This is a genomic window from Streptomyces sp. bgisy130, assembly GCF_057708345.1.
In genome coordinates, this window is record NZ_JBYISA010000011.1 from 1 (window position 1) to 57,671 (window position 57,671).

At 70.7% G+C, this 57,671-nt stretch carries 44 protein-coding genes (1 of these 44 running past the window's edge); 28 read left to right on the top strand and 16 right to left on the bottom strand.

Going from position 1 to position 57,671, the window contains the following annotated elements; all coding sequences use genetic code 11:
* Nucleotides 1–287: 287 nt before the first annotated feature.
* From AC3EUV_RS16820 to AC3EUV_RS16855, 8 genes are all read left to right on the top strand, one after another.
* Nucleotides 288–743: a DUF6099 family protein gene (locus AC3EUV_RS16820; RefSeq protein WP_432142811.1), complete on the top strand. Its 456-nt coding sequence runs from the start codon at nt 288–290 to the stop codon at nt 741–743.
* A gap of 321 nt (nt 744–1,064) precedes the next feature.
* Entirely contained in the window at nt 1,065–1,199 is a 135-nt protein-coding gene (locus AC3EUV_RS16825) for a hypothetical protein (protein ID WP_432142810.1), read from the top strand.
* 51 nt (nt 1,200–1,250) lie between these two features.
* Nucleotides 1,251–2,174 carry an LLM class F420-dependent oxidoreductase gene (locus AC3EUV_RS16830; RefSeq protein ID WP_432142809.1) on the top strand — a complete coding sequence of 308 codons (924 nt, stop codon included), beginning with the start codon at nt 1,251–1,253 and terminating at the stop codon, nt 2,172–2,174.
* A 70-nt stretch (nt 2,175–2,244) separates the two neighbouring features.
* Nucleotides 2,245–3,726, top strand: coding sequence for a 3' terminal RNA ribose 2'-O-methyltransferase Hen1 (locus AC3EUV_RS16835; RefSeq protein WP_435603235.1), 1,482 nt, complete (start codon nt 2,245–2,247; stop codon nt 3,724–3,726).
* On the top strand, nt 3,723–6,572 hold the full coding sequence (locus AC3EUV_RS16840; protein ID WP_435603236.1) for a polynucleotide kinase-phosphatase: 2,850 nt from the start codon (nt 3,723–3,725) through the stop codon (nt 6,570–6,572). Before AC3EUV_RS16835 ends, AC3EUV_RS16840 begins: the two co-directional genes overlap by 4 nt.
* A gap of 218 nt (nt 6,573–6,790) precedes the next feature.
* Complete coding sequence (locus AC3EUV_RS16845) at nt 6,791–8,026, top strand: arginine deiminase (protein ID WP_435603237.1); 1,236 nt, start codon at nt 6,791–6,793, stop codon at nt 8,024–8,026.
* Nucleotides 8,027–8,160: 134 nt separating this feature from the next.
* Nucleotides 8,161–9,165, top strand: coding sequence for an ornithine carbamoyltransferase (gene argF / locus AC3EUV_RS16850; protein WP_432142805.1), 1,005 nt, complete (start codon nt 8,161–8,163; stop codon nt 9,163–9,165).
* A gap of 190 nt (nt 9,166–9,355) precedes the next feature.
* Complete coding sequence (locus AC3EUV_RS16855) at nt 9,356–10,861, top strand: amino acid permease (protein WP_435603319.1); 1,506 nt, start codon at nt 9,356–9,358, stop codon at nt 10,859–10,861.
* Here the strand turns inward: AC3EUV_RS16855 and AC3EUV_RS16860 are convergent.
* Nucleotides 10,824–11,453, bottom strand: coding sequence for a hypothetical protein (locus AC3EUV_RS16860; RefSeq protein ID WP_435603238.1), 630 nt, complete (start codon nt 11,451–11,453; stop codon nt 10,824–10,826). The two genes, AC3EUV_RS16855 and AC3EUV_RS16860, sit on opposite strands and share 38 nt — an antisense overlap.
* Nucleotides 11,454–11,777: 324 nt before the next feature.
* On the opposite strand from AC3EUV_RS16860, the gene AC3EUV_RS16865 reads away from it, so the two are divergent.
* Both AC3EUV_RS16865 and AC3EUV_RS16870 read left to right on the top strand, forming a co-directional pair.
* Nucleotides 11,778–12,605 (top strand): enoyl-CoA hydratase family protein, encoded by an 828-nt coding sequence (locus tag AC3EUV_RS16865; protein WP_432142803.1) that lies wholly within the window; start codon nt 11,778–11,780, stop codon nt 12,603–12,605.
* Nucleotides 12,606–12,607: 2 nt separating this feature from the next.
* Entirely contained in the window at nt 12,608–14,899 is a 2,292-nt protein-coding gene (locus tag AC3EUV_RS16870) for a bifunctional salicylyl-CoA 5-hydroxylase/oxidoreductase (RefSeq protein ID WP_435603320.1), read from the top strand.
* Between the two features lie 123 nt (nt 14,900–15,022).
* On the opposite strand, the gene AC3EUV_RS16875 is transcribed toward AC3EUV_RS16870, so the two are convergent.
* On the bottom strand, nt 15,023–16,000 hold the full coding sequence (locus AC3EUV_RS16875; protein ID WP_435603239.1) for a ScbA/BarX family gamma-butyrolactone biosynthesis protein: 978 nt from the start codon (nt 15,998–16,000) through the stop codon (nt 15,023–15,025).
* 148 nt (nt 16,001–16,148) lie between these two features.
* Nucleotides 16,149–16,745, bottom strand: coding sequence for a ScbR family autoregulator-binding transcription factor (locus AC3EUV_RS16880; RefSeq protein ID WP_387235627.1), 597 nt, complete (start codon nt 16,743–16,745; stop codon nt 16,149–16,151).
* A gap of 227 nt (nt 16,746–16,972) precedes the next feature.
* Between AC3EUV_RS16880 and AC3EUV_RS16885 the strand changes: the two genes are divergently transcribed.
* Nucleotides 16,973–18,001 carry an MDR family NADP-dependent oxidoreductase gene (locus tag AC3EUV_RS16885; RefSeq protein ID WP_435603240.1) on the top strand — a complete coding sequence of 343 codons (1,029 nt, stop codon included), beginning with the start codon at nt 16,973–16,975 and terminating at the stop codon, nt 17,999–18,001.
* A gap of 41 nt (nt 18,002–18,042) precedes the next feature.
* Here AC3EUV_RS16885 and AC3EUV_RS16890 read toward each other — a convergent pair whose 3' ends face one another.
* Nucleotides 18,043–18,675 (bottom strand): TetR family transcriptional regulator, encoded by a 633-nt coding sequence (locus AC3EUV_RS16890; RefSeq protein WP_432142800.1) that lies wholly within the window; start codon nt 18,673–18,675, stop codon nt 18,043–18,045.
* Between the two features lie 451 nt (nt 18,676–19,126).
* Between AC3EUV_RS16890 and AC3EUV_RS16895 the strand changes: the two genes are divergently transcribed.
* On the top strand, nt 19,127–19,891 hold the full coding sequence (locus tag AC3EUV_RS16895) for an HAD family hydrolase (RefSeq protein ID WP_387235618.1): 765 nt from the start codon (nt 19,127–19,129) through the stop codon (nt 19,889–19,891).
* A gap of 18 nt (nt 19,892–19,909) precedes the next feature.
* Here the strand turns inward: AC3EUV_RS16895 and AC3EUV_RS16900 are convergent, their stop codons facing one another.
* Nucleotides 19,910–20,752, bottom strand: coding sequence for a PaaX family transcriptional regulator (locus tag AC3EUV_RS16900; RefSeq protein ID WP_432142799.1), 843 nt, complete (start codon nt 20,750–20,752; stop codon nt 19,910–19,912).
* Nucleotides 20,753–20,756: 4 nt separating this feature from the next.
* Nucleotides 20,757–22,364 (bottom strand): AMP-binding protein, encoded by a 1,608-nt coding sequence (locus tag AC3EUV_RS16905; protein WP_435603241.1) that lies wholly within the window; start codon nt 22,362–22,364, stop codon nt 20,757–20,759.
* 167 nt (nt 22,365–22,531) lie between these two features.
* On the opposite strand from AC3EUV_RS16905, the gene AC3EUV_RS16910 reads away from it, so the two are divergent.
* A complete protein-coding gene (locus AC3EUV_RS16910; protein ID WP_432142797.1) occupies nt 22,532–23,665 on the top strand; it encodes an acyl-CoA dehydrogenase family protein in 1,134 nt (377 codons plus the stop codon).
* A gap of 31 nt (nt 23,666–23,696) precedes the next feature.
* On the opposite strand, the gene AC3EUV_RS16915 is transcribed toward AC3EUV_RS16910, so the two are convergent.
* Nucleotides 23,697–24,218: a hypothetical protein gene (locus AC3EUV_RS16915; protein WP_432142796.1), complete on the bottom strand. Its 522-nt coding sequence runs from the start codon at nt 24,216–24,218 to the stop codon at nt 23,697–23,699.
* A gap of 217 nt (nt 24,219–24,435) precedes the next feature.
* On the opposite strand from AC3EUV_RS16915, the gene AC3EUV_RS16920 reads away from it, so the two are divergent.
* Entirely contained in the window at nt 24,436–25,248 is an 813-nt protein-coding gene (locus tag AC3EUV_RS16920) for a VOC family protein (protein ID WP_432142795.1), read from the top strand.
* A 29-nt stretch (nt 25,249–25,277) separates the two neighbouring features.
* Here AC3EUV_RS16920 and AC3EUV_RS16925 read toward each other — a convergent pair whose 3' ends face one another.
* Together AC3EUV_RS16925 and AC3EUV_RS16930 are read right to left on the bottom strand one after the other, a co-directional pair.
* Nucleotides 25,278–25,538, bottom strand: a complete 261-nt coding sequence (locus AC3EUV_RS16925) for a hypothetical protein (RefSeq protein ID WP_432142794.1) — start codon at nt 25,536–25,538, stop codon at nt 25,278–25,280.
* A 300-nt stretch (nt 25,539–25,838) separates the two neighbouring features.
* Nucleotides 25,839–27,368 carry a helix-turn-helix domain-containing protein gene (locus tag AC3EUV_RS16930; RefSeq protein WP_432142793.1) on the bottom strand — a complete coding sequence of 510 codons (1,530 nt, stop codon included), beginning with the start codon at nt 27,366–27,368 and terminating at the stop codon, nt 25,839–25,841.
* A gap of 142 nt (nt 27,369–27,510) precedes the next feature.
* Between AC3EUV_RS16930 and AC3EUV_RS16935 the strand changes: the two genes are divergently transcribed.
* The gene (locus AC3EUV_RS16935) at nt 27,511–28,491 is read left to right on the top strand and encodes an SdpI family protein (protein ID WP_432142792.1); all 981 of its coding nucleotides are present in this window, start codon (nt 27,511–27,513) and stop codon (nt 28,489–28,491) included.
* Nucleotide 28,492: 1 nt separating this feature from the next.
* Nucleotides 28,493–28,852: a GntR family transcriptional regulator gene (locus AC3EUV_RS16940; RefSeq protein ID WP_432142791.1), complete on the top strand. Its 360-nt coding sequence runs from the start codon at nt 28,493–28,495 to the stop codon at nt 28,850–28,852.
* A 120-nt stretch (nt 28,853–28,972) separates the two neighbouring features.
* Here AC3EUV_RS16940 and AC3EUV_RS16945 read toward each other — a convergent pair whose 3' ends face one another.
* On the bottom strand, nt 28,973–30,340 hold the full coding sequence (locus AC3EUV_RS16945) for an MFS transporter (protein ID WP_432142790.1): 1,368 nt from the start codon (nt 30,338–30,340) through the stop codon (nt 28,973–28,975).
* 290 nt (nt 30,341–30,630) lie between these two features.
* Complete coding sequence (gene sigJ, locus AC3EUV_RS16950) at nt 30,631–31,515, bottom strand: RNA polymerase sigma factor SigJ (protein WP_432142789.1); 885 nt, start codon at nt 31,513–31,515, stop codon at nt 30,631–30,633.
* A 270-nt stretch (nt 31,516–31,785) separates the two neighbouring features.
* On the opposite strand from sigJ, the gene AC3EUV_RS16955 reads away from it, so the two are divergent.
* On the top strand, nt 31,786–32,736 hold the full coding sequence (locus tag AC3EUV_RS16955; RefSeq protein WP_432142788.1) for an SDR family NAD(P)-dependent oxidoreductase: 951 nt from the start codon (nt 31,786–31,788) through the stop codon (nt 32,734–32,736).
* Nucleotides 32,737–32,817: 81 nt separating this feature from the next.
* Here AC3EUV_RS16955 and AC3EUV_RS16960 read toward each other — a convergent pair whose 3' ends face one another.
* Nucleotides 32,818–33,291: a carboxymuconolactone decarboxylase family protein gene (locus AC3EUV_RS16960; RefSeq protein WP_432142787.1), complete on the bottom strand. Its 474-nt coding sequence runs from the start codon at nt 33,289–33,291 to the stop codon at nt 32,818–32,820.
* A 438-nt stretch (nt 33,292–33,729) separates the two neighbouring features.
* On the opposite strand from AC3EUV_RS16960, the gene acnA reads away from it, so the two are divergent.
* Nucleotides 33,730–36,444, top strand: a complete 2,715-nt coding sequence (gene acnA, locus AC3EUV_RS16965) for an aconitate hydratase AcnA (RefSeq protein ID WP_432142786.1) — start codon at nt 33,730–33,732, stop codon at nt 36,442–36,444.
* A gap of 102 nt (nt 36,445–36,546) precedes the next feature.
* Here acnA and AC3EUV_RS16970 read toward each other — a convergent pair whose 3' ends face one another.
* The gene (locus AC3EUV_RS16970) at nt 36,547–39,957 is read right to left on the bottom strand and encodes a GH92 family glycosyl hydrolase (protein ID WP_435603242.1); all 3,411 of its coding nucleotides are present in this window, start codon (nt 39,955–39,957) and stop codon (nt 36,547–36,549) included.
* Nucleotides 39,958–40,400: 443 nt separating this feature from the next.
* On the opposite strand from AC3EUV_RS16970, the gene ngcE reads away from it, so the two are divergent.
* The 9 genes from ngcE to AC3EUV_RS17015 all read left to right on the top strand — a co-directional run bounded on the left by ngcE (nt 40,401) and on the right by AC3EUV_RS17015 (nt 52,987).
* Entirely contained in the window at nt 40,401–41,840 is a 1,440-nt protein-coding gene (gene ngcE, locus AC3EUV_RS16975; RefSeq protein ID WP_432142784.1) for an N-acetylglucosamine/diacetylchitobiose ABC transporter substrate-binding protein, read from the top strand.
* A 61-nt stretch (nt 41,841–41,901) separates the two neighbouring features.
* Entirely contained in the window at nt 41,902–42,825 is a 924-nt protein-coding gene (locus tag AC3EUV_RS16980; RefSeq protein WP_432142783.1) for a carbohydrate ABC transporter permease, read from the top strand.
* Entirely contained in the window at nt 42,825–43,790 is a 966-nt protein-coding gene (locus tag AC3EUV_RS16985) for a carbohydrate ABC transporter permease (protein WP_432142782.1), read from the top strand. Before AC3EUV_RS16980 ends, AC3EUV_RS16985 begins: the two co-directional genes overlap by 1 nt.
* A 331-nt stretch (nt 43,791–44,121) precedes the next feature.
* Nucleotides 44,122–45,321, top strand: coding sequence for an ROK family transcriptional regulator (locus AC3EUV_RS16990; protein WP_432142781.1), 1,200 nt, complete (start codon nt 44,122–44,124; stop codon nt 45,319–45,321).
* A gap of 140 nt (nt 45,322–45,461) precedes the next feature.
* Nucleotides 45,462–46,556 (top strand): substrate-binding domain-containing protein, encoded by a 1,095-nt coding sequence (locus tag AC3EUV_RS16995; protein ID WP_432142780.1) that lies wholly within the window; start codon nt 45,462–45,464, stop codon nt 46,554–46,556.
* A 318-nt stretch (nt 46,557–46,874) separates the two neighbouring features.
* A complete protein-coding gene (locus AC3EUV_RS17000) occupies nt 46,875–47,675 on the top strand; it encodes an ATP-binding cassette domain-containing protein (protein WP_432142779.1) in 801 nt (266 codons plus the stop codon).
* Nucleotides 47,672–48,994, top strand: a complete 1,323-nt coding sequence (locus AC3EUV_RS17005) for a sugar ABC transporter permease (protein ID WP_432142778.1) — start codon at nt 47,672–47,674, stop codon at nt 48,992–48,994. Before AC3EUV_RS17000 ends, AC3EUV_RS17005 begins: the two co-directional genes overlap by 4 nt.
* 218 nt (nt 48,995–49,212) lie before the next feature.
* Nucleotides 49,213–51,264, top strand: coding sequence for a 1-deoxy-D-xylulose-5-phosphate synthase (gene dxs / locus AC3EUV_RS17010; protein ID WP_432142777.1), 2,052 nt, complete (start codon nt 49,213–49,215; stop codon nt 51,262–51,264).
* A gap of 196 nt (nt 51,265–51,460) precedes the next feature.
* Nucleotides 51,461–52,987: an amino acid permease gene (locus tag AC3EUV_RS17015; RefSeq protein WP_432142776.1), complete on the top strand. Its 1,527-nt coding sequence runs from the start codon at nt 51,461–51,463 to the stop codon at nt 52,985–52,987.
* A gap of 171 nt (nt 52,988–53,158) precedes the next feature.
* On the opposite strand, the gene AC3EUV_RS17020 is transcribed toward AC3EUV_RS17015, so the two are convergent.
* The 3 genes from AC3EUV_RS17020 to AC3EUV_RS17030 all read right to left on the bottom strand — a co-directional run bounded on the left by AC3EUV_RS17020 (nt 53,159) and on the right by AC3EUV_RS17030 (nt 57,012).
* Entirely contained in the window at nt 53,159–53,551 is a 393-nt protein-coding gene (locus AC3EUV_RS17020; RefSeq protein ID WP_432142775.1) for an NYN domain-containing protein, read from the bottom strand.
* A gap of 102 nt (nt 53,552–53,653) precedes the next feature.
* On the bottom strand, nt 53,654–55,789 hold the full coding sequence (locus AC3EUV_RS17025) for a 3-hydroxyacyl-CoA dehydrogenase NAD-binding domain-containing protein (protein WP_432142774.1): 2,136 nt from the start codon (nt 55,787–55,789) through the stop codon (nt 53,654–53,656).
* Nucleotides 55,786–57,012, bottom strand: coding sequence for a thiolase family protein (locus AC3EUV_RS17030; protein ID WP_432142773.1), 1,227 nt, complete (start codon nt 57,010–57,012; stop codon nt 55,786–55,788). Before AC3EUV_RS17030 ends, AC3EUV_RS17025 begins: the two co-directional genes overlap by 4 nt.
* Before the next feature lie 250 nt (nt 57,013–57,262).
* Here AC3EUV_RS17030 and AC3EUV_RS17035 point away from each other — a divergent pair, with 250 nt between their 5' ends.
* On the top strand, nt 57,263–57,671 hold the 5' portion of the coding sequence (locus AC3EUV_RS17035; protein ID WP_435603243.1) for a PepSY domain-containing protein. 278 nt of this gene lie beyond the right edge of the window; only the first 409 of its 687 coding nucleotides appear in the window; the start codon lies at nt 57,263–57,265; its stop codon lies off the right edge, out of view.

Here is a 57,671-nt window from a genome sequence, read left to right on the forward strand (position 1 = left end):
TTTCCCGTGATGCGGCGCGCTGTTCGTCGGCCGTCCGGTCCGTGTTCGCTTCGGCGGTTTCGCGTGACTTGTGCCGGTGGTGTGAGGGGTGGGGGTGCTGGGGCGGGAGGGGAGGGAGCGGGGGCGGGGCAGCCGCTTGTCACTCTCCGGAGTCATGGATCTTTCCACATCGCCTTGCTTGTCCACAGATTTGCGAATTCCCCTGGCTTTTTTGGGTGTTCGCATTCACTCTGGGTAGTGGAAAGAGTGCAGGGTGCATGCGAATGGAGAGGGAAGGAGGGGAGCGGATGGACGCGGTGCGGATCATCGCGGCCAGCCGACGCGGGCTGGCAGAGGCGAACACGGTTCAGGGAGTGATCGTCGAGGCATGGCAGGCGCAGGCCTTGGCGGAGGCGGTAGGCAGCCATCTCGCGATATTCGGGCCGTACGAAGTGCGGTCCAGGGCCCGGGGATTGGGCGACACAGGCGGGCGGTTCAGCGGGGGACTGCTGTGCCCGGCGTCGGTCACCGGTGGGCTGCGGGCGGTTCAGCTGTCCGAGGTGCGCGATGCCAAGGCGGCTTTATCCGGCCTGTGCCTCCTGCTGCGCGAGGTGTGCGAAGCGCTGGTGGCAGTGGTGCTGCTGGCGGACGAGGAGGGGATGTACTGGACCTGCGTCGAGGCGATGGACACGGTCGATGAATCGAGAGACCGGGTGGCCGGAATACTGGAGAAATTGGAGGTGCGCGACCGGAACCCCGCCTGAGCACCACGGCACCGCACCGGCCGCGCGCACGCGGTAGGTCAAGCCCCGAGCGGTAATCCACCGACCGCGGGCCGGGAGAGCTCACGCCCGAGACCTCACGCCCGAGACCTCACGCCCGAGACCTCACGCCCGAGACCTCATGCCCCACACCCGACGCGACGATGCCCGAGCCGTCGCGTACGCCCCCGGCTGCCACTGCCCGACGGCGTCGCGCGACCACGCCGTCCCCTGCGCTCGCCCCACCTCACGTCGCGCGCCATCCCACGTCGCGCATCGTGCACGGACTGGCCCGCCCACCGCCGGCCCTGCCCACCACCGGCCGTGCCCACGCCCCCACGCCACCCCTTCGGCTACGCGGTGGATGCCGCCCCACCCCGCCAGCCCACCAAGACCGCCCAGCCCACCAATCCCACCAAGACCGCTCGGACCGACCCGCTGCACCGGCCGACCCGCTGACCGAAACGCTCTCCGACGATTGGGGTGTCGTGCGGAGTGCAGGATGGAGGTATGGACCTACGAATCTTCACCGAGCCCCAGCAGGGCGCGTCCTACGAGACCCTGCTGAAGGTCGCCAAAGCTACTGAGGATCTTGGTTTTGACGCGTTCTTCCGCTCGGACCATTTTCTCCGAATGGGCACTGCCGACGGGCTCCCCGGCCCGACCGATGCCTGGATCACGCTGGCCGGCCTCGCTCGTGAGACCCGGCGCATCCGGCTCGGAACGCTCATGACGGCCGGCACCTTCCGGCTGCCGGGTGTGCTGGCCATCCAGGTGGCCCAGGTCGACCAGATGTCCGGTGGCCGGGTCGAACTCGGTCTCGGGGCCGGCTGGTTCGAGGAGGAGCACAAGGCGTACGGCATTCCGTTCCCCAAGGAGAAGTTCGCGCGGCTGGAAGAGCAGCTGGCGATCATCACCGGCCTGTGGGCCACCGGAACAGGAGAGGAGTTCAGCTACGACGGAACCTACTACCAGCTGGAGAATTCGCCCGCGCTGCCCAAGCCCGCCCAGGGCAAGGTGCCAGTGCTGATCGGCGGCCACGGTGCGACGCGTACACCGCGGCTGGCGGCGCAGTACGCCGATGAGTTCAATATCCCCTTCGCCTCGCTCGAAGACAGTGAGCGCCAGTTCGGACGGGTGCGGGCGGCCGCCGAAGCCGCCGGGCGGAAGGGCGATGAGCTGGTGTACTCCAACGCCCTGGTGGCCTGTGTCGGAAAGGACGATGCCGAGGTGGCGCGGCGGGCCGCGGCCATCGGGCGCGAGGTGGACGAACTGAAGGCCAACGGGCTGGCGGGCTCACCCGCCGAGGTCGTCGACAAGGTCGGCCGCTATGCCGCGATCGGCGCGTCCCGTATCTACCTACAGATGCTGGACCTGGATGACCTGGACCACCTTGAGCTGATCTCGACGCAGGTGCAGTCGCAGTTGAGCTGACGCCGGGTGGGGTGGCGCTGTCGCGGAAAACCGGTGGGGCGTGGGCTGTCTTGCGGCAATACTCGGACGCGTGTTCCTGACGATAACCACCACCGGCAGCGCCGACCGTCCCGCGACCGACCTCGGCTTTCTGCTGCACAAGCATCCCGACAAGGCGCAGCGGTTCTCGACGTCGCAGGGCACCGCGCATGTCTTCTATCCCGAAGCCGACGCACAACGGTGCACCGCAGCGCTGCTGTTGGAGGTCGATCCGATCGCCCTGGTGCGCAAGAGCCGCGGCAAGGGCCGTGGCGGCGCGCCGGATTCGGCGCTGGGGCAGTATGTGAACGACCGCCCGTACGCGGCCTCCTCGCTGTTGGCGGTGGCGCTGCGAAGCGTCTTCGCCAGCGCGATGAAGGGGCAGTGCACGGCACGGCCCGAGCTGGTGGCGCGTGCGCTGCCGTTGCGTATCGAGGTGCCGGTGCTGCCCGCCCGGGGTGGCCCGGAGCTGGTGGACAAGCTGTTCCGGCCGCTGGGCTGGACGGTGCGGGCCGAGCCGGTGCCGCTGGACGAGACGTTCCCGGAGTGGGGCGACTCGCGCTACGTACGGCTCGTCCTGGAAGGGGAGAGCCGGCTGGCCGAGGCGCTGCGGCAGCTGTATGTGCTGCTGCCGGTGCTGGACGACGCCAAGCACTACTGGGTCGCGCCCGACGAGGTCGACAAGCTGCTGCGGGCCGGCGAGGGCTGGCTGGAGGACCATCCGGAGCAGCGGGTGATCGTCGGCCGCTATCTCGCGCGGCGCTGGTCGCTGACGTGCCAGGCCATGGAGCGGCTGGAACTGGAGCGGCTGGCCGAGTCGGACGATGTGGCCGCCGAGGAGCTCGACAACGCCGTGGACGAGGAGGCGGACACCGAGGAGAAGCCGGTGCCGCTCGCCGTCCGGCGGCGGGAGGCGATCCTCGCGGTCCTGCGCTCGGCCGGGGCGGCGCGGGTGCTCGACCTGGGCTGCGGGCAGGGTCAGCTGGTCGGTGCGCTGCTCAAGGAGGGGCAGTTCACCGAGATCGTCGGCGTGGATGTGTCGATGCGGGCGCTGCACGAGGCGCGGCGCCGGCTGCGGCTGGACCGGATGTCCGAGCGGCAGTCGGGGCGGGTACGGCTCGTACAGGGGTCGCTGGCGTACACCGACGGCCGGCTGAAGGGGTATGACGCGGCGGTGCTCAGCGAGGTCATCGAGCATGTCGATCCGGCGCGGCTGCCGGCGCTGGAGTACGCGGTGTTCGGGTCGGCCAGGCCGGGCACGGTCGTGGTGACGACGCCGAACGTCGAGTACAACGTGCGCTGGGAGTCGCTGCCGGCCGGCCGGGTGCGGCATGCGGACCACCGCTTCGAGTGGACCCGGGAGGAGTTCCGGCAGTGGGCGGGCGGGGTCGCCGCCCGGCACGGCTACGAGGTGAGCTTCGGCCCGGTGGGCCCGGACGACCCCGAGGTCGGCCCGCCCACCCAGCTCGCGCACTTCCACCGGGCCGGTGACGACAACAGTGCTTCGATGAGAGGGAAGGAGGTCGCGGCATGACGGACGACGACCGTACCGAGTACGGGGAGAAGAACGAGCACCCGCACGAGGACCAGCAGGAGAGCGGGAGCGCGCAGGAGAGCGGTACCCGCCAGGAGCGCGGGGAGCGGCCGCAGCCCGGGCCCGGGCCCGGGCCCGAGCCCGAGCGGGCGCCGCGTACGCTCGCCGTGCCCGACCTCTCCCTCGTGGTGCTGATCGGGGCCACCGGCTCCGGCAAGTCCACCTTCGCCGCCCGGCACTTCCGGCCGACCGAGGTCCTCTCCTCCGACTTCTGCCGGGGGCTGGTCAGCGACGACGAGAACGACCAGAGCGCCAGCGGCGACGCCTTCGACGTCCTGCACTTCATCGCGGGCAAGCGCTTGGCCGCCGGGCGGCTGACGGTCGTGGACGCCACCAATGTGCAGTCCGAGGCGCGTACCCAGCTGGTGCGGCTGGCCCGGGAACATGACGTCCTCCCGGTGGCGATCGTGCTGGACATGCCCGAGCAGGTCTGCGCCGCCCGCAACGCGGCGCGCGCCGACCGGGCCGGGCTGCCGCGCCGGGTCATCCAGCGCCACCAGCGCGAACTCCGCCGTTCCCTGCGGCACTTGGAGCGGGAGGGCTTCCGCACGGTGCATGTCCTGCGGGGCCCGGAGGAGGTGGCGTCCGCCGAGGTCGTCACGGAGCGGCGGTTCAACGATCTGCGCCATCTCACCGGCCCGTTCGACATCATCGGCGATATCCACGGCTGCCGTTCCGAGCTGGAGACCCTGCTCGGCAAGCTGGGCTATGCGCTGGTGCGCGACGCGCTCGGCCGGCCGGTGGACGCGGCACACCCCGAAGGCCGTACGGCGGTCTTCGTCGGTGACCTCGTCGACCGCGGGCCGGACAGCCCCGGCGTGCTGCGACTGGTGATGGGCATGGTCGGGGCCGGGCATGCGCTGTGTGTGCCGGGCAACCACGAGAACAAGCTCGGCCGCTACCTGAAGGGTCGCAAGGTCCAGCACACCCATGGGCTCGCTGAGACCATCGAGCAGCTGGACAAGGAGGACGCCGCCTTCCGTACCGAGGTCGGGGAGTTCATCCGCGGCCTGGTCAGCCACTACGTCCTGGACGGTGGCGGCCTCGTGGTGTGCCACGCCGGACTGCCGGAGAAGTACCACGGCCGGACCTCGGGTCGGGTGCGCTCCTTCGCGCTGTACGGGGACACGACCGGCGAGACCGACGAGTTCGGCCTGCCGGTGCGCTACCCGTGGGCCGAGGACTACCGCGGCCGCGCCGCCGTCGTCTACGGCCACACCCCCACCCCGCGCGCCAACTGGCTCAACAACACCCTCTGCCTGGACACCGGCTGCGTCTTCGGCGGTGCGATGACCGCGCTGCGGTGGCCGGAGCGCGAGCTGGTGGACGTACCGGCCGAGCGGGTCTGGTACGAGCCCACGAAACCGCTGGTGACGGAGGCGCCCGGCGGGGCGGACGGCCGTCCGCTCGATCTGCACGAGGTGACCGGGCGGCGGATCGTGGAGACCCGGTACATGGGCCGGCTCGCGGTCAAGGAGGAGAACGCCGCGGCCGCGCTGGAGGTCATGAGCCGTTTCGCGATCGACCCGCGGCTGCTGCCGTACCTCCCGCCGACGATGGCGCCCTGCGCGACCTCGTCGGAGGAGGGGTACTTGGAGCACCCCGCGGAGGCGTTCGCCGGCTACCGGGCCGACGGCGTACGGGAAGTGGTGTGCGAGGAGAAGCACATGGGGTCCCGTGCGGTGGTGCTGGTGTGCCGCGACGAGACCGTGGCCGGTGCGCTCTCCGGTGGCCCCACAGGCAGCGGAGGCACCCCCTTCGACCTGCCCAAGGGGGTCTCGGGCGCCCTGTACACCCGCACCGGCCGGCCGTTCTTCGACGACCCGGAGGCGACCGAACGCATCCTGCGGCGGGTCCGGGACTGCGCCGAGGAGGCCGGTCTGTGGGACGAGCTGGAGACCGGCTGGCTGCTGCTGGACGCCGAGCTGATGCCCTGGTCCCTGAAGGCGACCGGGCTGCTGCGCCAGCAGTACGCGGCGGTGGGCGCGGCGTCCGGGGCGGCGTTCCCGGGTGTGCTCGGTGCGCTGGACGCGGCGGCGGCCCGTGGGGTCGAGGTGGCACCGCTGCTCGGCCGGCAGCGGGACCGGGCGGCGGACGCGGCCGCGTTCACCGAGGCGTACCGGCGCTACTGCTGGCGTGTCGGGGCGACGGCGGCGGACGCCGGGGCACCGCAGGATCCGGGCGGCGGCGCCGGGCTCGGGGAGCTGGACGGGGTGCGGCTCGCGCCGTTCCAGATCCTCGCGGTGCAGGGCCGCAGCCTCGCCGGGCTGCCGCACACCGAGCAGCTCGCCCTGCTCGACCGGCTGATCGCGGCCGAGGGCGCGGTGGCGGCCCGCGACGGCGGGACGTCCGGCGGCGCCACGGACCGGCCGGGGCTGCTCGCCACGACCCGGCGGATCCTCGTCGACACCGGGGACGAGACCTCGGTCGCGGCGGGTATCGCCTGGTGGCGGGAGCTGACCGCCGAGGGTGGTGAGGGCATGGTGGTCAAGCCGGTGCGGGCGCTGATCCGGCAGGCCGACGGCCGGCTCGTCCAGCCGGGCGTCAAGTGCCGTGGCCGCGAGTACCTGCGGATCATCTACGGGCCGGAGTACACCCGCCCGGAGAACCTCCGGCGGCTGCGCGTCCGGCACCTGGGCCACAAGCGCTCGCTGGCCCTGCGGGAGTACGCGCTCGGCCTGGAGGCGCTCGACCGGCTGGCGGACGGCGAACCGCTGTGGCGGGTCCACGAGGCGGTCTTCGCGGTGCTCGCCCTGGAGTCGGAGCCGGTGGACCCACGGCTGTAGGGGGCCGGCGGGGAGGGACGGAGGGTCCTTCCCCGCCACCCCTCGTGGCTGCCCAAATGCCGTGGCGTCGCCGCGTGACAGCCGTGCCCGAGCCGCGGACCCAGGCACACCCCTGGGGCGCACGGGACTGCCGGTGCTTTCGCGCAACTCCCGGGCCCGACCGGAACGACATCGCCCGACTCCCTCCGCCGAGCCGTCCGAGCGGCCAAGATGGGTGGATGGGATTCCAAGTCGACTCCGAGGCCGGGCGGCTGCGCCGGGTCATCCTGCACCGCCCCGATCTGGAGCTGAAGCGGCTCACGCCCTCCAACAAGGACGCCTTGCTCTTCGATGACGTCCTGTGGGTGCGCCGGGCGCGGGCCGAGCACGACGGGTTCGCGGATGTGCTCCGGGACCGGGGGGTGGAGGTGCACCTCTTCGGCGATCTGCTGGCCGAGAGCCTCCAGATCCCCGAGGCGCGGCAGCTCGTCCTCGACCGTGTCTTCGACGAGAAGGAATACGGGCCGCTGGCCACCGACCATCTGCGGGCGGCCTTCGACGAGCTGCCGGTGCCGGAGCTCGTCGAGGCGCTGGTCGGCGGCATGACCAAGCGGGAGTTCCTGGAGCGGCACGCCGAGCCGACCTCGGTCCGCTTCCATGTGATGGACCTGGACGACTTCCTGCTGGGCCCGCTGCCCAACCACCTCTTCACCCGCGACACCTCCGCCTGGATCTACAACGGGGTGTCGATCAACTCGATGCGCTGGCCCGCCCGGCAGCGCGAGACCGTGCACTACGAGGCGATCTACCGGCACCATCCGCTCTTCCGTGGCGGGGACTTCCACGTCTGGTCCGAGGGGCAGGTGGACTACCCCTCGACGATCGAGGGCGGCGACGTCCTGGTGATGGGCAGTGGCGCGGTGCTGATCGGGATGAGCGAGCGGACCACTCCGCAGGCCGTCGAGCTGCTGGCGCGGGGGCTGTTCGCGGCGGGTTCGGCGCGCACGATCGTGGCGCTCGATATGCCCAAGCGCCGGGCGTTCATGCATCTGGACACCGTCATGACGATGATCGACGGGGATACCTTCACCCAGTACGAGGGACTGGGGATGCTCCGCTCGTACACCATCGAGCCGGGCTCGGGGGATCAGGACCTCAAGGTCACCGACCATCCGCCGGAGCATATGCACCGCGCCATAGCGGCCTCGCTGGGGCTGGCGGACATCCGGGTGCTGACCGCGACCCAGGATGTGCACTCGGCCGAGCGTGAGCAGTGGGACGACGGCTGCAATGTGCTGGCGGTGGAGCCGGGCGTGGTGGTGGCGTACGAGCGGAACGTCACCACGAACACCTTCCTCCGCAAGCGCGGCATCGAGGTGATCACGATCCCGGGGAGCGAGCTGGGGCGCGGCCGCGGCGGGCCGCGCTGTATGAGCTGTCCGGTGGCGAGGGACGCGGTGCCGGGGGCAGCCTGAGCGTGCCGGGTTCTCCGCCCGGGAGGAGGGACCGGACCCGTACGGCGACCGGCAGCCTGTATAGGGATACGTATGTGCGTATACAATTCCAGGGTCCGAGTCCGTCCCGACCGCCGCGAACCAGGAGCCGACCCATGGCGATAGACCTCACGGGCCGCCACTTCCTCAAGGAGCTGGACTTCAGCGCCGAGGAATTCCGCCGACTGATCGACCTGGCGGCCGAGCTGAAAGCGGCCAAGCGCGCCCGCACCGAGGTCCCCCGCCTCCAGGGCCGGAACATCGCCCTGATCTTCGAGAAGACCTCGACCCGGACCCGCTGCTCCTTCGAGGTCGCCGCCGCGGACCAGGGTGCCGCCACCACCTATCTGGACCCGTCCGGCTCGCAGATCGGGCACAAGGAGTCGGTGAAGGACACCGCCCGGGTCCTGGGCCGGATGTTCGACGGTATCGAGTTCCGCGGCAGCCGGCAGTCCGACGTCGAGGAGCTGGCCGCCTACGCCGGGGTGCCGGTCTTCAACGGGCTGACCGACGACTGGCACCCGACCCAGATGCTCGCCGACGTGCTGACCATGGTCGAGCACGGCCGGGGGCGCCCCCTGACGGAGACCGCCTTCGCCTACCTCGGCGACGCCCGGAACAACATGGGCAACTCCTACCTCGTCACCGGCGCCCTGCTCGGCATGGACGTACGGATCGTGGCCCCCAAGCAGTTGTGGCCCGAGGAGACGGTGATCGCCGAGGCGCGGCGGCTGGCCGAGGGCTCCGGCGCCCGGATCACGCTCACCGAGGACGTGGCCGAGGGCGTGCGCGGCGCGGACTTCGTGACGACCGACGTCTGGGTTTCCATGGGCGAGCCCAAGGAGGTCTGGGACGAGCGGATCGCGCTGCTCGCCCCGTACGCGGTCACCATGGACGTGCTGCGCGCCACCGGCACGCCGGACGTGAAGTTCCTGCACTGCCTGCCCGCGTACCACGACCTGGGCACCGCGGTCGGCCGGGAGATCCACGCGCGACACGGACTCTCGTCGCTGGAGGTCACCGACGAGGTCTTCGAGTCCGCCCACTCCGTCGTCTTCGACGAGGCGGAGAACCGGATGCACACCATCAAGGCGGTGCTGGTCGCGACGCTCGCCCGCTAGGGCCCGGCCGGGCGCACACCGCACAAAACAGCGCACCGCATAGCCATACACCTAAACGGGCGACCATCCGGTTTCGGCGGTTACCATCGATCCGCTCGCGGGGTCCGGACCCATCGGTCCGGACCCCGCTCCGTGTGTGGCCACACCCCCGCCGCGCACCTCGCACCACCAGAGAGAGAACCACCACACCGTGCGCCCGCCCTTCCTCCGTCCGTCCGGACTGCGCATCAAATCGCCCGACCTCCTCATCGCCGAATCGGGCGCGGACCTCGAAGGCAACGGCCTCCGGCGCAGCATGGGGCTCTTCCAGCTCATCTGCTTCGGCATCGGCGCCATCGTCGGCACCGGCATCTTCGTCGGCCTGTCCGACACCGTCGCCGAGGCCGGTCCCGCCGTCATCGTGTCCTTCGTCCTGGCGGCCGTCACCTGCGTCTTCACCGCCTTCTCCTTCGCGGAGCTGGGCGGCGCGATACCGGTGTCCGGCAGCGCCTACTCCTACGCCTACGCCACCCTCGGCGAGCGCCTCGCCTTCCTCGTCGGCTGGTGCCTGCTGCTCGAATACGGCATCTCGGTCTCGGCGGTCGCCGTCGGCTGGGGCCAGTACCTCAATGAGCTGCTCGGCAGCCTGACCGGCTGGCAGCTGACCGACGCGCTCTCCCAGCCGCCCGGCGACGGCGGCCTCGTCAACATCCCGGCCGTCGTCGTGATGCTGCTCGCCGCGCTGCTGCTCGTCCGCGGCATCCGGGAGAGCGCCCGCGCGACCGCCGCGATGGCGGTGCTGAAGCTCGCGATCCTGGTGCTGTTCTGCGTGATCGGCTTCAGCGCCTTCCAGGCCGGCAACCTGTCGCCGTTCGCCCCGGAGGGCGTCGCCGGCATCACCTCCGGCGCCTCGCTCGCGTTCTTCTCGTACATCGGCTTCGACGCGATCACCACGGCCGGTGAGGAGGCCAGGGACCCGCGCCGGAACATCCCCATCGCGATCATGGTCTGCATCGGTGTGGTCACCGTCCTGTACTGCCTGGTCGCGGTCTCCGCCATCGGCGCGCTCTCCGCGGGCGAGGTCGGCGGCCGGCCCGCCGCGCTCTCGCTGATCGTCAACCACGTCACCGACTCGACGCTCGGCGGCGGGGTGATCGCCTTCGGCGCCGTCGTCGCCATCGCCTCGGTCGTCCTCGCGGTCATGTACGGCCAGACCCGCATCCTGATGTCGATGGCGCGGGACGGCCTGGTCCCGCGGATCTTCGAGCGGGTCTCGCCCCGGACGTCCACCCCCGTCGCCAACACCTGGATCGTCGCGGCCGTCTTCGCCGTGCCGGCCGCGGTCGTCCCGTTGGACGCGGTGATGAACCTGTCGACCATCGGGACGCTGGCCGTCATGGCGGTGGTCAACCTCAGCGTGGTGGTGCTCCGCCGCACCCGCCCCGATCTGCCGCGCCGCTTCCGCGTCCCGCTCTTCCCGGTCAGCCCGCTGCTCGGCATCGGCTTCTGCCTCTATCTGATCTACGGCACCGGTCCGGCGACCTGGCTCCAGTTCGCCGGGTTCCTGGTGGCCGGTGCGCTGGTCTACACGTGCTACGGGCGGCGTCGCTCGCGGCTCGCCGTGGCGGCGCAGGGCCCGGGGGCCGGTGCCGACACGGCCGGTGCCGACGCGGCCGCCGTCAGCGTCGGCGCGGGCGGCGCATCTCGGGAAGGGTGAACCAGACGGCCTTGCCGCGCGGCGTCGGACGACAGCCGGAGGCCGCGCTGAGGGACCGGATCAGCAGCAGACCACGACCGTCGTGGTCGCCGCAGGCCGCGGTGGGGGAGGGGGCGTCGGGGTCGGGGTCGGGGTCGGTGTCGTGGCCGGGCCGCCCGGCCTCCTCCGCCCGCTGCATCGGGACCTGGCCGTCCGACGACTGGCCGTCCGACGACCGGCCGACCGACGGCCCGCCCGGCGGGCCCTCCGCCGCGCCGCCCGGCGCGCCGGCACCCGGTGCCGCCACCACCCCCGGCTCTCCCAGCGGGACCGGATCGCCCAGGCCCTCCACGAGCAGCGGGCCGTCGTCGTGCACCTCGATCCGGCAGCCCGCCGGCCGCTGTTCCACCACCAGCTCGATGGGGCCGGCGCCGCAGGTGTGCTTGAGCGCGTTGGTGACCAGCTCCGCGGTCAGTAGTTGAGCCGTGGTCCGGTCGGCCGTCACCCGGAGATCCTGCATGGCGGTCCGGACCATCGCCCGGGCGATGGGTACGGCGGTTGCGCCGCGCGGCAGCGCGATGCGCCAGGTCGCAGGGGTGGGTGGTTCCAGCATGCGCGGTTCGTCCGTTCGCGAAGGGCCGGGTCGGCGGTCTGAGACCGGATCGGGCCTCTCCACCGTAGGGAGCGCGGGGGCGGGGGATCAGGGGCGAGCGGCCGGAGATCGGATGACCTCGGTCATGCGACGGCCGGGACCTTCGACGGGGTTCACCCCGACGACCCCGACGACCCTGACGGCCCCGGCGGGTGGCGGGATGCCGTCGCCGGACCGTGTGTCGTATCGCGCTCTCATGACGACAGTCATGAAGGGGTGATAACTTCGAGGGGCATCCGGAACAGCATCCACCGGCCGACCCGGCCAAAGGGGGCAGGTAGCCCGATGAGCCCGTTCGCAGGATCCGCCCGCAGTACCGAGACCTGGCAGCACCTCCGCGTGACGCGCCAGGACGGGGTCGCCACCGTCACCCTGGCGCGCCCGGACAAGCTCAACGCGCTCACCTTCGAGTCCTACGCCGACCTCCGCGACCTGCTTGCCGAGCTGTCCAGGGAGCGTTCGGTACGCGCCCTGGTGCTCGCCGGGGAGGGGCGCGGATTCTGCTCCGGCGGCGACGTCGAGGAGATCATCGGCGCCACCCTGGGCATGGACACCGCCCAACTGCTGGACTTCAACCGGATGACCGGGCAGGTCGTGCGGGCGGTGCGGGAGTGCCCGTTCCCGGTGATCGCGGCGGTGCACGGGGTCGCGGCGGGCGCCGGCGCGGTGCTCGCGCTGGCCGCGGACTTCCGGGTCGCCGACCCGTCCGCCCGGTTCGCCTTCCTCTTCACCCGGGTCGGACTGTCCGGCGGCGACATGGGCGCGGCCTATCTCCTGCCCCGCGTCATCGGCCTCGGCCACGCCACCCGGCTGCTGATGCTCGGCGACACCGTCCGCGCGCCGGAGGCCGAACGCCTCGGCCTGATCAGCGAGTTGGCCGAGGAGGGCCGGGCCGACGAGGCGGCCGCGGCGCTCGCCCGGCGGCTCGCCGAGGGGCCCGCGATGGCGCACGCCCAGACCAAGGCGCTGCTCACCGCCGAGCTCGATATGCCGCTGGCCGCCGCCGTGGAGATGGACGCCGCCACCCAGGCGCTGCTGATGAACAGCGACGACTACGCGGAATTCCACGCCGCCTTCACGGAGAAGCGGGCCCCCAAGTGGCAGGGGAAATAGCCATGCGGGTCGCCGTCATCGGCGGCGGGCCGGGCGGGCTGTACGCCGCGGTGCTGCTCAAGCGCCTGGACCCCACCCGCGAGATCACCGTATGGGAGCGCAACGCGCCCGAGGACACCTTCGGCTTCGGGGTGGTGCTCTCCGACGAGACCCTCGGCGGCATCGAGCACGCCGACCCGGAGGTCTACCGCGCCCTCCAGGCGGAGTTCGTCCGCTGGGACGACATCGACATCGTCCACCGGGGCCGCACCCTGACCTCCGGCGGACACGGCTTCGCGGCGCTCGGCCGGCGCCGGCTGCTGGCCGTGCTCCACCGGCGCTGCCGCGACCTCGGCATCGAGCTGCGCTTCCGTGCCGAGGCCCCGCCCGCCGCCGAACTGGCCGGTGTGTACGACCTGGTGATCGCCGCCGACGGGGTGCACAGCACGACCCGCACCGCACACGCCGACGCCTTCCGCCCGCAGCTGACCACCCACCGCTGCCGCTACATCTGGCTCGCCGCCGACTTCGCCTTCGACGCCTTCCGCTTCGAGATCGCGGAGACCGAGCACGGCGTCGTCCAGCTCCACGCCTACCCCTTCGCCCGGACGGAGGGCCCGGCGGACGGCGCCAGCACGGTCATCGTCGAGATGCGCGAGGAGGTCTGGCGGTCGGCCGGACTCGACCGCTGCGATGAGCGCGAGTCGGCCGAGTGGTGCGCCAAGGTCTTCACCGACGCCCTGCGCGGCCGCGCGCTGCGCGGCAACAACTCCAGCTGGACCGCCTTCCGCACGGTCGTCAACGACCGCTGGTCGCACGGCAACACCGTGCTGCTCGGCGATGCCGCGCACACCGCGCACTTCTCCATCGGCTCCGGCACCAAGCTCGCCGTCGAGGACGCCCTGGCGCTGGCGGCCTGTCTTGAGGAGCAGCCCGACACGGCCCGCGCGCTGGCCGCGTACGAGGAGGAGCGCCGCCCCGTGGTCGCGTCCACCCAGCGCGCGGCCCGCGCCAGCCTCGCCTGGTTCGAGGAGCTGGCCACCTACCTCGACCAGCCGCCGCACCAGTTCGCGTTCAACCTCCTCACCCGCAGCCGCCGCGTCACCCATGACAACCTGCGGCTGCGCGACCCCGGCTTCGTCGCCGCCGTCGAGGACGAGGCGGGCACCCCGCCCGGCACACCCCCGATGTTCCTGCCCTTCCGGCTGGGTGAGCTGACCCTGCGCAACCGCGTCGTGGTCTCCCCGATGGACATGTACTCCGCCGCCGACAACAACGGCACCCCCACCGACTTCCACCTCGTCCACCTCGGCGCCCGTGCGCTGGGCGGGGCCGGGCTGGTGATGACGGAGATGGTGTGCGTCAGCCCCGAGGGACGGATCACGCCCGGCTGTACGGGGCTGTACGCGCCGGAGCACGAGACGGCCTGGCGCCGGGTCACCGACTTCGTGCACACCTCCGCCCCCGGCACCGCCATCGGTGTCCAGCTCGGCCACTCCGGCCGCAAGGGCTCCACCCGGCTGATGTGGGACGGCATCGACCAGCCGCTCCCGGACGGCAACTGGCCCCTCGTCGCGCCCTCCGCACTGCCCTACCGCCCCGGCGTCAACCAGACCCCGCACGCCCTGACCGAACCCGAACTCGCCACTCTCCGCGCACAGTTCGTCCGCGCCGCCGAGTCCGCGGCCCGGGCCGGCTTCGATCTGCTCGAACTCCACTGCGCCCACGGCTATCTGCTCTCCGGCTTCCTCTCCCCGCTCACCAATCACCGCACCGACGCCTACGGCGGCGATCTCACCGGCCGGCTGCGCTTCCCGCTGGAGGTCTTCGACGCGGTCCGTGCCGTCTGGCCGGCCGGGCGCCCGATGACGGTCCGGATCTCCGCGACCGACTGGGCAGACGGCGGCACCACCGCGGCGGACGCGGTGGCGATGGCGCGGGCCTTCGCCGACCACGGCGCCGACGCCATCGATGTGTCCACCGGGCAGGTGGTGCCCGACGAGCGCCCCGACTTCGGCCGCTCCTACCAGACCCCGTTCGCCGACCGCATCCGCAACGCCCTCGGTGTGCCGGTCATCGCGGTCGGCGCCATCTCCTCCTGGGACGACGTCAACTCCCTGGTGCTGGCCGGACGTACGGACCTGTGCGCGCTGGCCCGGCCGCATCTGTACGACCCGCACTGGACCCTGCACGCCGCCGCCGACCAGGGGTACGCGGGGCCGGGCGCACCCTGGCCGCTGCCCTACCAGGCGGGCAGCCGCACCCCGCCCACGGGACGCACGGACGCGCCGAAGCCCCGCCTCACGCTGCGGTGACGGGGAGGCACGGGCAGCGGGGCGGGGCCGTTGGTGGGGCCGGTCCGGAAGGACACCGGCGGGCCGGCGGAGCAGGCAGTCAGGGGACCGGCGGGCCGGTGCGGCGGGCGGCCGGGGGGCCGGTCAGGGCGTCGGTACGCAGCTGACCTGCGCCGAGACGACCGGCTGGCCGTGCTGTTCGACGGCGACCTCGACCTGGCGGCGGTCGTCGTCGCCCCGGCCGGTGGTCCGGGCCTGCACCCAGGACGGCGCGTCGAGTTCGGCGTAGCGCGAGAAGGAGCACTCCATCGAGACCGGCAGCGTGACGCCGGGGGTGGCGGCCTGCGCGGCCTGCCGGGCGGCCTCGATCATCAGCATGCCGGGGGCGTGGTCGACGGGGTGGTCGAAGAGCACCGGGTGCGAGGTGTCCACCCGGAGCTGCCAGCGGTCGGGGCGGTCGGTGGGGGAGAGCACCACATCGCGGTCGTGTTCCCGGGCGACCAGCCGCGGGCTCACGGGCTCGGGCAGCGGCAGCGTACGGGAGTTGGCGAGCGCCAGATCGCCGTACTCGCCGCGCAGCCGGCGGTAGACGGCCGGGCTGTGACAGGAGTAGTCGAGCGTCGCGGAGGCCAGCTCGGCGCCGTCGCACCGGATCCGGAACTCCTGGAGGGCGCTGACCAGCCGCTTGCCGCGGTGGACCATGTCGCGGTCGGTGATGTGCAGTTCGACCTCGGCGGGGTGCTGCGCGGTGCGCAGTGCCTGCGGCGTGAGCTCGTAGCGGACCCGCTGCCAGATGATCGGGTGGTCGAGCGGCACCCGGTGCGCGACATGGCTCAGTAATATCCCGGCCTGCCGCACAGTCTCTATCAGCAGGATCGGGTCGTGCATCCCGTGCAGCGGCCCGTAGAAGGTGTGGGCGCGCGGCCATTGGCCGCTGACCACCCAGCTGTCGGCCCCGTCGCGCCGCCAGTTCGTCAGGAACACCTCGGACACCGCGTTGCGGTGCACATACTCACGCGGCACGGTCGTGGTGAGCGACGACGGTCGGATTCCGTCGGCGGATCCGCCTCCGACATCGTCGCGCTGATCGCGCAAGTACGGCGTGAGCGTGGCGCTGGCCATAGGTGGTTCCCTTCTGTGGTGCGGCTCTCAGCGCCCTGACGGGCTGAGGCTTGGTCAGATCCCAAAGACACTAAGATACGGACCATGTGGTTTGTTTTCCAGGGCCGGGAAGGAGCCGGCGGCTCCGTCAGGGCGGTGGCCCGGGGCGTCAGACCGAGATCTTGACGCAGCGGCCGTGCGGATCCAGATGGCTCAGCGCACCGGGCGACGCGAGGCCCGGGAGCGTGTGCTTCCACAGGGCCGTGACCCGCTCCGGGAGATCGGCGCGGTTGGTCGCGGCGCGCGAGAACAACTGCACGCCCATGTAGGCCGCGACGAAGAACTCGGCCGCCCGGTCAGGTGCCACGCCCGGCAGTAGTTCCCCGTTGTCCCGAGCCTCGGTGAACATCGTGGTGATGATGTCGGTCCACGCCTGGTACGGCACCAGCGGATCCTCGCTGAAGGTCGTCTCCACCGCGATACGCGTGCCGGCCTGGAGCAACGGGTCGCTGCGCAGCGCCAGCGCCACCTGGTGGGTGAAGTCGATGGCGTCCTGGAGCCGGGACTCGCTGACCTGTGGCAGAAAGGGGTCGGTCTGCTCCGTTATGACCGCGCGGGCCAGTGCGTCCTTGGACGTGAAGTGGAAGTACACCGCCCCTTTGGTGACCCCGGCGCGCTGGATGATCTCGGCCATCGTGGCGGCCTGGTACCCGCGGGTGCCGATGACATGAGCCGCTGCTTCGAGGACGGCGCGTCGGGTGCGCACTGCGCGTTCCTGCTTGACCACCGATCATCCTCCGTATGCTCTCTTGGAGTTGTTGTGCCTGAGTGCGACCCGCTGCCCGTGGCCGCGCAGTCTATTTCCGCATCATAAAGAAGCCAACCATGCGGTATTGAATTTGCGCCCGCTCCGGAGGTGGGCCCCTCGGGTATGAACCGGCGCCGTCCTCCAGGGCGGCACCATCGAGTGCTACCAGCGCGAGGAGCTGTCCGATGTCCCCCACCGTCGTCCCCGCCATACCCGCCGTGCACCGCGAGGTCCGGCTCGCGTCCCAGGTAGAAGGCGAGCTGACGGCACGCCACTTCACGATCGCCGAGGTCCCCGTGCCCGAGCCCCGGGCGGGGGAGGTGCTGGTGCGCAACCGCGTGATGGCGGTGACCGCGGTGATGCGCTCACAGATGACCGGAATCCGGCTGCCGATGCCCTCATTCGTACCGGGCGAGGCGCTGTGGGGCTCGGCGGTCGGCGAGGTGGTGGCGGCTCCCGGAGGCGGCTTCACCCCCGGCGAACTGGTCCATCACCCCTGCGGCTGGCGGGAGTTCGCGGCGGTCGAGGAGTCGCGGGTACGGCGCCTCGCCCCGGACGCGCTGCCGACCGCCGCCGCGCATCTGTCGCAGGGCGCCACCGCCTGGGGTGCCTTGCGCCTGGCCGCCGAGGTCAGGCCGGGGGACACCGTGTTCGTCAGCGGGGCGGCGGGCGGCGTGGGCAGCATGGCCGGGCAGCTCGCCCGGCGGCTGGGCGCCGGGCGGGTCGTCGGCAGCACCGGCTCGGAGCGCAAGGCTGGGCGGCTGCGCGCCGAGTTGGGCTACGACGACACGATCGTGCGCGGCGCCGGGCCGATCGAGCGGCAGCTGCGGCGGGCCGCACCGGGCGGTATCGATGTGCTGCTGGACACCGTCGGCGGCGAACAGCTGACGGCGGCGCTCGCGGTGGCCCGCCCCGACGCGCGGTTCGCGCTGGTCGGCGCGCTCTCCGGTCAGCTGGGCGGGGACCGCGGCGGCATCGCCCCGGTGGAGCTGGACCCGGGGCTGATCATCACGCGGCGGGTGACCCTGCGCGGATTCGGGCTGTACGCCCATCCGGACCTGCCGCAGGAGTGGACGAAGGAGTTCGGCCAGGGCCTGCGGGAGGGCACGCTGGTCTTCCCGCATGCCCTTCTGAGGGGGATCGAGCAGGCGCCGCAGGCGCTGCGCGAACTGACGCAGGGTCGTCATATCGGGGCCGTGCTGGTCGAGTTGTGAGGCCGGGGCATGAGGACCGGGGCGGGCCGCGGGCGTCCCGGTCAGCCCGCCGCCGGCAGCTGCGCCGGAGCCGGGACGGCGGCCGGGATCCGGCCCGGTGCGGCCGGCAGCAGCGCCCACAGGTCGACGATGGCCTCGTGGTCCCACCACGTCCCGTCCTCGCTGCCCAGGTGCAGCAGGCCGACCACGATGGAGGTCAACAGCTGGGCCGTGCGCCGCGGTTCGGTGTCCGTCGCATGCGGCCCGGCCGGCCCGCCGGTCCCACAGGTCACCGCTTTGTCGAGAAACAGCGCATACCAGCGCTGCTCCAGGGCGTAGATGCCGAGCCCCGGCGCGGTCTCCGGCCGCAGCTGCAAGCCGGCGCGGAGCACCGCGTCCGACTCCACCCTGCCGAACAGCGCGGTGGTGAAGTCCCGTACGGCGGTGGTCAGTGGCTGCGGCGAGCGGGTGAAGGCGTCCTCGAGCTCCCGCAGGGCCTCCAGTGCCGCGTCCCGCACCGCGAGCGTGAGGTCGTCCTTCGAGGTGAAGTGGAAGTAGAGCGCTCCCTTGCTCAGCCGGGCCCGCCGGCTGATCTCGACCATGCCCGCTGCGGGAACCCCCTTCTCCAGGAAGGTCTCTGCGGCCGAGCGGATGAGTGCCTGGCGGCTCTGGATGGCGCGATGCTGGGTGGGCACGGTGTCCGTCCCGTCTCTAGTACGGCTGCGAGCTCATTGCAGTCTACATAGAAAACCAACCATGCGGTTCGATATGCTTCACGGGATTGGCTGGAACTGGCGGGCCCTGACGCGAAGCTGACGATCTTTCGCGCGTTTCGGCGCTGGGCGCCTCCCCGGGGGCATGTGCCCCCAGTTTGGCGCCGCACAGGGGCGTTGTCGACCCGTCAGGGGAGACGGGGATGCATTGACAAACAGCGCAGGCGGTTTTTAAATCTCCGAAGGCGGTAAACGGGACGTTCCCTTCCGATGCGCCGCCTCGACGGTTGCGTGCCGCCCTGGACGGCGGTGCGCCCTGGCGAGACCGCCGCTGCCGTAACCAGTCGTCGACCGCAGGCCGCCCCATCAGCCGAGCCAGCAACGTCACCCGAGCCCCTGCACCCCCCATCGGAATCCGGAAAGGTCTCCAGCCATGCGCGTAGCAACGGAAGTCGGCGAACGTCCCGTGAGAGGTGTACGGGGCGCCGGAGGTGAGACGATCCGGGCCGCCGTCTTCGACCTGGACGGCACCCTCGCCAACACCCTCCCCGCGATCAGCAAACTGCTGATCAAGGTGGCCGCGGAGCAAGGCTGTTCGGTGACCGCCCGGCAGGCGGCCGCCGCGATCGGCAAGCCTCCCGGCCCCGCCTTCGGCCGGCTGCTGGGCAGGCCCGAGGACGACGGCCGGGTGCAGGCCGCGATCTCCCGCTACCGCGAGCTGTTCGCCTACGAAGTGCTGTGCCTGGGGCCGCAGCTGCTCTTCCCGGGCGTCACCGCGGGGCTGTCCGCGCTGCGCGCCCACGGCGTCGAGCTGGCCGTCGCCACGTCCAAGACCACCCGCAGCGCGGAGGCGCTGCTCGACGTCATGGGCATCCGCGACCTGGTCGGCCCGGTCATCGGCCAGGACATGGTCCGGCGTGGCAAGCCGCACCCGGAGATGGTGCTGCGGGCGGCCGGCCGGCTCGGTGTCGCGGCCTGGCAGAGCGCGTATGTGGGGGACACCGTGGGGGACATGAGGATGGCGGTCACCGCGCGCATGGAGCCGGTCGCGGTGACCTACGGCGTCGGGACGTTCGGTGAGCTCGCCGGGGTCGCCGGCACCCGGATGTGCGGCTCCTTCAAGGACGTGGTCTCCGTGATCGCCGCCGCCCGGCCGCGCTCCGGCGTCAAGGTGGGGGCCCAGCAGCGCCGCCGCTGAGGCCGGTGCGCGGGGCCGCTACGCCCCGGTCATCGCCTCGTGCGCGTAGGGGGCCCCGGCGTCCCGGAGTTTGGCGTGCAGCCGGCCGAACACCTCCGCCGCGCGGCCGCCCGGCCAGTCCTCAGGCAGGAGGGGAGAGGGCAGTCCGGGATCCGCGTACGGCAGCCGGCGCCAGGCGTCCAGCGCCAGCAGATAGTCGCGGTAGGCCGCTTCGGGGGGCACCGAGCGGCGCCGCGACCAGCGCTGGAGGACCGGCTCCTGCTCGTCGAGGAAGGCGCGGTGCTGTGCGGCGATGGCGTCCAGGTCCCACCAGCGGGCGACCGCGTCCGCCGTAGGGGCGAAGCCGGCGTGCGTACCGGTGAACAGGTCGACGTACGGGTCCAGTTGCAGCCGCTCCAGGGTGTGCCGGGTCTCCTCGTAGAGCTGCGCGGGGGCGATCCACACACCCGGCGCGGCGGTGCCGAAGCCGAGCCGGGCCAGCCGGGAGCGCAGCAGATGGCGCTTGTGCCGCTCCTCCTCGGGGACGGAGAAGACGGCCAGCACCCAGCCGTCGGACAGCCGCGCGGCCGGCCGGCCGAAGATCCGGCGGTCGCCGTCGTCCAGCAGCTGGCGGGCCGCGTCGGACAGTCCGTACGCGGCCGCGCCGGAGGCCGTCCGGGCGGGGGTCAGCAGCTCGCGCCGCTTGAGCCGGGAGACCGCGGAGCGCACCGACGGCGGATCGACCCCGAGCGCACCGAGCAGCCGGATCAGGGCGGCCACCGGCACCGGAGCGGCCGGGCCGCCGGGGCCGCCGCGTCCGTAGGCGCCGTAGAACGTGACGATCAGGGACCGTGGGGTGCGCTGTGTGTGCGGGTCGTTCACCGGGTCACTCTAGATCGGGTTCCCGCAGCCGGAAACGCTGGAGCTTGCCGGTCGGGGTGCGCGGCAGCGAGGTGTGGAAGACGATCTCGCGCGGGCATTTGTAGGGCGCGATACGGGTCTTGGTGAAGGAGCGCAGCGCGGCGACGGTGTCGTCACACGGAGGGACGCCGTCCCGCAGCACGACATGGGCGACGACCACCTGCCCGCGGTCCTCGTCGGCCCGGCCCACCACCGCCGCCTCGGCCACATCCGGGTGCCGCAGCAGCGCGTCCTCCACCTCGGGACCCGCGATGTTGTACCCCGCCGAGATGATCATGTCGTCCGCGCGGGCCACATAGCGGAAGTAGCCGTCCGGCTCGCGGACGTAGGTGTCGCCGGTGATGTTCCAGCCGTCGCGTACGTACTCCGTCTGCCGGGCGTCCGCGAGATAGCGGCAGCCGGTCGGCCCGCGGACCGCCAGCAGCCCCGGCGCGCCGTCCGGCAGCGGTGCGCCGTCCGGGCCCACCACCCGTGCCTGGAAGCCGGGGACCGGCAGTCCCGTCATCCCGGGGCGGACGGCGTCGTCGGCGGCCGCGATGAAGATGTGCAGCAGCTCGGTGGCGCCGATGCCGTTGATGATCCGCAGACCGGTCGCCGTGTGCCAGGACTGCCAGGTCGCGGCCGGCAGATTCTCCCCGGCCGACACACAACGGCGCAGCGAGGACACATCGTGCCCGGCGAGCTCGGGCAGCATCGCGCGATAGGCGGTCGGCGCGGTGAACAGCACCGAGATCCGGTGCGCCGCGATATCGCGGAGCAGCTGCTGGGGCCCGCCCCAGTCGGCGAGAAAGGCCGAGGCGCCCGCCCGCAGCGGGAAGATGACCAGTCCGCCGAGGCCGAAGGTGAAACCGAGCGGCGGACTGCCGGCGAACACATCGTCCGGCTGCGGGCGCAGCACCTGCGCCGAGAAGGTGTCCGCGATGGCGAGCACATCGCGGTGGAAGTGCATACAGCCCTTGGGGCGCCCGGTGGTGCCCGAGGTGAAGGCGATCAGCGCGACATCGTCGGCGGCGGTCGCCACGGCCGGGTAGGGCGCGCCGCCCGGCCGGGCGAGCTGCCGCAGATCGTCCGGCCCGTCCCCGCCGTACGTGGTGATCCGCAGCCCCGGGACCTCGGCCTTGGCGAGATCGTCGACGGCCCGCACCTCACACAGCGCGAACCGCACCTGCGCGATCGCACAGATCGTGGCGAGCTCCTGGGGGCGCTGGGCGGCCAGCACCGTCACCGCGACCGCCCCCGCCTTCATCACGGCGAGCCAGCAGGCGGCCAGCCAGGGCGTGGTGGGGCCGCGCAGCAGGACGCGGTTGCCCGGCTGGACCCCGAGCCGGCCGGTGAGCGCATGGGCGATCGCGTCCACCTGAGCGCGCAGCTGACCGTATGTCCAGACGGGGCCGCTCGCGTCGCGGACCGCGGGCCGGTCGGCGCCGAGCCGGGCGATGGTGCCGTCCAGCAGCTCGGCGCCGCAGTTCAGCCGGTCGGGATAGCCCAGATCGGTGAGGTGCGGCCACTGGTCGTGGGGCGGCAGCCGGTCGCGCGCGAAGGTGTCGGTATGGGCGGAGGACCGTAGCTCCATGACGGGTGCCCCTTGGGTCTGTCCGATGGGCGGCCGGGAACGGGGACTGCTCGGTTTGCTGCGCGCTCTGCGGTCGAGGACTGCCGTTCGGATCCGTCGTCAGCGTAACGTGTTCGTGACGGCAGTCAACAGACCGCGATAGAGGACCGCTACCAGGGAGCCGCCTCGTGACCGTATTCGCGCTGGGACCGGACGAACAGGAATGGTGCGCCGAACTGCGCGCGCTGACCGCCGAACGGCTGAGTCCGCTGGCCGAGAAGGGCGAGGAGGGCCGGGTCAACCGCCCGCTGGTCGCCGCCCTCGGTGAACTGGGCCTGCTGCGCCGCCTGTTCCCCGCCGACGGCGCGCTGCGCGCCCTGGACCTCTGCCTGCTGCGGGAATCCCTCGCCCAGGAGTGCACGGAGGCGGAAACCGCGCTGGCACTACAGGGCCTGGGGGCCTACCCGGTGGTGCAGTCCGGGACCGCGGCCCAGCGGGCCCGCTGGCTGCCGGAGGTGGCCGCCGGCCGGGCGGTCGCCTCCTTCGCGCTGAGCGAGCCGGGCGCCGGCTCGGACGCCGCCGCGCTGTCCCTGACCGCCGAGCCGGACGGCCCGGACGGCTGGCGGCTCACCGGCGAGAAGTGCTGGATCTCCAACGCCCCCGAGGCCGACTTCGCCACCGTCTTCGCCCGGACCGGCGGCGCGGCGGGCGCGCGCGGGGTGACCGCCTTCCTCGTCCCCGCCGACCGTCCGGGCCTGACCGGCGAGCACCTGGACATGCTCAGCCCGCATCCGATCGGCACCCTGGTGTTCGACGGCACGCCGGTGACCAGGGCGGATGTGCTGGGCGAAGTGGACGGCGGATTCGCCGTCGCGATGGCCACGCTGAATCTCTTCCGGCCGAGCGTCGGCGCCTTCGCGGTCGGCATGGCGCAGGCCGCGCTGGAGGCGGCGCTGACGCACGCGGGCGCCCGCACCGCGTTCGGCGGCCCCCTCAAGGACCTCCAGTCCGTCGGCCACCAGCTCGCCGAGATGGCCACCCGGGTCGAGTCCGCCCGCCTCCTGGTCTACGCGGCGGCCTCCGCGTACGACACCGGGGCCCCCGACATCGCCCGCCGCTCGGCCATGGCCAAACTGCTGGCGACCGAGACCGCCCAGTACGTCGTCGACGCCGCCGTACAGATCCACGGCGCCCGCGCACTCCAGCGCGGCCATCTGCTGGAGCACCTCTACCGCGAGGTCCGGGCGCCGCGCATCTACGAGGGCGCCACGGAGGTGCAGCGCTCGATCATCGCCAAGGAGCTGTACCGGCCGCGGCCGTGAACTCCGCGACCGTGTCCGCCCGTTGGGCGCCTCAGCTGTTCGCCTTCCAGACCTGGCCCAGCTTGCACTTGCCCGAGCTCGGCCCCTGGCCGCCGGGGCCCTTGAGGAAGGTGCCGGAGACCGAGGCGGGCCGGGTCTGGCCGGCGGCGACCCCGCTGACGGAAATCTGTGCCGAGCCGAAGGTGGCACCGGTCTCGTCGGTGAACTGCACGGTGCCGTTGTAGGTCGCCGTGCCCTGCGAGTTGCCGTTGGTCACGCTCAGCTCGGCGCTCAGCGTCCCGGCCGCGCTGTCGACCTTGCAGTCGGTGATCCGGATGTCCGACTCGGGCGGCGTGGTGGAGCCGGCGGTCGGTGAACCGCCCGTGGTGGTGCCGCTGCTGGTGGTGCTCCCGGAGCTGCTGTAACCGCCGTCGCTGCTGCTGTAGCCACCGCTGGAGGTGGAGCCGGAGCTGTGGCTGCTGCCGCAGCCCCCGCCGTGCGAATGCCGGGCACCGGTCAGCGCGACGACCACCAGTGCACAGGCGGCAACAGCGCGGACATGACGAAACTGCATAGCTATTTCTCCCCCGTGGCGACGGCCGCCCCCTTGGACGGCCGCCCTGAGCGCGTACCTATACGCGCAACCGATTGATGATGCGCTCGCCGAGCGTTCTTGACGAGCGCGCGTCAGGCTAGCAAGCGCGGGCACGGACGCCGAATTCCGGCCGACGGGCGAGGGCCGGTGGCTGATGTCAGGCTGACAGCAGAGAGGATCCGCGAAGGGAATCGCCATGATCACTACTGACTTCGTTCCCGGCTCCCCGTGCTGGCTCGACCTCGGCGCCCCGGACGTCGAGGCCGCAACGGCCTTCTACCGGGCCGTGTTCGGCTGGCAGGCCGAACCACACGGCGGTCAGGGCGCGGGCGGGGACACGGGCGGATACACCCTCTTCAGGCTGGACGGCAAGGTCGTCGGCGCGGTCGGCCCGCTGACCGAGGACGGCGCCCGCTCCGCCTGGACGCTCTACTTCCACACCTCCGACGCGGACGCCTCGGTCAAGGCGGTGGAGCGGGCGGGCGGCTCGGTCCGCGTGCCGCCCGCCGGCGTCGGTACGGACGACGGACGGTTCGCCCAGCTCACGGACCCGCAGGGGGCCGAGTTCGCCGTCTGGGAACCGGCCAGGTACCCGGGCGTCGAGGACGCGGACGGACCGGGCACCCTGGTCTGGACCGAGCTCTACACCACCGACCCCGCCGCCGCCCAGACCTTCTACAGGTCCGTCTTCGGCTGGAGCACCCAGGACATGCCGCTCCCCGGCGGCGGTGGCACCTACACCCTGCTCACCCCCGCTGGTTGCAGCGAGGAACGGATGCACGGCGGCCTCATGGGCGTCCCCGCCGACCTGCTCGGCCCCGGCGGAAAGCCGTACTGGCACCCGGTCTTCGGCTGCCAGGACTGCGACGCCACGGTCGGCCTGGCGACGGGCAACGGCGGCGCCCTCTCCATGGGCCCCGAAACCGCCGAGGGCGTTGGCCGCCTCGCCGTCTGCACCGACCCCGCGGGCGCGGAGTTCGTGGTGCTCACGCCGGAGGGGGCGGGGTGAGGTAGGGGGGTGGTGGGGGACGGGCTGGGCTATCGCATGCCTTCGGCGCAGGTGGCGACTGCATTCGGCAGGCCGGCGAAGTCGGTCTTCAGCGGGCTGAGGCGCTGAAGGCTGGAAAGCCTGATCGTCTTCTGGACCGGGCACCGTTCATCCAGGACCCGGGTGGGCAGGACATAAAAGGTCCACTGGTCGAGGTCGAGGGGGTCGAGGGTCGGCTTGTCCTGGTGGTACAGCAGGCAGAAGACGTACACATCGGAGCGGCGCAGTACTTCGGCTGGGACTGCGCCCACGACTGTAGATAGGCAGCCGACTTGACCTCGACGCGCCACCCTTGGCCCGAATCGGCTCACCGCCGCTGCGGCGAGCGATGACCAGCGGACCGAGATCGACACTCATTGCTGTCCTCCAGACGATGGTGTGAGGCGATGCTCAGCCTGACAGCAGGCACTGACAACGGAGTTGGCCGTCCGCCCGTGAATGTGTCGTGCCGCAGTGTGGGCGGGCACCTCGCCGGAGAAGTCCCACGGTGCCGCCGCCCCCTTCCTGGCCCAGATCGTTGCAGGTCAGAAAGGGTGCGCGGCACCCGCCCCTCAGATGTCCCGGAAGATCTCGATCTGTGCCCCGATCGAGTTGAGCCGTTCCGCCAGGTCCTCGTAACCGCGGTTGATGACATAGACGTTGCGGAGTACGGAGGTGCCCTCGGCGGCCATCATGGCCAGGAGGACGACGACGGCGGGGCGGAGGGCCGGGGGGCACATCATTTCTGCGGAGCGCCAGCGGGTGGGGCCGTCTACCAGGACGCGGTGCGGGTCGAGGAGTTTGACCTGGGCGCCGAGGCGGTTGAGGTCGGTGAGGTAGATCGCGCGGTTGTCGTAGACCCAGTCGTGGATGAGGGTCTGGCCCTGGGCGCTGGCCGCGATGGCCGCGAAGAAGGGGACGTTGTCGATGTTGAGGCCCGGGAAGGGCATCGGGTGGATCTTGTCGAGGGGCGCCTGGAGCTTGGAGGGGCGGACGGTGAGGTCGATGAGCCGGGTGCGGCCGTTGTCGGCGGCGTACTCCGGGCTGCGTTCGTGGTCCAGGCCCATCTCTTCCAGGACGGCCAGTTCGATCTCCAGGAACTCGACCGGGACCCGGCGGATCGTCAGCTCGGACTCGGTGACAACTGCCGCTGCCAGCAGGCTCATTGCCTCGACCGGGTCCTCGGACGGGGCGAAGTCCACATCGCGTTCGATGTGTGCGGCACCGTGGACGGTGAGGGTGGTGGTGCCGATGCCGTCGACCCGGACGCCCAGCTCCTCCAGGAAGAAGCAGAGGTCCTGGACCATGTAGTTGGAGGAGGCGTTGCGGATGACCGTGACGCCGTCGTGGCGGGCGGCGGCCAGCAGCGCGTTCTCGGTGACGGTGTCGCCGCGTTCGGTCAGCACGATCGCGCGCTTGGGGGCGACGGTGCGGTCCACCTCGGCGATGTAGGTGCCGTCGGTCGCGGTGATCTCCAGGCCGAAATGGCGCAGCGCGGTCATGTGCGGGGTCACGGTCCGGGTGCCGAGATCGCAACCGCCCGCGTACGGCAGCTTGAAGTGGTCCATCCGGTGCAGCAGCGGGCCGAGGAACATGATGACGCTGCGGGTGCGGCGGGCGGCCTCGGTGTCCATCGAGTCGAGGTCGAGTTCCGCGGGCGGGATGATCTCCAGGTCGTTGCCGTCGTTGATCCACCGGGTGCGTACGCCGATGCTGCCCAGTACTTCGAGGATGCGGTAGACCTCCTCAATACGGGCCACCCGGCGCAGAGTTGTGCGGCCGGCGTTGAGCAGCGTGGCGCAGAGCAGCGCCACACACGCGTTCTTGCTCGTCTTCACATCGATGCTGCCGGAGAGCCGGCGTCCGCCGACCACCCGCAGATGCATCGGCCCGGCATAGCCGAGCGAGACGATTTCGCTGTCGAGAGCCTCGCCGATACGGGCGATCATCTCAAGGCTGATGTTCTGATTCCCGCGTTCGATGCGGTTGACGGCGCTCTGGCTGGTGCCCAGAGCCTCCGCAAGCTGCGCCTGTGTCCAGCCACGGTGTTGTCGGGCGTCACGGATGAGCCTGCCGATGCGTACGAGGTAGTCGTCTGCCATGGGGTGACCGTATCTCAGATATGAGATGGATGCTTCATTGTGGCGTGTCGCATAGTTCTACTACTATGCGAACAATGGAAGGGAGTTCGGAGTCGCGGAGTTACAGAGTTGTGGAGTCTCAAGGGGAGTTATGAAGAGTGTGATGCGTTCCGTCCCGCCGCTGGCCGACGGGCCGCGGACCTTGGTTGCCGCCGGGCCCTTCCTAGCCGTGATCGTGGTGTTCGCCGGCATCTATACGGCGGTGTCCGGCCGGCTGCCCGATCCGCTCGCCACCCGTTTCCGGTTCGGCGGCCAGGCCGATGGATTCATGTCGGTCCAGGGCTTTCTGACCGGATCCCTCGCCCTGTTCCTCCTTCTGGGCGCCGTGGTCGGCTTCCTCGTCCAGTTGCGGCCGGCTGCGCCCGAGGTGCCGTGGGTGATCGCCGGCGGCTACGCCACCGTTGCCTTAACCGGTTACGCCGACTGTGTGACGCTGCTCAGCAACGTCGACGCGGCCGATGCCTCGGCCGTCCGGGTGCCGATGTGGGAGCTGTTCCTCGGCCTCGCGGTGGCGCTGTGCGCCGGGGCGCTGGGGCGGCTGCTCGCCGGCCCGGCGCCCGTCGCGCCCCGGCAGCCCCGCGGTGCGGTGTCCCGGCTCGGCCTTCCCGCCACCGCGACGGCCGGCTGGTCGCGCACCATCGGCTCGCCGCCGCTGGCCGTACTGGGCGGTCTGCTGCTCGTCGGCGGGCTCCTCATCGGCCTCTTCGCCGACTGGATCGCGAGCGCGGGCCTGCTGTTCGGCGCTGTCGTGTCCCTGCCGCTGGCCTCGATACGGGTGACCGTGGACCGGCGCGGGCTGACCCTCGCGCCGGCGCTGCTGTCCTCGCGTTGCCGTTTCCGGCACATACCTCTGGACCGCATCGAGGAGGCCGGCAGTCAACACGTCGCCTGCTTCGCCGAGTTCGGCGGCTGGGGCTACCGCATCCGGGCCGGCCGCAGCGGCTTCGTGCTGCGCTCGGGGGAGGGCATTGTGGTACGGCTGACCAACGGCAGGGAGTTCGTGGTGACGGTCGATGATGCCGCGACCGCCGCCGCACTGCTCAATACGTACACCGACCGCGCCCATTCGCGGCAAGGAGGCTGAGGTGCTCTTCCAGGTCGACCCCGGGTCGTCCGTCCCGCTCGGCGACCAGATCGCGGCCTCGGTCCGCGGCGCCATCGCCGACGGCACGGTGAACACCGGGGAGCGGCTGCCGGCCGCACGTGAACTCGCCGCGTCCCTCGGCGTGAACGTCCATACCGTGCTGCGCGGCTATCAGCGCCTCAAGGAGGAGGGGCTGATCGAACTCCGCCGCGGGCGCGGTGCGGTGGTCCTCGGCGCCGCCGCGCCCGCGCGCGCCCGCCTCGGGGAAACCGCCGAGCGGCTGATCGCGGAGGCCCGCCGGCTGGGGCTCTCCGACGAGGAGATTGTGACGGTGGTGCGGGTGGGGCTCGCGGGGCGGTGAGGGGGCGGGGGCAGGGCCGTCGTCACGGCTGAGGGTTCCGTCCAGGGGACCGTTGTGCGTCTGCGGCCGCGTCGTGGCTGGTCGCGCGGTTCCCCGCGCCCCCTTCGGGCGCCCGCGACCTCAGTGAGGCCGCCCGCTCGCTTCGTGCTCGCCCCGGTCCTCGTCCGTCGGCGGAGGTTCCGGTGCTCGGATGCCGCGTACCTGGGGGGAGAGCAGGGCCGCGGCCGAGGCGAGGACGATCAGTGCGGCGCAGCCGGCGAGGGCGTGGCCGATGCCGATGCGTGCCGCGAGCGGTCCGGCGATCAGGAGGCCGAGCGGGGCGAAGACCAGTGAGCCGAACCAGTCGTACGAGCTGACGCGGGACAGTGCCGCCTCCGGGACCTCCCGCTGGATGGTGGTCGCCCACAGCACACCGAAGATGTCCGCGGCGATACCCGAGGCGAACATGGCGAGCGCGATCCACGGCACCGGCGCCCGCACCGCGAGCAGCGCGATCGGGAGGGCCAGCGGGAAGGTGGCCAATACGGCGGTCAGCACCGGCCGGCGTACCCGGAGGCGGGCGGCCAGTCCGGCGCCGGTGATGGTGCCCAGCGCCTGCGCGGCGACGATCAGCGCCCAGGACCGGGCCCCGCCCAGCCCGTTCTCGGCCCTCAGCGGCCCCAGCACTCCGGCATGGGCGTTGAGCGCGGCGACCACGACCGAGTACTGCGCGACGACCACCCACAGCCACTGCCGCCCGGCGAACTCCCGCCAGCCGTCCCGCAGATCGGCCCACCCCGATGCCCCCGTACGGGCCCGCGCGGGCAGCCGGAGCCCTCGGATCAGCAGCGCGCTCACCACGAACGACGCGGCATTGAGCGCCAGGGCCCAGCCCGCGCCGACCACGGCGACGGCCACACCGGACAGCGCGAGCCCCAGCAGCATCGAGCTGTTCATACCGACCCGCAGCAGCCCGTTGGCCTGTTGTAGCCGCGTGGCGGGGACGAGCAGCGGAATGACGCCGTCCATCGCGGGGGAGAACAGCGCGGTGGCCGTGCCGGCCAGCGCCGCCAGTGCGCACAGCGCCGGCAGCGGGGCGTGCCCGGTCAGCACCATGGCGGCGAGTCCGGCGTACGCGGCGGCGCCGACGAGATCGGTGACGATCATCAGCCGGGAGCGCGACATCCGGTCCGCGATCACCCCGCCGGCCAGGACGAACACCAGCTGGGGCACCGCCTGACAGGCCAGCACCAGCGAGAGTTGCCCGGGTCCCGCCCCCGGTAGTGCCAGCACGGCGAAGGACAGCGCCACCCGGGCGAAGCCGTTCCCGAGGACCGAGATGGTGCGGGCGGCGGCCAGCAGCATGAACCGTCGGTCGCGCCAGAGAGATGGGTCGGCGGATGGCGGATCGACGGGCGGCGGGGCGGCAGTTGGCGGGACGGCAGGTGGTGGGGCGGTGGCGGCGAGCGGGGACGGGCGAGGGGGCGCGGGTTCAGGGGTGGCCGTCACGGCGTCAGCGTAGGAGCCGGAGGTCCGTCCGCGTGCGGCAATTCCGCGCAGCGGCCGAGAACGTGTGGTGTGCGGGGAGGTCTCCGTCGCCGCAACAGGCTGCCAGTATGGACCCGTCCAACGCGCCGCCCGTACGCACCCCCCAACGGCCCACCCGCAGACGGCCCTTGGGCGCGCGCCGCCACCAAGGCGCCCCACCGCCCCCCCTGAACCCGGACAATCACCCTGCCCTGAATTCGCGCTGTGACCCCACACCCCTCCCGACAGCCCTCCCGCCGCGCCCCGTTCCGTCAGTCGTCGAGGATTGACAGATCCAGCCGGCTCAGCCGTGCGAGGTCGGCGAGGATATTGATCTCGACGATCTTCCCGTGGGCGAAGGTGAAGCCCATGACGGCCAGCGGCTGCCCGCCTTGTGCCGTGACGAGTCCCGGGGCGCCGTTGACCAGCGCCGGGCGCGCGAACGGGGCGAACCGGGAGAAGGTGAGCGCCTGCTCGACGACCGCGCGCGCTCCGCGGACCAGTTTCGACAGTCCGTCGGGCGCACCACCGGCGTCGGCGCGCAGCACCACCTCCGGGTCGAGGACCGCCAGCAGCCCCTCGAAGTCGCCGCCGCGCGAGGCGGCGAGGAAGGCATCGACCACCTCCCGCTGGCGCGCGAGATCGGTGTCGGGCGCCGGGGTGGCGCCCTGGACCCGGCGGCGGGCACGGCTGGCGAGCTGCCGCGCCGCGGCGGGGGTGCGGTCGACGAGCGGGGCGACCTCGTCGAAGGGCACCGCGAACATGTCGTGCAGGACGAACGCCAGCCGCTCGGCGGGGCTGAGGGTCTCCAGGACGACGAGCAGCGCGAGTCCGACCGAGTCGGCCAGCAGCGCCTCCTGTTCCGGGTCGACGGTGTCCGGACGGCTCACGACGGGCTCGGGGACGTGCACGTCCAGGGAGTCCTCCCGCCGCGCCTTGCGCATCCGCAGCTGGTCCAGGCACACCCGCCCGACGACCGTGGTCAGCCAGCCGCCGAGGTTCTGTACGTCGTCCCCGCCGGTCCGGCTCAGCCGCAGCCAGGCTTCCTGGACGGCGTCGTCCGCCTCGCTGAGCGAGCCGAGCATGCGGTAGGCCACGGCCCGCAGCCGACTGCGCTCCTCCTCGAAGCGTTCGGCCAGCCACTCGTGGTCGTTCATGGGTCTCATTCCTCCCCGTTGAGCTCCGTCACCGTACTGACGGAGGGCACGGGCCGAATGTGACACGAGGAAGCCCGCGGAGGGGGTGCGGCGCAGCCCCTCCGCGGCCGCAGCGCACGGCGGGTCGTGTCGGCCGCCTGTCGGCAGCGGACAGCGGGCTGTCGGCCGGGTGTCGGTGGCCGTTGGGACCGTGGGGCAGGGGCGGCACCGGTGAGGAGGGTGCGGTTCCCGCCAACGCCGCCACATCAGTCCGAGAGTGAGGAACCCGCGATGCCCTCCGCAGACAAGGCCCAGGGGTGGGACGTGCACCGGCTCCCGTCCGCCGAGGGGAAGAGTTTCCTGGTCACCGGCGGCAACGCGGGCATCGGGTACTTCGTCGCCGAGCAGCTCGCCGGCACCGGGGCCACGGTCGTGCTCGGCAGCCGCGACCCGGCGAAGGCCGAAGCAGCGACCGCGTCGATCCGTGCCCGGGTGCCCGGTGCCGAGGTGCGGCACCTGCCGCTGGACCTGGCCGACCCGGCCTCGCTCAAGACGTCGGTGGCCGCCCTCGGCCTGGACCGCCTCGACGCGGTCGTCCACAACGCCGGCGTGGCGCTCGACCATCCGCCGCGCCGGGAAACCAGGGACGGTCATGAGCTGATGTTCGCGACCAACCACCTGGGGCACTTCGCCCTGACCGGGTGGCTGGCACCGCTGCTCGCGGCCACACCGGAGAGCCGGATCGTCACCACCGGCAGCTTCGCGGCCAAGTCCGAACGCCTGGATCTCGACGATCTCCAGAGCGTCCACGAGTACCGGCCCAAGCGCACCTATGGGCGCTCGAAGCTGGCACAGATGCTCTTCGGCGTCGAACTCGACCGCCGGCTGCGCGCCGCGGGCCGCGCGACGCTGAGCGTGGTCGTCCATCCCGGCGGCGCGCTCGACTCGCTCACGCCCTCCCGCCCGCCGGTCCGGGTCCGGACGACGGCCGAGCGGCTGCGCGGGCTGCCGCTCGGCCTCGTCGTCCAGGGCAAGGAATCCGGCGCGTGGCCCGCCGTACGGGCCGTGCTCGACCCGGACGTGCGCGGCGGGCAGCTGTGGGGGCCCCGGGTGTTCGGACTGCGCGGCAGGCCGGTGACCGAACCCCTCTGGGACCACCTGGCCGACGCCGGCACCGCGGCGCGGCTGTGGACCGCGAGCTGTGCCCTGACCGGCGTCGACCCGGTCCTCGGCCCTGTGTGAAGCAGCGAAGCCCGCACCGGGGGACCGCCGGCCCGGCCGACCGTTCCTCATCGACCGAGCCGGCCGGGCCGGTGGCCGCCGTTACCCGAACTGGCCGGGCTGGTAGTCGCCGGCCGGCTGCTGGATCATGACGTTCGCCCGGTTGAAGGCGTTGATGAGGGCGATCGCGCAGACCAGGGCGGCCAACTGCTCCTCGTCATAATGCTTGGCGGCGTTCTGCCATGCCTCGTCCGTGACCCCGCCGGCCGCATCGGCGAGGCGGGTGCCCTGCTCCGCCAGCTCCAGCGCGGCCCGCTCGGCCTCGGTGAAGACCGTGGCCTCCCGCCAAGCCGCGACCAGGTTGAGGCGAACCGAGGTCTCACCGGCGGCCGCGGCGTCCTTGCTGTGCATATCGGTGCAGAAACCGCACCCGTTGATCTGGCTCGCGCGGAGCCTCACCAGCTCCTGCGTCGTGGCCGGCAGCGTCGAGTCCGCAAGGATCTTGCCTGCCGCGACGATGTGCTTGAAGACCTTGCCGATGGTCGGGCTGCTGAAGGCGTCCAAACGGGCATTCATGATGCTCTCCTTTTGCCGGTCGGTGCTTGCACACGTACGACGGACCGGCCCGGCAGGATGTGACATGAGCGCCTGACCTGCGGCTTTCCGCTCGTGCCGCGGCACGGAGCGCGACAACGGCGCTCCCCTCCACTGCCGGTGGGCAACCCCCGGCCCCGACCAATTCCGGTCACTCCACCCGCGGTGGCACGAACCCGGTGGTCACCGGCCTTCCGTGACCACGATCGCATGCCGAGGGCACAGCGCACCCCGGTCGGGGCATGACCAGGAGGCGGCGATGTATTAGAGTTATCTCGACATCGAGATATCTGCCGAGAGGCGTACCGCTGCCGCGCCAGTAAGGCATACCTAACTTAGGCTCACCTTAGCGGATGGGGCAAGGACGGTGACGGCAGCATTGCGGTGGTACGCGCGAATTCATGCATGAAGGAGACTGTCGTGTCGGCGAACAGCTTCGACGCCCGCAGCACGCTGCGCGTGGGCGACGAGTCGTACGAGATCTTCCGGCTGGACAAGGTCGAAGGCGCCGCGCGCCTTCCCTACAGCCTGAAGGTGCTGCTGGAGAACCTGCTCCGCACCGAGGACGGCGCGAACATCACCGCCGACCACATCCGGGCGCTCGGCGGCTGGGACTCCCAGGCCCAGCCCAGCCAGGAGATCCAGTTCACGCCGGCCCGCGTGATCATGCAGGACTTCACCGGCGTGCCCTGTGTGGTCGACCTCGCCACGATGCGTGAGGCAGTCAAGGAGCTCGGCGGTGACCCCGCGAAGATCAACCCGCTGGCGCCGGCCGAGCTGGTCATCGACCACTCCGTCATCGCCGACAAGTTCGGCACGAAGGACGCCTTCGGCCAGAACGTCGAGCTGGAGTACGGCCGCAACAAGGAGCGCTACCAGTTCCTGCGCTGGGGCCAGACCGCCTTCGACGAGTTCAAGGTCGTCCCGCCCGGCACCGGCATCGTCCACCAGGTGAACATCGAGCACCTGGCCCGTACGGTCATGGTCCGAGGCGGCCAGGCCTACCCCGACACCCTCGTCGGCACCGACTCGCACACCACCATGGTCAACGGCCTCGGTGTGCTGGGCTGGGGCGTCGGCGGCATCGAGGCCGAGGCCGCGATGCTCGGCCAGCCGGTCTCCATGCTCATCCCGCGGGTCGTCGGCTTCAAGCTGACCGGTGAGCTGAAGCCCGGCACCACCGCCACCGACCTGGTGCTGACCATCACCGAGATGCTGCGCAAGCACGGCGTCGTCGGCAAGTTCGTCGAGTTCTACGGCGAGGGCGTCGCCGCCACCTCGCTGGCCAACCGCGCCACCATCGGCAACATGTCGCCGGAGTTCGGTTCCACCGCCGCGATCTTCCCGATCGACGACGAGACCCTCAGCTACCTGCGCCTGACCGGCCGCGACGCCCAGCAGGTCGCGCTGGTCGAGGCGTACGCCAAGGAGCAGGGCCTCTGGCTGGACCCGGCCGCCGAGCCCGACTTCTCCGAGAAGCTGGAGCTGGACCTGTCGACGGTCGTCCCGTCGATCGCCGGTCCGAAGCGTCCGCAGGACCGCATCGTGCTCGCCGAGGCCGCCACGCAGTTCGAGCGTGACGTCCTCAACTACGTCTCCGACGCCGACGAGGCCGGCGAGGAGTCCTTCCCGGCCTCCGACGCCCCGGCCGCCACGAACGGCGTGCCGAGCCGCCCGACCACGGTCACCGCCCCCGACGGCTCGACCTACGAGATCGACCACGGTGCGGTGACGGTCGCGGCCATCACCTCCTGCACCAACACCTCGAACCCGTACGTCATGGTCGCCGCCGCGCTGGTCGCGAAGAAGGCCGTGGAGAAGGGCCTGACCCGCAAGCCGTGGGTCAAGACCACCCTGGCGCCGGGCTCGAAGGTCGTCACCGACTACTTCGACAAGGCCGGGCTCACCCCGTACCTCGACAAGGTCGGCTTCAACCTCGTCGGCTACGGCTGCACCACCTGCATCGGCAACTCCGGCCCGCTGCCGGAGGAGGTCTCCAAGGCCGTCAACGAGCACGACCTGGCCGTCACCTCGGTGCTCTCCGGCAACCGCAACTTCGAGGGCCGGATCAACCCCGACGTCAAGATGAACTACCTGGCGTCCCCGCCGCTGGTCGTCGCGTACGCCCTCGCGGGTTCCATGAAGGTGAACATCACCGAGGACGCGCTGGGCACCGACACCGAGGGCAACCCGGTCTACCTCAAGGACATCTGGCCGTCCGAGGCCGAGGTCAACGACGTCGTGGCCAACGCCATCGGCGAGGACATGTTCAACAAGTCCTACCAGGACGTCTTCGCGGGTGACGCCCAGTGGCAGGCGCTGTCGATCCCGACCGGCAACACCTTCGAGTGGGACCCGCAGTCCACCTACGTGCGCAAGCCCCCGTACTTCGAGGGCATGACGATGGAGACCACTCCGGTCTCCGACATCGCCGGCGCCCGGGTGCTGGCGAAGCTGGGCGACTCGGTCACCACCGACCACATCTCCCCGGCCGGTGCGATCAAGGCCGACACCCCGGCCGGTCAGTACCTCACCGAGCACGGCGTCGAGCGTCGTGACTTCAACTCCTACGGCTCGCGCCGTGGTAACCACGAGGTCATGATCCGCGGCACCTTCGCCAACATCCGCCTGCGCAACCAGATCGCGCCGGGCACCGAGGGCGGCTACACCCGCGACTTCACGCAGGATGGCGGCCCGGTGTCGTTCATCTACGACGCCTCGCAGAACTACCAGGCCGCCGGCACCCCGCTGGTCATCCTGGCCGGCAAGGAGTACGGCTCCGGCTCGTCCCGTGACTGGGCGGCCAAGGGCACCGCGCTGCTCGGCGTCAAGGCCGTCGTCGCCGAGTCCTACGAGCGCATCCACCGCTCGAACCTCATCGGCATGGGCGTTCTGCCGCTCCAGTTCCCCGAGGGCCAGACCGCCGAGTCCCTCGGCCTGACCGGCGAGGAGACCTTCTCGGTCACCGGCGTGACCGCGCTGAACGACGGCAGCACGCCGCGCACCGTCAAGGTCAGCACGGACAGCGGTGTCGAGTTCGACGCGGTCGTCCGCATCGACACCCCCGGCGAGGCGGACTACTACCGCAACGGCGGCATCATGCAGTACGTGCTGCGCTCGCTCATCCGGAAGTAAACGCAGCCGCAAGTAAGCACCCCGCGGCAGCAGGACGGGCCGCACTCCCTCGGTCGAGGGGGTGCGGCCCGTCCGCGTATCCGTGGCCGGGCGGCTGCCGCCCTATGGCGCCCCGAGCAGCTCGATCTCGGCGAGGGTGCCCGGGCGGCCGTCGGGCACCAGCCGGTAGTGCCGGTAGCTGCCCGGCCGGCCGATGCCGAAGACCCGGGTCTGCCGGTCCCAGGTGAAGGACTCGGCGTCGCGGTGGTCCAGCCGCGTCCACCGCTTTCCGTCCGGGGAGCCCTCCAGCGTCCAGCCGGCCGGGGCCGTGGCGTGGTCCGCCGAGGTGAGGGTGTAGGACGTGACCCGTGTGGGACGGGTGAGATCCGCCGGGGCGCCGGTCAGTTCGGCCGAGGTGCCGGAGGTGTTGTCGAAGAGCGGGCCGCCGCCGGGGGCGGTGACGTCCTGGGGCGGGGCGGGGACGCGGTCGTCCTTGGTGATCGAGGTGGGGGCGGCGTGCGCTCCGGTGCCCCAGGCGGACGGGCGGTCGCCCATGGTGAAGTCCAGCGTGCCGCCGCGGGCCAGGAGCCGGTGCGGCAGGGCGGTGGAATTCCAGGGTTTGCCGTTCACCCGGAGGCCCTGGACATAGACCGTGCGCGCGTTGTTGCGCGGGGCGTTCACGGTGAGATCGCGGCCGTTCTCCAGATGGACCGTGGCCTTGATGAAGAGCGGGGAGCCCACCGCGTATTCGCCCTGGCCCATCACCAGCGGATAGAAGCCGAGCGAGCTGAAGACGTACCACGCGGACATCTCGCCGTTGTCCTCGTCGCCCGGGTACCCCTGGCCGATCTCGCTGCCGAGGTAGAGCCGGGACATCGCCTCGCGGACCTTCTCCTGGGTCTTCCAGGGCTGCCCCGCCGCGTCATAGACATAGGCGATGTGATGTGAGGGCTGATTGCTGTGCCCGTACATGCCCATCCGGGTGTCGCGGGCCTCGGTCATTTCATGGATGACCTCGCCGTAGGAGCCGGCGAATTCCTTGGACGCGGTCTCCGGGGTGGAGAAGTACGCATCCAGTTTCTTGGCCAGGGCGTTGCGGCCGCCGTAGAGGTTGGCCAGCCCCCGGGTGTCCTGCGGTGCGGTGAAGGCGAAGGTCCAGGCGTTGGTCTCGGTGTAGTCGTGACCCCAGACCCGGGGGTCGAACGTGCCCGGTGGCAGCCGCCAGTCGCCCCGGGCGTCCTTGCCCTGGAAGAACCCGACCTTGCGGTCGAAGAGCTTGACGTAGTTCTGGGCGCGGCTCAGGAAATAGGCCGATTCTTCCTTGTAGCGGGGCTTTTTGGTCTTCTCGTACAGCGCCTTGCCCATCCGCGCGATACCGAAGTCATTGAGGTAGCCCTCCAGGGCCCAGGACATGCCCTCGCGGGTATCGGTGCTCGTATAGCCGAGGAAGGGCGCGGTGGTCATGCCCTTACGGCCGACTCCGGGGTTCGGCGGGGCGACGGTGGCGTTCTTGACGGCCGCGGCATAGGCCGCCTCGGCATCGAATTCCACGCCCTTGGCATAGGCGTCGGCGAATGCCACATCGGAACTCGTCCCGGTCATCAGGTCCGCATAACCGGGCGAGGACCAGCGGGAGATCCAGCCGCCGTCCTTGTACTGCTGGACGAAGCCGTCGACCATTTTCCCGGCGCGTTGCGGGGTGAGGAGCGAATAGGCGGGCCAGGTGGTCCGGTAGGTGTCCCAGAAGCCGTTGTTGACGTACACCTCACCGTCGACGATCTTCGAACCGGTACGGGTCGGGGTGTCCTGGCCGGTCTGCGGCGAGAACGGGCTGGCGTAGCGGCTGCGCGAACCGACCTGCTCGAAGCCGGAGTTGGGGTAGAGGTAGAGCCGGTAGAGGTTGGAGTAGAGCGTGGTGAGCTGATCCCGGCTCGCGCCCTCGACCTCGATCCGGCCCAGCAGGTCGTCCCACTGCGACCGCGCCCGGTCCTGGACGCCGGCGAAGGTCGCGCCGTCGGGGATCTCCCGGGTCAGATTCGCCTTCGCCTGCTCCACGCTGATGAGCGAGGTCGCGATCCGCATGGTCACGGTGCGGTCCGCGCCGGGTTTGAAGCGGAGGTAGCCGGTAACGTCCTTGCCTCCGCCGCCCTCCAGCCGGCCGCCGCCGGTGACCGGGGCGTCGAAGGCGGCGTAGACGAACAGCCGGGTGGCGCCGACGGACAGTCCGCTCCTGACGTCCGAGAAGCCGGTGACGGTCCCGCGGTCGGTGTCCAGGCTGAGCCCGCCCTTGTTGTTGACGTTGTCGAAGATCAGGCTCGCCCGGTCGCCGGGGAAGGTGAAGCGCATCAGCGCGGCATGGTCGGTGGGGGTGATCTCCGTCTTGAGACCGTTGTCGAAGGTCACGCCGTAGTAGTGCGGCCTGGCGGTCTCGTTGTCGTGGTGGAACGGCAGCGCCCGGCCGGTGCGCGAGGCGTCCGGGGTGCCGGCCGCGACGGACGGCATGACCTGGAAGGTCTGCCGGTCGCCCATCCACGGGCTCGGCTCATGGCTGGCGCTGAACGCCTGGAGGGTGGGGAGATTGTCGGCGTTGTTCTTCCGCGCGTACTCGTAGAGCCAGTCCGCGGAGCCCGCGTTGGTGACCGGGGTCCAGAAGTTGAAGCCGTTGGGGACGGCGGTGGCGGGGAAGGTGTTGCCGCGCGAGAAGCTGCCGCTGGATTGCGTGCCGCGGGTGGTGACGGCGTAGTCGGAGTAGTGGGCGAGGGGTTTGTCCGGGGCCTGGGGCGCGAGGGTGAGGTCATCGATCCAGCCGCGGAAGGCCGGTGCGGTCCGTGGCGCGGCCGGTGCGTCATAGCCGACCAGGATCCGGTCGACGGTCTTGCCCGCGGCGACCGCGCCGATCCGCGCTTCCCGGTTGTTCCACTGATTGACGTAGAGAGTCTTGGCGGCGGCCTGGCCGCCGGGCGTCAGCGGCGCGCCGTGCTGGTCGACGGCGGACAGCTCGCTGAGGTACGTACCGTCGGTGAAGGCCAGATCGACGGCGGCGTGGGTCGCCGGGTAGGCCGGATCGCTCTTCGCCATCTCGGGGAAGATCTTGTAGGAGAGCGAAGTGGCCGCGGTGACCGGCACATTGACGTCGAAGATCTTGTTGTACGAGTAGCCGTGGCCGTCGGCGGTGTGGGTGCCGGCGTAGCGCAGTGCGTGCCCTCCGGTGAAGCCGGCGTGGGCCTTGGCGGTGGGGGAGTCGCGGGGGCCGGTGTCGGTCCCGGTGGTCATCCCGGGTGCCGGCGGGGCGGTCTCCGGGGTGACGCCGGAGGTCCGGGGCTTGCCGTCGGGACCGGTCTCGACGGTGTCGGTCCAGTCCGGCTGCGGTTCGCCGGATTCGAAGGAGGAGCGGAACTCCGTTGCTCCTCGGGACTGTTGGGGTGGCGCGGCCTGGGCCGGGCCGGGCACGGTGATGACGAGCAGAGCGGCCGCCGCGAGGGCGGCGGGGCGGGCGATCCCCCGCAGTGGACTGTGCCGTTGTCTGAGCCGCACGCGAGCCCTCTCAACGAGATTGACATCGTTGTCAGTTACATGGCGCCGAGATAAACAGAGATAAGTAAGGTGCGTGGGGACTTTGGTGTCAAGGGTGGCGCTGCGATCGGTGCGCCGGTCGTGCCGCCCTTCGTGTCGCCGACCGGGCGGCGGGAGACGGCCGGGCGAATCCCCGCATACCGGGGAGGTCTCAACTAGGGAAAGACTGCCGCCCAACCCTGCATTCGATCTTGCCCCTGCGGCCGGAAGTGGACTATACCTGTCGGCGTCCGACCGGCCGTACGACGAAGGCCGTGGATCCGGGGGGAAAGCGGGAGCGCGCGACTGCCCCGCCTTTCCCTGCGCGCCCGGTGCACATCCCGTACAACTCAGCTTCATCTGACCCGCGGTGCCGGGTGGCTCCGGTACACCGCCTGAGTCCTGAAGAAGGCGAGGACTTGAGCATGGGATCCACCTCTGCATTCAACCGTCGTGATCTGGTCAAGCGAGCCGCGGCCCTGGGGATCGTCGCCGTACCGGCCATGGGAATGCTGTCGGCGTGTGCCGGCGGCGGCAGTGACAGCGATAACAAGGTCGAAAAGGGCAAGAAGTCGGCCAAGAATCCGCTCGCGGTCAATGAGTCGGCCGGCCTCGATGTCGTCATCTTCGACGGCGGATTCGGTGACAAGTACGCCAAGGACGCCCAGAGCGAGTACCTCAAGGTCTTCCCGAAGGCTGACGGCAAGGTGAAGCTCTCGTCGACCCAGAAGATCCAGTCGACCCTTCAGCCGCGCTTCAACGGTGGAAATCCCCCGGACCTCGTCGACAACTCCGGTGCGGAACAAATGGACTTCGGCACGCTGGTCGCCAAGGACCAGCTGACCGACCTCTCCACGCTCCTAGACGCCCCGTCCGTCGATGACCCGAACAAGAAGGTGCGGGACACCCTGCGCCCCGGTGTCGTCGAAATGGGCCAGTTCGGCGGCAAGGAAACCTGGATCCTTTACTACGCGTACACGGTCTATGGCGTCTGGTACTCCAAGGGCAATCTGCAGAAGCTGGACGCGGAGTATCCGGAGACCTGGGACGACATGCTGGCCCTGTGCGCCAAGGCCAAGAAGAAGGGCGTCGCGGGCTGGACGTACCCGGGCAAGTACCCGTACTACCTTCCCTTCAGCCTCTATCCGTTCATCGCCAAGATCGGTGGTGCGGAGGTGCTGCGGAAGATCGACAATCTGGAGCCGAACGCCTGGAAGGACCCTGCCGTCAAGGCGGCCTTCGACGCCTACTACGAGCTCTACAAGAAGGGCTATGTCCTCAAGGGCTCGCCCGGCCTGGACCACCTCCAGTCGCAGAAGGCGTGGGCCGAGGGGAAGGCGCTGTTCATCCCGAACGGCTCCTGGGTGGAGAACGAGTCGGCCAAACAGATCGCGCAGAACCCGCAGTTCGATCTCGCGGTCGGCGCCCCGTCCAGCCTGTCGGACTCCGACAAGATGCCCTACGGCACCATCTGGGCCTCGGGCGGCGAGCCGTACATCGTGCCGCGGAAGGCCCGTAACGCCGAGGGCGGTATGGAACTGCTGCGCATCATGCTCAGCAAGAAGTCCGCGCAGAATTTCATCCGGCAGGTCTCCTCGCTCACCTCGCTCAACGGCGGCACCGAGGGGCTGAAGCTCCCGCCGGGCCTGGCATCGGCGCAGGTGGCGCTGGAGAAGGCCGGGCAGAACATCGTCAATCCGCGGTTGCAGGACTGGTATGTGGCGCTCCAGAAGGAGCGGATCGGCGTCGGCGCGCTGGGCGAGATGATGGCCGGTCGGCTGACGCCCGACGAGGCCATCAAGAAGATCCAGAAGTATGCGGACGACACCCGCGACGACTCCAGCGTGAAGAAGTACCAGCGCTGACCGCGACGTTCGATGCGGTACCGGCGGCGGCACGCGCAGGCAGAGAACGGGATCGGTAGTCATGAAACACGGTAAGTACCGTTTCATCGCGGGATTCTTGGTCCTCCCGCTGGCGATTTACGCGATCTTCGTGATCTCGCCCTTTGTGCAGGCCATCTACTACTCCTTCACGGACTGGACCGGACTGAGTCCGGACATGAAGATGGTCGGCTTCGATAACTATGCGCGCCTCTTCCAGGACGAGGTCTTCTGGTCCGCCGTGGGCAACAGTGTGACGTTGTTGCTGCTCCTGCCGGTGGTGACGCTCTCGCTCGGGCTCTTCTTCGCCTTCATGCTCAACGTCGGTGGCCGCCGCCGGAAGAAGGCGGTCATCGGCGGAGTGCGTGGCTCGGGCGCCTATAAAATCCTCTACTTCTTCCCGCAGGTGCTGTCGGTCCCGATCGTCGCGCTGCTCTTCCAGTTCGCCTACAACCCGGAGAGCGGCGCACTCAACGCCTTCTTCGACGCGATCGGGCTCGACGGTGTGCAGCCGGACTGGCTGGGCGATCCGCAGATCGCGCTGTGGTGTGTGATGGCCGCGATGGTGTGGGCCAATGTCGGCTTCTATGTCGTGCTCTTCTCCGCCGGTATGAGCTCCATTCCGAAGGATTTCTACGAGGCCGCGCTGCTGGACGGCGCGAACCGCTTCAACACCTTCTTCCGGATCACGCTGCCGCTGCTGTGGGACACCGTCCAGACCGGCTGGATCTATATGGGCATTCTCGCCCTGGACGTGTCGGCCTTCGCCTTCGTGCAGATCATGAGCGTCGGTCCGGGCGGCCCCGACTATGCGACCGAGGTCCTTCCGCTGTACGTGTACCAGAAGACCTTCCGCGACGGGCAGGCCGGATATGCGACCGCGATCGGCGTTTCCCTGCTGATCGTGACCCTCGTCTTCTCGGCCGTCGTCATGCGGTTGGGCCGGCGCGAGCGACTGGAGTTCTGATGAGTGCGCAGACCGACCCCGCGGACCTCCCGGGGGTGACGAAGGAGCACACACCGGCTCCGGACGCGGCGCGGCTGCCCGGCCCGCGCGGCGGCCAGGCGCGGAAGGACGGCACAGGCCCCGGCGGCGGGAGTGCTGAGGGCAAGGTCCTCAATGTCTTCTCGCACGGAGTCCTGGTGATCTGGGGCCTGTTGGTCACCATGCCGCTGCTGTGGGCGGTGGTGAGCTCCTTCAAGGACGACAGCGAGATCTTCGGCTCGCCCTGGGGGCTGCCGTCGGTCCTGCACTTCGAGAACTGGTCGCGCGCCTGGGACAAGGCGAACATGGGCCAGTACTTCCTCAACTCGCTGATCGTCGTGGGCGGTTCGCTGATCGGCACGATGCTGCTGGGGTCGATGGCGGCGTATGTCCTGGCCCGCTTCGACTTCCCCGGCAACCGCTTTCTGTACTTCCTGTTCGTGGGCGGGATGGGCTTCCCGGTCATCCTGGCGCTGGTCCCGCTGTTCTTCGTCATGAAGAACATGGCGCTGCTGGACACGTACCACGGCCTGATCCTGGTCTATATCGCCTACTCGCTGCCGTTCACGGTCTTCTTCCTCAGCGGGTTCTTCCGGACGCTGCCCACCTCGGTGGCCGAGGCGGCGCTCATCGACGGCGCCTCGCACACCCGCACCTTCTTCCAGGTGATGCTGCCGATGGCCAAGCCCGGCCTGATCAGCGTCGGCATCTTCAACTTCCTCGGCCAGTGGAACCAATATCTGCTGCCGACGGTGCTCAACGTCGGTGAGCCGGACAAGAAGATGCTGACGCAGGGTCTGGTGGCGCTGGCGGTGAGTCAGGGCTACAAGGGGGACTGGTCCGGTCTGTTCGCCGGGCTGACGATCGCGATGCTGCCAGTGCTCGCCGCGTACATCATCTTCCAGCGGCAGGTGGTGGCCGGTCTGACGGCCGGCGCACTGAAGTAGGGAGGCGGGGCCGGAGGCCGGAGGGCCGGCGGTCCGGCGCCCACCGGCTCCCGGCGAAAGATTTGCGCCACCTTGGCATGCCCTACGGCACGCCTCCCCGGGCGGCTCCGCGACGGCGGGGCCGCCTTCGCGGGTATCCGGATCAGCCGCTTCCCGATCATGCCGGGCTCAACGCCTTGACGAGACTTCCCGGCGGGCGTTCTGCTTAGAGTTCACATGTTGAATCGATGGCCGCCCCCCGACGATGTGGGTGCGGTCGGCGGGCGGTCGTCGTGCCTCCCCAGCTGCCGCTGGGAGGCGTCCCCGGCCCCAGACGGGAGTGGATGAGTCGATGGAGACTCCAGGGTCGCAGTCCTCGCTGCACCGGGCCAATCTGGAGCGAGTCGTACGCGCGGTGCGTATGGCGGGCTCACTCACGCAGGCGGAGATCGCCCGGAGCACGGGGCTGTCCGCGGCCACCGTTTCCAACATCGTTCGCGAGTTGAAGGACGGCGGAACCGTTGAGGTGACGCCGACCTCGGCGGGCGGGCGGCGGGCGCGCAGTGTCTCGCTCTCCGGCGATGCGGGCATCGTCGTGGGGGTCGATTTCGGGCATTCCCATCTGCGGGTGGCGGTCGGCAACCTCGCCCACCAGGTGCTCGCCGAGGAGGCCGAGCCGATCGATGTGGACGCCTCCGCCGCCGAGGGCTTCGACCGGGCGGAACAGCTGGTCAACCGGCTGATCGCGGCCACCGGGATCGACTCCGGCAAGGTCGTCGGCGTCGGCCTGGGCGTGCCGGGGCCGATCGACGTCGAATCCGGGACGCTCGGCTCCACGGCGATCCTGCCGGGCTGGACGGGCACGAACCCCGGCCAGGAGCTCTCGGGGCGCCTCGGGGTGCCCGTCCACGTCGACAACGACGCCAACCTCGGCGCGCTGGGCGAGCTGGTGTGGGGCGGTGGCCGCGGGGCCGCCGACCTGGCGTACATCAAGGTCGCCAGCGGTGTCGGCGCCGGGCTGGTGATCAGCGGGCAGATCTACCGCGGGCCGGGCGGCACGGCGGGCGAGATCGGGCACATCACGCTGGACGAGGCCGGCCCGGTGTGCCGCTGCGGCAACCGTGGCTGCCTGGAGACCTTCACCGCGGCCCGGTACGTCCTCCCGCTGCTTCAGCCGAGTCACGGGCCCGATCTGACCATGGCGCGGGTGGTCCAGCTGGCCCGTGAGGGCGACCCTGGCTGCCGCCGGGTCATTGCGGACGTGGGGCGCTATATCGGCAGTGGTGTGGCAAATCTGTGCAATCTGCTCAATCCCAGCCGAGTGGTGCTCGGCGGGGATCTCGCCGAGGCCGGTGAGCTGGTGCTGGCGCCGATCCGTGAGTCGGTGTCGCGGTACGCGATCCCCAGCGCGGCACGGCAGTTGGGCATCGTCCCCGGCACGCTCGGCGGCCGGGCGGAGGTGCTCGGCGCGCTGGCGCTGGTGCTGAGCGAGATGGGCGATTCGACCCTGCTCGACGGGGTACAGCCGGCAGATGCTCCCGCCCTGGCGTGAGCGCGCTGAGTTCACACAGCTAACGCATGGCACCGTTGTCATCTCGTTAAGGATTAACTCCTTGACGGTCGGCTGGCGGCCGAGTTGACTTCCAGCCACCTCGGCCGCAAGGACGCGGCCTCGTCAGGGAGGCAACCCCAATGAACGTTTGGACGCGTCGCGTCGTCATAGGCACCGCCGCTGTCTCGATGGCGCTCTCCGTGGCCGCCTGCGGCAAGGCCGGTGACGGCGCCAAGTCGGGTGGCGGCGACAACAAGACGATCGGTCTGCTGCTGCCGGAGAACAAGACCACCCGCTACGAGACCTTCGACCGCCCGCTCATCGAGTCGAAGATCAACGCGCTGTGCAGCGACTGCAAGGTGCAGTACAACAATGCCTCGCAGGACACCGAGAACCAGAAGAAGCAGTTCGACGCGCTGATCACCCAGGGCGTGAAGGTGATCATTCTGGACGCCGTCGACTACAAGGCGACCAAGTCCTGGGTGAACCAGGCCGCCAAGAAGGGCGTGAAGGTCGTCGCCTACGACCGGCTGGCCGAGGGCAACATCTCCGCCTACGTGTCCTACGACAACGAGAAGATCGGCCGCCTCCAGGGGCAGGCGCTGGTCAAGGCGCTCGGCGACAAGGCCAAGGACAGCAATGTCGTCATGATCAACGGTTCGCCGACCGACCCGAACATGCCGTTCTTCAAGAAGGGCGCCCACAGCGTCCTCGACAAGCAGGTCAAGAAGATCGCGTATGAGCAGGACATCCCCGACTGGTCGCCTGACGAGGCCAACAAGAAGATGAGCGCCGCCCTCGACTCGCTCGGCAAGGACGGCTTCCAGGGCGTCTACTCCGGGAACGACGGCATGGCCGGCGGCATCATCACCGCGCTCAAGCAGAAGGGCGTGGACGTCCCGGTCGGCGGCCAGGACGCCGAGCTCGCGGGTCTCCAGCGGATCCTCAAGGGTGACCAGGCGTTCACCATTTACAAGCAGATCAAGCCGCAGGCCGACTCCACGGCCGAGATCGCGGTCAAGCTGCTCAAGGGCGAGAAGATCGACTCCTTGACGGACACCAAGGTCGACAGCCTCAGCGGCGAGGTCAAGGACATCCCGGCCAAGCTGTACGACGCGCAGATCGTGACCAAGGACAACATCGCCTCCACGATCCTCAAGGACAAGGTCTACAAGGCGAGCCAGATCTGTGCCGGCGACGCCAAGAAGGCCTGCGAGGCGGCCGGCATCAAGTAAGGCCCCGGGCCCTCCGGCGCCGGCTCCCCGGCCCGGTCCCAGGCCCCCGGCCCCGGGCTCCCGGGCAGACGGGGCCGCGCGGCACCGCCCCGCGGCCCCGGCCCGGCCCCTCCCTCCACCGGCCCGTATCCCGACGGGCCCGCACCCCCACCGGTCCGTATCCCGGCCGGCTCCCACCCGGCCCGGTCCGCGAGACCGGTCCCTACCCCTACCGGCCCGTACCCGCGCCGCCCGTCCCGGGCGCGGACGCCGGACCGTCCCCGCAAGCCCCCCGCTCCACGCACCACCATCCCCGCCGTTGTGACGGCGGCGAAGGAGATGATTCACGTGTCCGCTACGCCTGTGCTGGCGTTGCGCGGAATCTCCAAGCGGTTCGGTGCCGTCCAGGCACTCACGGACGTCACGCTGGAGATCCATCCCGGTGAGGTGGTCGCCCTCGTCGGCGACAACGGCGCCGGCAAGTCCACCCTCGTCAAGACCATCTCGGGTGTTCACCCGGTCGACGACGGCGCCATCGAATGGCAGGGCGCGACGGTCCGCATCAACAAGCCGCACGACGCCCAGGAACTCGGCGTCGCCACCGTCTACCAGGACCTCGCGCTCTGCGACAACCTCGATGTCGTCGCCAACCTCTTCCTCGGCAACGAGACCCGCACCGTCGGTGTTCTTGACGAGATCGCCATGGAGAAGCGGGCCAAGGAGCTGCTGGACACCCTGTCCATCCGGATCCCCAGCGTCCGGATCCCGGTCGCGGCGCTCTCCGGTGGTCAGCGGCAGGTCGTCGCCATCGCCCGGGCACTGATCGGCGACCCGAAGGTCGTCATCCTGGACGAGCCCACCGCCGCGCTCGGTGTCGAGCAGACCGCGCAGGTCCTCGACCTCGTCGAGCGGCTGCGGGAGCGCGGTCTGGGCGTCATCCTCATCAGCCACAACATGGCCGATGTGCAGGCCGTCGCGGACCGGGTCGCGGTGCTGCGGCTGGGCCGCAACAACGGTGTCTTCGACGTCGAGGGCACCTCCCACGAAGAGGTCATCGCCGCCATCACCGGCGCCTCGGACAACGCCGTGACCCGCCGCAAGGCACGCACGGACCAGGTGAAGAAGGAGGCCGGCGCGTGAACGACCTCACGAAGGAGCCCGCGGCGGGCGAGGACGCGGAGACCACGGACGCCGCCGCCACGGACACCCCCGCAGCGGACGCCGTCCAGGCGGCCGCCGTCGACCCCCGGCTGCTCGTCCGCGAACAGGGCTTCGCCGGCTATCTCAACGACTTCAAGCGCCGGGTGCGCGGCGGTGAGCTGGGCTCGCTGCCGGTCATCATCGGCCTGTTCGTCATCGCGGTCGTCTTCCAGCTCAAGAACAGCAGCTTCCTGTCCGCGGACAGCCTCGCCAACATCGGCGTCTACACCTCCGGCCTCGGCATCATGGCCGTCGGCATCGTCTTCGTGCTGCTGCTCGGCGAGATCGATCTGTCCGTCGGCTCGGTGGCGGGTGTCGGCGCGGCCGTGTGGGCCGTACTCAGCGTCACCAACGGCGTCAACGACTGGCTCGCGGTGCTGATCGCCATCACGACCGGTGTGGCGATCGGCGCCCTGCACGGGTTCTTTTTCGCCAAGATCGGAGTGCCGGCCTTCGTCGTCACCCTGGCCGGATTCCTCGGCTGGAGCGGCCTCCAGATCTGGATGATGGGCAAGGAAGGCTCCATCAACACGCCGAGCGGCAGTGTCGTGGAGAACCTCACCGGCTACTACTTCGAGGACAAGGGCGCCGCCTACGGCCTCGCGGTGGTCGCGGTGCTGGCCTACGCCGGATCGCTGCTGCTGGACAGCAAGCGCCGCCGGGCCGCCGCGCTGCCGTCCCGCCCGCTCAGCGAGATCCTGCTGCGCACCGGCGTGGTCGCGGTGCTCGCCTTCGTCGTCGCCTATGTCCTGAACGAGCCGGCCGGCGCCCGCGGTCTGCCGCTGGCCCTGGTGCTGTTCCTCGCGGTCCTGGTCATCGCCGACTTCGTGGTGCGCCGCACCACCTACGGACGGCAGATCTTCGCGGTCGGCGGCAACGCCGAGGCGGCGCGCCGGGCCGGCATCAATGTGAACAAGATCCGGATCAGCGTCTTCGCGGTCTCCGGCATGCTCGCGGCCTTCGGCGGACTGTTCATCGCCAGCCTCTCCGGTGGCGCCACCAAGAACCTGGGCTCCGGCAACACCCTGATGAACGTCATCGCGGCGGCCGTCATCGGTGGCACCAGCCTCTTCGGCGGCCGGGGCAAGATCTGGTCCGCGCTGCTGGGCATGCTGGTCATCCAGTCGATCCAGCAGGGCCTGAACCTGCTCGGCATGGCGAGTGAGATCCAGTACATGATCACCGGCGCGGTGCTGCTCGCCGCCGTGGTGATCGACTCGGTCTCCCGCCGGACGCAGAAGACGGCCGGACGTACCTGACCGCGCCGCTCGCACGACGTCGCCGGCCCCCACCGGGCATCATCCGGTGGGGGCCGGTCCGCGTGCGGTGACGACGCCGTGCGGTGTGCCGGAACCCGGTTCACCCGAGTGACATACATCGCAAGGCCCGGGCGTCGGCGCGGCGGGCGCGACATTAGACTCATCTGATCGGCAAGCTCGATCCACGGCAGCAGGCAGCAAGCAGCAAGGAGGCAGGGGTGCAGGAGGTGCCGCGCAAAGCGCGTCCGGCCGGGGCGGTGGCGGGCGACGGGAGGGCGCTGCTTTCCCGTATCAAGGGACCGCGCGATCTGGACCGACTGGACCCGGAGCAGCTGGAGCAGCTGGCGGGGGAGATCCGTACCTTCCTTGTCGATGAGGTGTCCAAGACCGGCGGACACCTCGGCCCGAACCTCGGTGTGGTCGAGCTGACCATCGCCCTGCACCGTGTCTTCGACTCCCCGAAGGACAAGGTCCTCTTCGACACCGGGCATCAGTCCTACGTCCACAAGCTGCTCACCGGCCGTCAGGACTTCTCCAGGCTCAAGGCGAAGGGCGGCCTGTCCGGTTACCCCTCCCGTGCCGAGTCCGAGCACGACATCATCGAGAACAGCCACGCCTCCACGGTCCTGGGCTGGGCCGAGGGCATCGCGAAGGCCAACGAGGTACGCGGCTGTGACGACCGGGTCGCCGCGGTCATCGGTGACGGCGCGCTGACCGGCGGCATGGCCTGGGAGGCGCTCAACAACATCGCCGCCGCCAAGGACCGCCCGCTCGTCATCGTCGTCAACGACAACGAGCGCTCCTACGCCCCGACCATCGGCGGCCTCGCCAACCACCTGGCCACGCTCCGCACCACGGACGGCTACGAGCGCTTCCTGGCCCGCGGCAAGGACCTGTTGGAGCGCACGCCCGTCGTCGGCAAGCCGCTCTACGAGACCCTGCACGGCGCCAAGAAGGGCCTGAAGGACTTCATCGCCCCGCAGGGCATGTTCGAGGACCTGGGCCTGAAGTACGTCGGCCCGATCGACGGTCATGACATCGAGGCGCTGGAGTCCGCGCTGACGCGCGCCAAGCGCTTCGGCGGCCCGGTCATCGTGCACTGCCTCACCGAGAAGGGCCGCGGCTACCAGCCCGCCCTCCAGGACGAGGCGGACCGCTTCCACGCCGTCGGCAAGATCCACCCCGACACCGGCCTGCCCATCTCCTCGGGCGGCAAGGACTGGACGTCCGTCTTCGGTGACGAGATGGTCGAGCTCGGCAAGGAGCGCAAGGACATCGTCGCCATCACGGCGGCCATGCTCCAGCCCGTCGGCCTGGACAAGTTCGCCAAGGCCTTCCCCGACCGCGTCTTCGACGTCGGCATCGCCGAGCAGCACGGGGCGGTCTCCGCCGCGGGCATGGCCACCGGCGGTCTGCACCCGGTCTTCGCGGTCTACGCCACCTTCCTCAACCGCGCCTTCGACCAGGTGCTGATGGATGTCGCGCTGCACAAGTGCGGCGTCACCTTCGTGCTGGACCGGGCCGGGATCACCGGCACCGACGGCGCCTCGCACAACGGCATGTGGGACATGTCGATCCTTCAGGTCGTCCCCGGTCTGCGGATCGCCGCGCCGCGCGACGCCGACCAGGTCCGCGCCCAGCTGCGGGAGGCCGTCGAGGTCGATGACGCGCCCACCGTGGTGCGCTACTCCAAGGGCGCCGTCGGCCCCGCCGTGGAGGCCGTCGGTCGCGTCGGCGGCATGGACGTGCTGCGCGAGCCCGCCGAGGGTGTCACCCGGCCCGACGTCCTCCTGGTGTCCGTCGGCGCGCTCGCCCCGATGTGCCTGGAGATCGCCGACCTGCTGGACAAGCAGGGCATCTCCACCACGGTCGTCGACCCCCGCTGGGTCAAGCCGGTCGACGCGGCGCTGCCGGGGCTGGCCGCCAAGCACCGGGTCGTGGTCACCGTCGAGGACAACGTCCGTTCCGGCGGCGTCGGTTCGGCCGTCGCCCAGGCGCTGCGCGACGCGGGTGTGGATCTGCCGCTGCGCGACTTCGGCATCCCCGAGCAGTTCCTCGACCACGCCTCCCGCAAGGAGGTCATGGCGGAGATCGGGCTCACCGCACCGGACATCGCCCGCCAGGTCACCGGCCTGGTCTCCAAGATCGACGGGCTGCCCCAGCCCCCGCTCCGGCCGGCCGCGGAAGCCTCCGCCGACGACACCGCGGACGCCTCCGAGGACGCCCGCGCCAAGGGTGCGGCCGAGCCGGCCGAGGCCACCCGCGACTGATTCCGCCGACGGCACGATGGGCCGGGCCGGTCATCCGTACGGATGTCCCGCCCGGCCCATCGGCATACGTACGGCCGCACCCCATCGGGTGAATCCCCTCCGTCCGGAGGCCCGCCAAAGCTGACTGTTTCCAGACATTGCGGAGACTCGGTCAGTTCAGGAGAGTTGCGAGGGTCGTCCAGGCGGAGGTTCGCCCATGAGCACACAGCACGGCACACCACACGATTCACGCCGCAATCGCGGTCTGTTCCGGACGAAAACTGTAGAACAGTCGATCCGGGATACCGAGGAGCCGGAGCACACGCTCAAGAAATCCCTGTCGGCGCTCGATCTGACCGTCTTCGGTGTCGGTGTCGTCATCGGCACCGGCATTTTCGTCCTCACCGGAAAAATCGCCAAGGAACAGGCCGGGCCCGCCGTCGCACTGTCCTTCGTCGTCGCGGGCGTGGTCTGCGCGCTGGCGGCGCTGTGTTACGCGGAGTTCGCCTCCACCGTGCCGGTCGCCGGATCGGCCTACACCTTCTCGTACGCCTCACTGGGGGAGCTGCCCGCCTGGATCATCGGCTGGGACCTGATCCTGGAACTCGCCCTGGGCTGTGCGGTGGTCGCAGTCGGCTGGTCCGGCTATGTGCGCTCCCTGCTGGACTCCGCCGGACTGCATCTGCCGGCCGCGCTGTCCGGCACCCATGAGGGGCGGTTCGGCTTCGATCTGCTCGCCTTCCTCCTCGTTCTGCTGCTGACCGCCATTCTGGTGTTCGGGATGAAACTGTCCTCGCGGGTGACGGCGGTGGTCGTCGGGATCAAGGTCACCGTCGTCCTGCTGGTCATCATCGCCGGTGCCTTCTTCATCAACGGCGCCAACTACACACCGTTCGTCCCGCCCAGCGAGCCCAGCGAAGCCGGCGGCGGACTGGCCGCCCCGCTGTCCCAGCTGATGTTCGGCTTCGCCCCGGCCAACTTCGGGACCATGGGCATCTTCGCCGCGGCGGCCGTGGTCTTCTTCGCCTTCATCGGCTTCGACATCGTGGCCACCGCCGCCGAGGAGACCCGCAACCCGCAGCGCGACGTGCCACGCGGCATCCTCGGCTCACTGGCCATCTGCACTCTCCTCTACGTGGCCGTGTCGATCGTCGTGACCGGTATGCAGAAGTACAGCAAGCTCTCCACCGACGCCCCGCTCGCCGACGCCTTCAAGGACCTCGGGCACCCCTTCTACGCGGGCGTGATCAGCTTCGGCGCCGCCGTCGGCCTGACCTCCGTCAGCATGATTCTGCTGCTCGGCCAGAGCCGGGTGTTCTTCGCGATGAGCCGGGACGGGCTGCTGCCGCGGGCCTTCTCCCGCTCCCACCCGCGGTTCGGCACCCCCTACCGCTCGACCATCGTGCTGGGCGCCGTCGTCGCCGTCGTCGCCGGTTTCACCTCGATCGACGAACTCGCCGAACTCGTCAATATCGGCACCCTGTTCGCCTTCGTCGTGGTCGCCGTCGGCGTCATCCTGCTCCGCCGCTCCCGGCCCGATCTGCCCCGCTCCTTCCGCACCCCGCTGGTACCGCTGGTGCCGGTGCTCTCGGTGGCCGCCTCGGTGTGGCTGATGCTCAATCTGCCCGCCGAGACCTGGGTCCGGTTCGCCATCTGGATGGTGCTCGGCTTCGTCATCTACTTCGTGTACGGGCGCTCCCACAGCCGCCTCGGCCTCCGCACCCGTAAGCCCGCCAAGGACTGACGGCCGCGCTCTCCCGGGTCCCTCCGCTCGGCCCCGTATGCCGCGCCCGCCGTGGCATACGGGGCACGACCACCTCACCTGCCGGCGACGAGCCCGGCCAGGTGGTCCAGCGAGTTGCGGAGATGATCCGGGCCGAACGGCGGGAACCGGATGTGGACAGGAAGGCAGGCCCTAATCCCCGCCGCGCCCCCGCCCCCACACCGCCCGCGGGCCCGTCACCCGGGCGCCCAGTGCCTGGACCCGGTCCCGTAGTTCGCGGTCCGCGGTGACCACCAGGCAGTCCCGGCCGGTGCCCTCGTCCGCCACCAGTTGCACGATCCGGTCGTCGCCGCTGCCGGCCGCCGGGACCACCCGGACGCCCTCGACGGACGCGACGCCGCGCGCCGCGCCCTCGACCACCAGCACCATCTCCAGGGGCGGCGGCACCAGCCCCGGCAGCCCCCTGGCCGCGTAGCCGGGCAGCGCGTCGCGCAGCCGCTCCGCCGCGCCGTGCCGGTCCCGCCACCAGCCGTCGGGCACCGAGCCGACGACATTCGCGGCATCGACAATGACCAAGGAATCCATGGCGCCACCCTCCCATGCCGGGCCGCCACCGGACCCGGGCACACGAAAGCGCGGGCCGGCTCCGCCGAGCCGGCCCGCGCCTTCGCTGTCAGCTGTGCACCCTTAGGCGGGCACGCTCGCGATACCCGGGGCCAGGAACTTCTTGCCCCGCACCCGCTCGGAGACACCGGCACGGTCCAGGTACGGCGTGATGCCGCCCAGGTGGAAGGGCCAGCCGGCGCCGGTGATCAGGCACAGGTCGATGTCCTGCGCCTCGGCGACCACACCCTCGTCCAGCATCAGGCCGATCTCCTGCGCGACGGCGTCCAGGACACGGTCGCGGACCTGCTCCTCCGTCAGCACCGAGTCGCCCTGCTTGAGCAGCGCGGCGACCTCGGGGTCCAGCTCCGGCTTGCCGGAGTCGTAGACGTAGAAGCCGCGCTTGCCGGCCTCGACGACGGCCTTGAGGTTCGGGGAGACCGTGAAGCGGTCCGGGAAGGCGCGGTTGAGCGTCTCGGAGACGTGCAGACCGATCGCCGGGCCGACCAGCTCCAGCAGCACCAGCGGGGACATCGGCAGACCGAGCGGCTCGATGGCCTTCTCCGCGGTCTCGACCGGGGTGCCCTCGTCGATGACGTTCTGGATCTCGCCCATGAAGCGGGTCAGGATGCGGTTGACGACGAACGCCGGGGCGTCCTTCACCAGCACCGCGGTCTTCTTCAGCTTCTTGGCGACACCGAACGCCGTGGCCAGCGAGGCGTCATCGGTCTTCTCGCCGCGGACGATCTCCAGCAGCGGGAGGATCGCGACCGGGTTGAAGAAGTGGAAGCCGACGACCCGCTCGGGGTGCTTCAGCTTCGACGCCATCTCGGTGACCGACAGCGAGGAGGTGTTGGTGGCGAGGATCGCGTGCGCCGGAGCGACGGCCTCGACCTCGGCGAACACCTGCTGCTTGACGCCGATCTCCTCGAAGACCGCCTCGATGATGAAGTCGGCGTCGGCGAAGCCCTCGGCCTTGTCGAGGACACCGGAGACCAGGGCCTTGAGGCGGTTGGCCTTGTCCTGGTTGATCCGGCCCTTGCCGAGCAGCTTGTCGATCTCGGCGTGGACATAGCCCACACCCTTGTCGATGCGCTCCTGGTCGATGTCGGTCAGCACGACCGGCACCTCCAGGCGGCGCAGGAACAGCAGGGCCAGCTGCGAGGCCATCAGACCGGCGCCGACGACGCCGACCTTGCTGACCGGACGCGCCAGGTTCTTGTCCGGCGCACCGGCGGGCCGCTTGGCGCGCTTCTGCACCAGGTTGAACGAGTAGATGCCGGCGCGGAGTTCGCCGCCCATGATCAGGTCCGCCAGGGCCTGGTCCTCGGCGTCGAAACCGGCCTGGAGGTCGCCGTCCTTGGCGGCCGCGATGATGTCCAGCGCCCGGTAGGCGGCCGGGGCGGCGCCGTGCACCTTGCCGTCGGCGATGAACCGGCCCTTGGCGACGGCCTGGTCCCAGCCCTCACCACGGTCGATCTCGGGGCGCTCGACGGTGACGTCGCCCTTGAGGACGTTCGCCGTCCAGATCAGCGACTGCTCCAGGAAGTCCGCGCCCTCGAAGATCGCGTCCGCGATGCCGAGGTCGAAGACCTGCCGGCCCTTGAGCTGCTTGTTCTGGTTGAGCGAGTTCTCGATGATGACCGAGACGGCCTTGTCCGCGCCGATGAGGTTCGGCAGCAGCGCACAGCCGCCCCAGCCGGGGACGAGACCGAGGAAGACCTCGGGCAGCGAGAAGGCGGGCGCGGCCTGGGAGACCGTGCGGTACGAGCAGTGCAGCCCGACCTCGACGCCGCCGCCCATCGCCGCACCGTTGTAGTACGCGAAGGTCGGCACGGCGAGCGCGGACAGCCGCTTGAAGACCTCGTGGCCGCCCTTGCCGATGGCCAGCGCGTCCTCGTGCTTCTTCAGCAGCTCGACGCCCTTGAGGTCGGCGCCGACGGCGAAGATGAACGGCTTGCCGGTGAGGCCGACGCCGACGATGTCGCCGTCCGCGGCCTCCTTCTCGACCTGGTCGATCGCGGCGTTGAGGTTCGCCAGCGAGCCGGGGCCGAAGGTGGTCGGCTTGGTGTGGTCGAAGCCGTTGTCGAGCGTGATCAGCGCGAACTTGCCCGCGCCGTACGGCAGATCGAGGTGGCGGACGTGCGCCGACGTGACGACCTCGTCGGGGAACAGCTCGGCCGCACCCTTCAGGAGTTCGGCGGTGGTGGTGGTGCTCACTTGTCGCCTCCGGCGTCCTTGTGGTTCGGGTTCTCCCAGATGACCGTCGCGCCCATGCCGAAGCCGACGCACATGGTGGTCAGGCCGTAGCGGACCTCCGGCTGCTCCTCGAACTGCCGCGCCAGCTGGGTCATCAGCCGCACGCCGGAGGAGGCCAGCGGGTGGCCGAAGGCGATGGCGCCGCCGTACTGGTTGACGCGCGCGTCGTCGTCCGCGATGCCGTAGTGGTCGAGGAAGGCGAGCACCTGCACGGCGAACGCTTCGTTGACCTCGAAGAGGTTGATGTCCTCGATGCCCAGGCCCGCCTTTGCGAGCGCCTTCTCGGTGGCCGGGATCGGGCCGTAGCCCATGACCTCGGGCTCGACGCCGACGAAGGCGTAGGAGACCAGGCGCATCTTGACCGGGAGGTTGTGCTCCCGGGCGAAGTCCTCGGAGGCGATGATCGAGGCGGTGGCGCCGTCGTTGAGACCGGCGGCGTTACCGGCGGTGACGCGGCCGTGCGTACGGAACGGCGTCTTCAGGCCCGCGAGGTTCTCCAGGGTCGTCCCCGGACGCATCGGCTCGTCGGCGGTGACCAGGCCCCAGCCCGTCTCGCCGACCTCCGCGTTGGTGTTGCGCACCGAGACCGGCACCAGATCCTGCTGGATCTTGCCGTTCGCGTACGCCTTCGCCGCCTTCTCCTGCGAGCGCACCGCGTACTCGTCGGCGCGCTGCTTGGTGATGTGCGGGTAGCGGTCGTGGAGGTTCTCCGCCGTCATGCCCATGAACAGGGCCGACTGGTCGACGAGCTTCTCGCTCACGAACCGCGGGTTCGGGTCGACGCCCTCACCCATGGGGTGGCGGCCCATGTGCTCGACACCACCGGCGATGACGGCGTCGTACGCACCGAAGGCGATGGAGCCGGCGGTCGCCGTGACGGCGGTCAGCGCACCGGCGCACATGCGGTCGATGGAGTAGCCGGGGACGGACTGCGGGAGGCCCGCCAGGATGCCGGCCGTGCGGCCGATGGTCAGACCCTGGTCACCGATCTGGGTGGTCGCGGCGATGGCGACCTCGTCGATCTTCGCGGGGTCCAGGGCCGGGTTGCGGCGCAGCAGCTCCCGGATGGCCTTCACGACGAGATCGTCGGCGCGGGTCTCGTGGTAGATGCCCTTCGGGCCCGCCTTGCCGAACGGGGTGCGGACGCCGTCGACGAAGACGACGTCCCTAGCGGTACGAGGCACGTTGGCTCTCCTCCAGGTGCGGGATGGCACTGCTGCTGCGGGGCGCCCCGGAGGGCGCTTCACACCGACATGCTACTTACGGGTAACCAAGCTGCACACCCCCACCGCCCGGAGCGTTGAAGGTCACACCCGGCGGACGCCCCGGCGGCCGGGCGGCGGCGCCACAACCGGCGGAAACCGGCGATCGAAAAGAGCCGAATACCGTCGGGTCTTGGCGCAATTCATCCCATCACACACCTAAAGTGCGCATATGGATACGAATAGGAGTGGTGTCGTGGTCCGGCGCGGACGTCCGGCGGGGCCGCGCACGATCGGACTGGTCTGTGCCGTCGCCGCCGCGGGCGCGCTGCTGTCGGGCTGTGGGAACAGCGACGACACGGCAGGCCCCCAGAGCGCGCCCTCGCGGGCGGTGCCCGCCACCGCGGCCTCGCCGAGCGGTTCGCTCAGCGCGGACCAGGCTCAGCGCAAGGCCCTGATCTCCAAGGTCAAGACGGACTACGAGCAGGCGCTGAAGGCGGCGATCGCGGCCGTCCCGTCCTCGGAGGCGATCGCCGCGGAACTCAAGGGGACGCCCGCCAGCCCGTATTGGGCCACCGTGGTCGCGACGACCGACGGGACGGCCTACGCCGTGCGCGTCGACGCGGTCTCCGGCACGGCCC

What these genes read in the sequence shown, in the direction of transcription:
- AC3EUV_RS16905 (WP_435603241.1), bottom strand. Translation starts at nt 22,364, where the DNA reads ATGGAGCTACGGTCCTCCGCCCATACCGACACCTTCGCGCGCGACCGG.
- AC3EUV_RS16935 (WP_432142792.1), top strand. Translation starts at nt 27,511, where the DNA reads ATGCGTTCCGTCCCGCCGCTGGCCGACGGGCCGCGGACCTTGGTTGCC.
- sigJ (WP_432142789.1), bottom strand. Translation starts at nt 31,515, where the DNA reads ATGAACGACCACGAGTGGCTGGCCGAACGCTTCGAGGAGGAGCGCAGT.
- AC3EUV_RS16985 (WP_432142782.1), top strand. Translation starts at nt 42,825, where the DNA reads ATGAGTGCGCAGACCGACCCCGCGGACCTCCCGGGGGTGACGAAGGAG.
- AC3EUV_RS16995 (WP_432142780.1), top strand. Translation starts at nt 45,462, where the DNA reads ATGAACGTTTGGACGCGTCGCGTCGTCATAGGCACCGCCGCTGTCTCG.
- AC3EUV_RS17000 (WP_432142779.1), top strand. Translation starts at nt 46,875, where the DNA reads ATGATTCACGTGTCCGCTACGCCTGTGCTGGCGTTGCGCGGAATCTCC.
- AC3EUV_RS17020 (WP_432142775.1), bottom strand. Translation starts at nt 53,551, where the DNA reads ATGGATTCCTTGGTCATTGTCGATGCCGCGAATGTCGTCGGCTCGGTG.
- AC3EUV_RS16820 (WP_432142811.1), top strand. Translation starts at nt 288, where the DNA reads ATGGACGCGGTGCGGATCATCGCGGCCAGCCGACGCGGGCTGGCAGAG.
- AC3EUV_RS16860 (WP_435603238.1), bottom strand. Translation starts at nt 11,453, where the DNA reads ATGCTGGAACCACCCACCCCTGCGACCTGGCGCATCGCGCTGCCGCGC.
- argF (WP_432142805.1), top strand. Translation starts at nt 8,161, where the DNA reads ATGGCGATAGACCTCACGGGCCGCCACTTCCTCAAGGAGCTGGACTTC.
- AC3EUV_RS16955 (WP_432142788.1), top strand. Translation starts at nt 31,786, where the DNA reads ATGCCCTCCGCAGACAAGGCCCAGGGGTGGGACGTGCACCGGCTCCCG.
- AC3EUV_RS16915 (WP_432142796.1), bottom strand. Translation starts at nt 24,218, where the DNA reads ATGCAGTTTCGTCATGTCCGCGCTGTTGCCGCCTGTGCACTGGTGGTC.
- AC3EUV_RS16920 (WP_432142795.1), top strand. Translation starts at nt 24,436, where the DNA reads ATGATCACTACTGACTTCGTTCCCGGCTCCCCGTGCTGGCTCGACCTC.
- AC3EUV_RS16895 (WP_387235618.1), top strand. Translation starts at nt 19,127, where the DNA reads ATGCGCGTAGCAACGGAAGTCGGCGAACGTCCCGTGAGAGGTGTACGG.
- AC3EUV_RS16875 (WP_435603239.1), bottom strand. Translation starts at nt 16,000, where the DNA reads ATGGCCAGCGCCACGCTCACGCCGTACTTGCGCGATCAGCGCGACGAT.
- AC3EUV_RS16845 (WP_435603237.1), top strand. Translation starts at nt 6,791, where the DNA reads ATGGGATTCCAAGTCGACTCCGAGGCCGGGCGGCTGCGCCGGGTCATC.
- AC3EUV_RS16885 (WP_435603240.1), top strand. Translation starts at nt 16,973, where the DNA reads ATGTCCCCCACCGTCGTCCCCGCCATACCCGCCGTGCACCGCGAGGTC.
- AC3EUV_RS16830 (WP_432142809.1), top strand. Translation starts at nt 1,251, where the DNA reads ATGGACCTACGAATCTTCACCGAGCCCCAGCAGGGCGCGTCCTACGAG.
- AC3EUV_RS17015 (WP_432142776.1), top strand. Translation starts at nt 51,461, where the DNA reads ATGAGCACACAGCACGGCACACCACACGATTCACGCCGCAATCGCGGT.
- AC3EUV_RS16870 (WP_435603320.1), top strand. Translation starts at nt 12,608, where the DNA reads ATGCGGGTCGCCGTCATCGGCGGCGGGCCGGGCGGGCTGTACGCCGCG.
- AC3EUV_RS16960 (WP_432142787.1), bottom strand. Translation starts at nt 33,291, where the DNA reads ATGAATGCCCGTTTGGACGCCTTCAGCAGCCCGACCATCGGCAAGGTC.
- AC3EUV_RS16865 (WP_432142803.1), top strand. Translation starts at nt 11,778, where the DNA reads ATGAGCCCGTTCGCAGGATCCGCCCGCAGTACCGAGACCTGGCAGCAC.
- AC3EUV_RS16980 (WP_432142783.1), top strand. Translation starts at nt 41,902, where the DNA reads ATGAAACACGGTAAGTACCGTTTCATCGCGGGATTCTTGGTCCTCCCG.
- AC3EUV_RS16990 (WP_432142781.1), top strand. Translation starts at nt 44,122, where the DNA reads ATGGAGACTCCAGGGTCGCAGTCCTCGCTGCACCGGGCCAATCTGGAG.
- ngcE (WP_432142784.1), top strand. Translation starts at nt 40,401, where the DNA reads ATGGGATCCACCTCTGCATTCAACCGTCGTGATCTGGTCAAGCGAGCC.
- AC3EUV_RS16930 (WP_432142793.1), bottom strand. Translation starts at nt 27,368, where the DNA reads ATGGCAGACGACTACCTCGTACGCATCGGCAGGCTCATCCGTGACGCC.
- AC3EUV_RS16840 (WP_435603236.1), top strand. Translation starts at nt 3,723, where the DNA reads ATGACGGACGACGACCGTACCGAGTACGGGGAGAAGAACGAGCACCCG.